Annotated in this window: 45 protein-coding genes and 1 other RNA gene (1 of these 46 running past the window's edge); 20 read left to right on the top strand and 26 right to left on the bottom strand. The window is 61.5% G+C overall.

Translation table 11 applies throughout. The annotated features are described in order from the left end of the window. Positions 1–1164, top strand: a protein-coding gene (locus AB5Y54_RS17160) for an IS3 family transposase (protein ID WP_368153775.1) whose coding sequence is annotated in 2 segments (ribosomal slippage) — positions 1–278 and positions 278–1164 — 1165 coding nt annotated over the 2 segments. Because the reading frame shifts where the segments join, the coding sequence is not laid out codon by codon here. This gene is flagged as partial in the annotation. A 530-nt stretch (positions 1165–1694) separates the two neighbouring features. Here AB5Y54_RS17160 and AB5Y54_RS17165 read toward each other — a convergent pair. The 4 genes from AB5Y54_RS17165 to AB5Y54_RS17180 form a co-directional block, all read right to left on the bottom strand. Beyond that, a complete protein-coding gene (locus tag AB5Y54_RS17165; RefSeq protein ID WP_368154068.1) occupies positions 1695–2006 on the bottom strand; it encodes a hypothetical protein in 312 nt (103 codons plus the stop codon). 9 nt (positions 2007–2015) lie between these two features. Beyond that, positions 2016–3452, bottom strand: coding sequence for a UvrD-helicase domain-containing protein (locus AB5Y54_RS17170; RefSeq protein ID WP_368154069.1), 1437 nt, complete (start codon positions 3450–3452; stop codon positions 2016–2018). After that, the gene (locus AB5Y54_RS17175; RefSeq protein WP_368154070.1) at positions 3445–5151 is read right to left on the bottom strand and encodes an ATP-dependent endonuclease; all 1707 of its coding nucleotides are present in this window, start codon (positions 5149–5151) and stop codon (positions 3445–3447) included. Before AB5Y54_RS17175 ends, AB5Y54_RS17170 begins: the two co-directional genes overlap by 8 nt. Before the next feature lie 78 nt (positions 5152–5229). Beyond that, positions 5230–6186 (bottom strand): DUF5655 domain-containing protein, encoded by a 957-nt coding sequence (locus AB5Y54_RS17180; protein ID WP_368154071.1) that lies wholly within the window; start codon positions 6184–6186, stop codon positions 5230–5232. A 500-nt stretch (positions 6187–6686) separates the two neighbouring features. Here AB5Y54_RS17180 and AB5Y54_RS17185 point away from each other — a divergent pair, with 500 nt between their 5' ends. Beyond that, positions 6687–9368 carry a phage/plasmid primase, P4 family gene (locus AB5Y54_RS17185; RefSeq protein WP_368154072.1) on the top strand — a complete coding sequence of 894 codons (2682 nt, stop codon included), beginning with the start codon at positions 6687–6689 and terminating at the stop codon, positions 9366–9368. A gap of 196 nt (positions 9369–9564) precedes the next feature. Here the strand turns inward: AB5Y54_RS17185 and AB5Y54_RS17190 are convergent, their stop codons facing one another. The 10 genes from AB5Y54_RS17190 to AB5Y54_RS17235 all read right to left on the bottom strand — a co-directional run bounded on the left by AB5Y54_RS17190 (position 9565) and on the right by AB5Y54_RS17235 (position 20284). Beyond that, the gene (locus AB5Y54_RS17190; protein ID WP_368154073.1) at positions 9565–10704 is read right to left on the bottom strand and encodes a tyrosine-type recombinase/integrase; all 1140 of its coding nucleotides are present in this window, start codon (positions 10702–10704) and stop codon (positions 9565–9567) included. Positions 10705–10788: 84 nt separating this feature from the next. Beyond that, an RNA gene (ffs, locus tag AB5Y54_RS17195) (signal recognition particle sRNA small type) lies at positions 10789–10885 on the bottom strand. A 102-nt stretch (positions 10886–10987) separates the two neighbouring features. Beyond that, on the bottom strand, positions 10988–11776 hold the full coding sequence (locus AB5Y54_RS17200) for a sulfite exporter TauE/SafE family protein (RefSeq protein WP_041215242.1): 789 nt from the start codon (positions 11774–11776) through the stop codon (positions 10988–10990). Positions 11777–11867: 91 nt separating this feature from the next. Beyond that, entirely contained in the window at positions 11868–13304 is a 1437-nt protein-coding gene (arcD, locus tag AB5Y54_RS17205) for an arginine-ornithine antiporter (RefSeq protein WP_010674600.1), read from the bottom strand. Between the two features lie 368 nt (positions 13305–13672). After that, positions 13673–14434, bottom strand: coding sequence for an SDR family oxidoreductase (locus AB5Y54_RS17210; protein ID WP_368154074.1), 762 nt, complete (start codon positions 14432–14434; stop codon positions 13673–13675). Between the two features lie 71 nt (positions 14435–14505). After that, complete coding sequence (gene mmsB / locus AB5Y54_RS17215) at positions 14506–15426, bottom strand: 3-hydroxyisobutyrate dehydrogenase (protein ID WP_319903961.1); 921 nt, start codon at positions 15424–15426, stop codon at positions 14506–14508. A gap of 27 nt (positions 15427–15453) precedes the next feature. Continuing rightward, positions 15454–16554, bottom strand: a complete 1101-nt coding sequence (locus AB5Y54_RS17220) for an enoyl-CoA hydratase/isomerase family protein (RefSeq protein WP_319903959.1) — start codon at positions 16552–16554, stop codon at positions 15454–15456. A 78-nt stretch (positions 16555–16632) separates the two neighbouring features. Then, on the bottom strand, positions 16633–17424 hold the full coding sequence (locus AB5Y54_RS17225) for an enoyl-CoA hydratase (protein WP_069784716.1): 792 nt from the start codon (positions 17422–17424) through the stop codon (positions 16633–16635). 109 nt (positions 17425–17533) lie between these two features. Continuing rightward, positions 17534–18691 carry an acyl-CoA dehydrogenase family protein gene (locus AB5Y54_RS17230; protein WP_319903957.1) on the bottom strand — a complete coding sequence of 386 codons (1158 nt, stop codon included), beginning with the start codon at positions 18689–18691 and terminating at the stop codon, positions 17534–17536. Positions 18692–18772: 81 nt separating this feature from the next. Further along, positions 18773–20284 (bottom strand): CoA-acylating methylmalonate-semialdehyde dehydrogenase, encoded by a 1512-nt coding sequence (locus tag AB5Y54_RS17235; protein WP_319903955.1) that lies wholly within the window; start codon positions 20282–20284, stop codon positions 18773–18775. A 256-nt stretch (positions 20285–20540) separates the two neighbouring features. Here AB5Y54_RS17235 and AB5Y54_RS17240 point away from each other — a divergent pair, with 256 nt between their 5' ends. From AB5Y54_RS17240 to AB5Y54_RS17275, 8 genes are all read left to right on the top strand, one after another. Beyond that, positions 20541–21689 (top strand): isovaleryl-CoA dehydrogenase, encoded by a 1149-nt coding sequence (locus tag AB5Y54_RS17240; RefSeq protein WP_324033067.1) that lies wholly within the window; start codon positions 20541–20543, stop codon positions 21687–21689. Next, a complete protein-coding gene (locus AB5Y54_RS17245) occupies positions 21686–23302 on the top strand; it encodes a carboxyl transferase domain-containing protein (protein WP_319903952.1) in 1617 nt (538 codons plus the stop codon). The genes AB5Y54_RS17240 and AB5Y54_RS17245 overlap by 4 nt, the downstream gene beginning before the upstream one ends. Before the next feature lie 9 nt (positions 23303–23311). Continuing rightward, positions 23312–24160 carry an enoyl-CoA hydratase-related protein gene (locus tag AB5Y54_RS17250; protein WP_045524783.1) on the top strand — a complete coding sequence of 283 codons (849 nt, stop codon included), beginning with the start codon at positions 23312–23314 and terminating at the stop codon, positions 24158–24160. Continuing rightward, on the top strand, positions 24157–26121 hold the full coding sequence (locus AB5Y54_RS17255) for a biotin carboxylase N-terminal domain-containing protein (RefSeq protein WP_368154076.1): 1965 nt from the start codon (positions 24157–24159) through the stop codon (positions 26119–26121). The genes AB5Y54_RS17250 and AB5Y54_RS17255 overlap by 4 nt, the downstream gene beginning before the upstream one ends. Beyond that, positions 26118–27089, top strand: coding sequence for a hydroxymethylglutaryl-CoA lyase (locus AB5Y54_RS17260; RefSeq protein WP_109112106.1), 972 nt, complete (start codon positions 26118–26120; stop codon positions 27087–27089). Before AB5Y54_RS17255 ends, AB5Y54_RS17260 begins: the two co-directional genes overlap by 4 nt. Positions 27090–27143: 54 nt before the next feature. Further along, positions 27144–27557: a MerR family DNA-binding transcriptional regulator gene (locus AB5Y54_RS17265; protein ID WP_010674587.1), complete on the top strand. Its 414-nt coding sequence runs from the start codon at positions 27144–27146 to the stop codon at positions 27555–27557. Positions 27558–27840: 283 nt separating this feature from the next. After that, positions 27841–30744, top strand: a complete 2904-nt coding sequence (locus tag AB5Y54_RS17270) for a DUF748 domain-containing protein (protein ID WP_109112114.1) — start codon at positions 27841–27843, stop codon at positions 30742–30744. Between the two features lie 660 nt (positions 30745–31404). Continuing rightward, entirely contained in the window at positions 31405–32001 is a 597-nt protein-coding gene (locus AB5Y54_RS17275; protein ID WP_109112107.1) for a GPR1/FUN34/YaaH family transporter, read from the top strand. A gap of 78 nt (positions 32002–32079) precedes the next feature. Here AB5Y54_RS17275 and AB5Y54_RS17280 read toward each other — a convergent pair whose 3' ends face one another. Both AB5Y54_RS17280 and AB5Y54_RS17285 read right to left on the bottom strand, forming a co-directional pair. Next, a complete protein-coding gene (locus tag AB5Y54_RS17280) occupies positions 32080–32889 on the bottom strand; it encodes a zinc-dependent peptidase (RefSeq protein ID WP_109112108.1) in 810 nt (269 codons plus the stop codon). 18 nt (positions 32890–32907) lie between these two features. Further along, positions 32908–33276, bottom strand: a complete 369-nt coding sequence (locus AB5Y54_RS17285; protein WP_232048260.1) for a GNAT family N-acetyltransferase — start codon at positions 33274–33276, stop codon at positions 32908–32910. Positions 33277–33649: 373 nt separating this feature from the next. Here AB5Y54_RS17285 and AB5Y54_RS17290 point away from each other — a divergent pair, with 373 nt between their 5' ends. Then, positions 33650–35149: a sodium:alanine symporter family protein gene (locus AB5Y54_RS17290; protein ID WP_043156472.1), complete on the top strand. Its 1500-nt coding sequence runs from the start codon at positions 33650–33652 to the stop codon at positions 35147–35149. Positions 35150–35216: 67 nt separating this feature from the next. On the opposite strand, the gene AB5Y54_RS17295 is transcribed toward AB5Y54_RS17290, so the two are convergent. Further along, on the bottom strand, positions 35217–36023 hold the full coding sequence (locus tag AB5Y54_RS17295; RefSeq protein WP_109112109.1) for a crotonase/enoyl-CoA hydratase family protein: 807 nt from the start codon (positions 36021–36023) through the stop codon (positions 35217–35219). A gap of 157 nt (positions 36024–36180) precedes the next feature. On the opposite strand from AB5Y54_RS17295, the gene AB5Y54_RS17300 reads away from it, so the two are divergent. The 5 genes from AB5Y54_RS17300 (at position 36181) to AB5Y54_RS17320 (ending at position 42472) form a co-directional block, all read left to right on the top strand. Next, positions 36181–37968: a putative nucleotidyltransferase substrate binding domain-containing protein gene (locus AB5Y54_RS17300; protein ID WP_109112110.1), complete on the top strand. Its 1788-nt coding sequence runs from the start codon at positions 36181–36183 to the stop codon at positions 37966–37968. A gap of 2 nt (positions 37969–37970) precedes the next feature. Continuing rightward, positions 37971–38597, top strand: a complete 627-nt coding sequence (locus AB5Y54_RS17305) for a 3'-5' exonuclease (protein WP_109112111.1) — start codon at positions 37971–37973, stop codon at positions 38595–38597. 107 nt (positions 38598–38704) lie between these two features. Continuing rightward, entirely contained in the window at positions 38705–39016 is a 312-nt protein-coding gene (locus AB5Y54_RS17310) for a DUF485 domain-containing protein (protein ID WP_039039049.1), read from the top strand. Beyond that, entirely contained in the window at positions 39013–40668 is a 1656-nt protein-coding gene (locus AB5Y54_RS17315) for a cation acetate symporter (RefSeq protein WP_039039048.1), read from the top strand. Before AB5Y54_RS17310 ends, AB5Y54_RS17315 begins: the two co-directional genes overlap by 4 nt. Before the next feature lie 211 nt (positions 40669–40879). Next, the gene (locus AB5Y54_RS17320) at positions 40880–42472 is read left to right on the top strand and encodes an ABC-F family ATPase (RefSeq protein WP_010674576.1); all 1593 of its coding nucleotides are present in this window, start codon (positions 40880–40882) and stop codon (positions 42470–42472) included. 283 nt (positions 42473–42755) lie between these two features. Here the strand turns inward: AB5Y54_RS17320 and ppiD are convergent, their stop codons facing one another. The 6 genes from ppiD to tig all read right to left on the bottom strand — a co-directional run bounded on the left by ppiD (position 42756) and on the right by tig (position 51191). After that, positions 42756–44669, bottom strand: a complete 1914-nt coding sequence (gene ppiD / locus AB5Y54_RS17325; RefSeq protein ID WP_162540532.1) for a peptidylprolyl isomerase — start codon at positions 44667–44669, stop codon at positions 42756–42758. A 149-nt stretch (positions 44670–44818) separates the two neighbouring features. Next, positions 44819–45091, bottom strand: coding sequence for a nucleoid-associated protein HU-beta (hupB, locus tag AB5Y54_RS17330; RefSeq protein WP_005315375.1), 273 nt, complete (start codon positions 45089–45091; stop codon positions 44819–44821). A 240-nt stretch (positions 45092–45331) separates the two neighbouring features. Then, entirely contained in the window at positions 45332–47686 is a 2355-nt protein-coding gene (lon, locus tag AB5Y54_RS17335) for an endopeptidase La (RefSeq protein ID WP_010674574.1), read from the bottom strand. 139 nt (positions 47687–47825) lie between these two features. After that, positions 47826–49100: an ATP-dependent protease ATP-binding subunit ClpX gene (gene clpX, locus AB5Y54_RS17340; protein ID WP_010674573.1), complete on the bottom strand. Its 1275-nt coding sequence runs from the start codon at positions 49098–49100 to the stop codon at positions 47826–47828. A gap of 70 nt (positions 49101–49170) precedes the next feature. Beyond that, entirely contained in the window at positions 49171–49794 is a 624-nt protein-coding gene (gene clpP, locus AB5Y54_RS17345) for an ATP-dependent Clp endopeptidase proteolytic subunit ClpP (RefSeq protein ID WP_005324106.1), read from the bottom strand. 86 nt (positions 49795–49880) lie between these two features. Beyond that, positions 49881–51191 carry a trigger factor gene (gene tig, locus AB5Y54_RS17350; protein ID WP_010674572.1) on the bottom strand — a complete coding sequence of 437 codons (1311 nt, stop codon included), beginning with the start codon at positions 51189–51191 and terminating at the stop codon, positions 49881–49883. 430 nt (positions 51192–51621) lie between these two features. Between tig and AB5Y54_RS17355 the strand changes: the two genes are divergently transcribed. Beyond that, positions 51622–52056 (top strand): YccF domain-containing protein, encoded by a 435-nt coding sequence (locus AB5Y54_RS17355; RefSeq protein WP_043155888.1) that lies wholly within the window; start codon positions 51622–51624, stop codon positions 52054–52056. Positions 52057–52140: 84 nt separating this feature from the next. Further along, on the top strand, positions 52141–52731 hold the full coding sequence (yfbR, locus tag AB5Y54_RS17360) for a 5'-deoxynucleotidase (RefSeq protein ID WP_043155890.1): 591 nt from the start codon (positions 52141–52143) through the stop codon (positions 52729–52731). 130 nt (positions 52732–52861) lie between these two features. Here the strand turns inward: yfbR and lolE are convergent, their stop codons facing one another. From lolE to AB5Y54_RS17375, 3 genes are read right to left on the bottom strand one after another with little or no spacing between them, the layout of a single operon-like run. Continuing rightward, positions 52862–54103 (bottom strand): lipoprotein-releasing ABC transporter permease subunit LolE, encoded by a 1242-nt coding sequence (gene lolE, locus AB5Y54_RS17365; RefSeq protein WP_039039045.1) that lies wholly within the window; start codon positions 54101–54103, stop codon positions 52862–52864. Next, positions 54103–54801 carry a lipoprotein-releasing ABC transporter ATP-binding protein LolD gene (lolD, locus tag AB5Y54_RS17370; RefSeq protein ID WP_010674567.1) on the bottom strand — a complete coding sequence of 233 codons (699 nt, stop codon included), beginning with the start codon at positions 54799–54801 and terminating at the stop codon, positions 54103–54105. The genes lolE and lolD overlap by 1 nt, the downstream gene beginning before the upstream one ends. A gap of 40 nt (positions 54802–54841) precedes the next feature. Next, positions 54842–56077, bottom strand: coding sequence for a lipoprotein-releasing ABC transporter permease subunit (locus AB5Y54_RS17375; protein ID WP_010674566.1), 1236 nt, complete (start codon positions 56075–56077; stop codon positions 54842–54844). A gap of 76 nt (positions 56078–56153) precedes the next feature. Between AB5Y54_RS17375 and AB5Y54_RS17380 the strand changes: the two genes are divergently transcribed. Together AB5Y54_RS17380 and mfd are read left to right on the top strand one after the other, a co-directional pair. Then, entirely contained in the window at positions 56154–56729 is a 576-nt protein-coding gene (locus AB5Y54_RS17380) for a PilZ domain-containing protein (RefSeq protein ID WP_042863798.1), read from the top strand. Positions 56730–56771: 42 nt separating this feature from the next. After that, positions 56772–57671 carry the beginning of a transcription-repair coupling factor gene (mfd, locus tag AB5Y54_RS17385; RefSeq protein ID WP_368154079.1) on the top strand. The gene runs 2565 nt beyond the window's last position, so only the first 900 of its 3465 coding nucleotides appear in the window; its start codon is at positions 56772–56774; its stop codon lies beyond the right edge, outside the window.

Consider the following 57671-nt stretch of genomic DNA (forward strand, 5'->3'; position numbering starts at 1 on the left):
GACTCCACAAGAAAAGATCGCCATCGTGCAGCAGACCTTTGAGCCCGGGATGACCGTCTCTCATGTTGCTCGCTTGCACGACGTCAACGCAAACCAGCTTTTCAAATGGCGTAAGCAATTCCAAGAAGGGTCTCTCACGGCGATCACCGCCGGTGAGGATGTTGTTCCTGCTTCCGAGTTGGCTGCTGCCATCAAGCAGATCCGAGAGCTTCAGCGTCTGCTCGGGAAGAAGACCATGGAGAACGAGATCCTCAAAGAAGCCGTGGAGTATGGTCGAGCAAAAAAATGGATTGCGCATGCGCCCTTGTTGCCGGGGGACGACGATTAAGTGCTGTGAGCCAGGCTCTTAATGTATCGCGTGCGCAGCTATCCGTTCGTGTTCATCGAAAACCGGGTTGGCAAGATGGTCGTCATCATCGCCAGCGTGATGATGCAGCCTTACTTGGCCGTATCATGGAGGCGATGGCAGAGCTTCCCTCCTATGGCTATCGCCGGGTCTGGGCGCTGTTACGGCGTCAGTCTGAGGCAACAGAACAACCTGTGGTAAACGCTAAGCGGGTATATCGCGTCATGCGCGAACATGGCTTGCTGCTGGAAAGAAAACCAGCTGCACCATTGGCCCAGCAGGCACATAAGGGGCGTGTTGCCGTCAAGGAGAGCAATCGACGGTGGTGCTCAGATGGCTTCGAGTTTCGCTGCGATAACGGTGAAAAACTACGTGTCACGTTCGCCATGGATTGCTGCGATAGGGAAGCGTTGGACTGGGCGGCCAGTACTGGGGGTTACGATAGTGACACTGTGCAAGATGTCATGCTGAGGTCTGTCGAACATCGCTTTGGGGATTCGTTGCCGGCATCACCGGTGGAGTGGCTGACTGATAATGGCTCGGCGTATCGAGCCCATGAGACCCGCGCGTTTGCACGAGAAATCGGGTTGGAGCCCAGAACGACAGCAGTGAGAAGCCCACAGAGTAACGGTATAGCGGAGAGCTTCGTGAAGACGATGAAGCGAGACTATATCGAGATGATGCCAAAACCGGATAGCCGAACAGCGGTAGGCAATTTGGCTATCGCGTTTGAGCATTATAACGAGCACCACCCGCACAGCGCCTTGGGATACCGTTCACCACGGGAATTTCTGCGCAGTCGGGTATCACAACCCTAAGCGGGAAAAGTGTCTGGACCTATGGGGTCAAATCCACAGACACAACCAGTCTGCACAACAGGTGAGAGCTTCACCCCGAACTTCATCCAGCGCTATGACGGCACCTTCAGCCGAGCTGATGGCGAGTACCTCTGTCACTCCCTGTCAGAGATGATGAATCTTTTCGGTTTCGAAGCAGATGATCTGCATACTCTGCCCCCGGCAAATGCCAAAGAGCTATCAGGATACGTATGGCGCCCACTGCGAAATCCGCAAAGCTAATATCTGCTGATTTTGGATCTGGCCCTTTTGCCCGCCATCAAAAGCAAAGGGGCCATATAGGATGTGAAATCTGCTGAAATTTCATCTAGTTATAGAACTTTTTCTGTATGGAATCTCGTAGGAAAAGTTCTTAAATCTGCCAAAATTTCAGCAGATCGGCAGACCTCCTCGACCTACCTAGCCCTAGGATGGTGTTCTCACTTCCTTTGCTCGGTCTCGTTGCCCGCTGAAGGAGCACGTCAGCCCTAACATGCACCTCCAGCAAACGCCTACTGGCTCTGTGTCCGTAATGACTGATGACCAGCCATCCCCTCGAGCAACAAGTCCAGCAGCATATTCTGCAATGCCCTGGCTTTATCGGGGTGAGAGAGGTACGTCAGCGACATGCCCTGCTGGGTTTCCATTCGTCCGATGACGGCTTCATCCACCGCATTCGGGAAATCGCCATGCAGAATCGATTCCCGTGGGTTATTGCGGACCTGTTCCATCAGGGGGCCGTTTTCACTCAGCTTGGTCACCATCCCCTGCACCCAGTCGAGCTTGTCCCCATCAGTCACTTCCAGACCAAACAGATCGTTCACTGCCTCTCATCACTTCCTCGGCAAGTATCTACCTGTCCCTATGATGGTGAGGGACTTCGACCCACGAGTTATCGCAACATACAGATGCTTTGCATCAAGTGCATCAGCATCCAAGATGACCGCATGATCGTATTCCAACCCTTTGACCAACAGCGTTGTTCCGATGAGTTTTCGATGGCTGAGAGGCCGTCCCGCATGCCTCATCTCGCTCTGGTAAATTTTTGCCACCTCCGAAAGAGTTGTTCCTTTTTCACCGTCAATGTGCATCCTCAACACGTTGAGAAGACGATACAATAGGTCACGACGATAAGCCGATATATCTGGGTTGGCCTTCAACGCCAGGAAGAATGATTTAAGGTGGCTGCTTGTTGGTTTTTTCAGATAATCATTCGCCGCATGCAAAACCAAGGGGTATTTGGTCCCTTTACTTTGTTTCGCAACTTCGCCTCGTTTGGTGCCAGCTGTCAATACACCGCTCACACCAGTGAAGCATTTCTTTGCAAACTCTAACGCAAGAAGGAATCCAGCCGGCACGGTCTTCGCAGATTCAAACTTCTTGAGGAACGAGTGAAGTTCTTTGCCTTCAACTTCTTCAATGGAGGAAAATCGACCACCCATGGTTCTGGCTAATAGGTGAGTCTTGTTCTTAGACTGCGGGTCCCCACCATGCAAAGCAATCACGCTATCGTTGTGATTCAGCTGGTCACAAAGAGACGAATACTGCTTTGAAGCGAGATATTCAGGATCCGTGCAAACCCTAATCACACTAGGTGGCAGCTTGCCAAGCAGGTCTATCTTCTGGCCCTGCTCTATTTTCTTTCGTGCCTCTTTCAGCCAAGCACCAAGTTCCGATGCTCCCGCTTTCACCCAACGCCAAGGGATTTCCAATTGCCCCAAACAGTCAAAAGTGGGGTAGACGCTCGCATCCCAGTCCACAGGCTTGCCTTCGTCAAAGTCAAAGATGGCCTGCATGGGATCGCCCAAGATCCGGCAGGGCAAGAACTCAGCCAAGGAGCAGACCAGCGAGTGCTGCGAATCAGAGCAGTCTTGGTACTCGTCTACATAGACGCCAGCGTAGGTGGCTGCTACGACGCGGCGAATGAACTTCATCTTCAGCAAACCAGAACAGCACCCATAGAGCATGTTCCATTGTTTGCTGATCGGATTTTCCGTCTCCCACCCCGAAGTCTTGGGATAAGCCAAGCAAAGCCGCAGTGACCAGCTTGCAATCGTATCCACCTGATATTTGGAGACAGGGACACCAAGGGCTGTCAACTTGGTTTTGATCGAATTCACACCCGCAAAGGTGTGGGTCAAGATAAGCTGCCTGCCGCCAGAGGCACGCACTGCCAACGCGATGAGATGTGTCTTTCCGTAGCCTGCAGGTGCGATCACATACCCTTTGGTTGTGCAATCGTTGAGCTTGATTGCCAGTTCCTCAGACATGCTCTACCCACGCCCAAAGCTTGCTGAGTTCAAGCGCAAGATTTTTTTTGATGAATGCTGCGTCCCCGAAGGCAGTGCTTATGGCCTTGAACCATAAGTCGCCTCTCGTCGTGTCCTTAAACCAACCAGCTTTCTTCGCAGCAACACCAATGGCAGTTCGCAGCTTGGGCGAGTCTTTCCATAGACTAGTATCAGTGTTCAGATCCTCACGGAATTCAGCTCGAGTCTGATCATATACAGGGTAACCGAGCGTTTCTCGAGCGAGGTTTAAACTGTCCAACACATTAGCCCACGGCAGATCTAAGAAAGCCCGCTCCTCCAGTGAAAGTTTGTCACTCCATACCCTGACCTGAATTCCTAATTCAACAAGTTCTATCTCATCGGCTGGAGAAAACTGCTTCTCAGCGTCACCATCAGCAAGCACCGACACATCATAGCAGAGCGATTTGAAAGCTTTCGCAAGCGCCTTCACCTTGCTAGCACCCTTTGCATCTACTAACGCTACGCCGTGGAATGAAAACGGGTCCTTTTGATTCTCCAACTGATAGTCGTCAAAACCCCTTAAGAAGCCGACCTCTGTAGCACCTTCGCACACCACTACTTTCTTAGCGAGAAATGCTTCTGTGCTTGACCTAATTTTCCCCTGCATCTCATGCTCTTCAAGGCCTTCCTTGGCAGCAGAAATGATCTGGACCACTCCATCCTTGTTGTGAACGATGTGAAGCTCTTTCACCGTAAGTTCCCGCAACACGATAGGAGAGTGAGTCGTGAGAAAGTACTGCCCGCGTTTGTCATCTCTTACATGCTTGATTAGGCGAGTGATCCGATGCGGCTCCAAACCAAATTCCACCTCATCAAACAAGGTGATATGACCTTCTTCTAGGCCCACCGTCTGAATGCCACACAGCAGCATTCGCCTAGACCCAAGGCCCAACTGACGCAGCGGCATGTCACCGTCATGTAACGCCAGTCCGCCCACCTTTAGGTTTATGGAGGCTAGATCGAGGTGAGCCTTGTAGGTATCTCGCACGGGGACACCCAACGACTTAGCTAACTCCTGTGACTTTGCCGCAGCAGCGTCAAAATTCTTAAGAGTGATAGGCCGATCAACATCAAGTGATGTTCTGGCAGTTCTTGAGGCGTTTGCTAGCAGCTCATTCAAACTTTGTGTTTCTGTCACTTTGGCCAATGCAGTTCCAGTTGCCCAAGAAAGTTGTCTTTCACTGTATGCACCTATGAGACCCACACTGACTTTATTTCTGTCGGCTTGCTTGAACGGAATGCCTTCTGGACTGCGGTCGCAGACCACCATCCACTTTGGCTCCAAATCCTTCTCAACCGTGAGACGCACGGTTAATACGTTCTCCTGTTGATCATCCGGCTCATCCGTTAGCTTGAGTGCTGCAGCGTCCCAGCCACGGAGGTAATTACCGTACTTGTTGAGCGAACAGAATTCTTCAACCAGTTCGCCAATCGTCACTTCAATGACAATAGAGTTCTCAACCTTGCTTTGATAGAAGTCCGAGTCACTAAGGGTGAGATTCCATTGGGGATAGAATGCATATCGTATTGATTCCAATATGGTTGATTTGGAAGAGTCACCTTTTCCTATAAGGCAGAAGATATCGCCCACCGGAAGGTTCCAATCAAGACTCGCTATCCCGCGAAAGTTCTTGATTTTTAATTTTCTAATTTTCACTGGGTAACATCCTTAAGAACTTGCTTTGTAAGGTTGGGCGAACTACTGAGCTGGCACTGTGACCCCTACCACTCTTTATCAGTTCTCTTGGTAAGATCGCTCAATCAAATGGATAACCTTCTCCCAGTCCTGCTGGTGGCGTATGGTCAGCTCCAGATCACCGGTTCCCCAGTGGCCCTTGTTGCGGGCATCGACAATCCTCCCCTCCACTAGCTCGACGGTATCTGGGTCGAGATTGAGGTAGAGCTTGAGGTGAGGGTTCTGCTGGGTGGAGGCAATCACCACGCAAACAAAGTTGCGAATCTTCTTGAAGGCCGTATAGAGCTTGAGCTCCTTACGTTGCACCTCATCACCCAGCGCCTCAATAAAATCGCACACTGACTCGTGTAGGGTACGCAGCGAAGGACTGGCGGCAGCCAGACGTTCAGCATTGGTACGGACATGGCCATTGGAGGCTTGGACTGATTCACTCACAGGTATCGGTGGTGGCAGGCCAAGCTCTGTCGGGGTGGAGGGTTTATTGATCTGGCTGGTCACCGCATTGACCAACTCCAGCATCAGCAGATCGCTGCTAAACAGCTTGTAGCGGATCAGTTCTACATTGCGGTTGATCTGCTGCACTGCGTGCAGGTCATAGCGGGTGAAGTCACCGGCAATGCAGAGCAGGCGGGTGCCTGACCACTCGATGCCGTCGGCCACCTCTTTCCCCAGCGTCTCCATCACCAGCCAACGGAACTCGGCCTGGTGGTCGAGCAACCAATCGAGATAGAAAAGGCCCTGATTGATGACGTTTTCATTGCTGTAACGCTTGTACTCGATGATCACTGGGCAGCCATTCTCGTCGATCCCGAGGGAATCGATCCGCCCTTTGTGAGTCTTGCCGGTAGTGTATTCGCTGGCCAAGAAGCGAACGCCAAGGAAGGCCGCCATCTGCTGCTCGATCAGATCCTGTAGCTGCTTCTCCACCACAGCGGCCTTGCCTTCCAATTCACTCACCCCCTGTTGTCCATATCGAAACAGCTTGATATCGCTCATGCAGCCACCCCGTAAGTGGTTAGCATCCAGCTTCGTAGCCGGTCAGTGAGCAACCAGTCTTGACTGGCAAGTGAGGAAATGTCGGTGATCATGCGATGCTCTCAATACAGCACAGGGCTTGGGTCTAACAAAATGAGAGCCTATCATGAAACATCGCCCCCAAGTGTGATCCTGGCTGAAATCCAAACCTCTCACCAACGTTATGATTGGCAAAGAGAATTCGATCATATTCGCATTAGAATATTTCATGATTAGCCGTTTTTGCGTTGTTCACAACGAAAACGCGAAATGGGACCTTGGAGATGAAAAAAGAGGGGTTGTATTGCTTCTGCCGATCCGTATAGTCGGGGTTGTCGGCGGGCAGACGCCCCCGCACATCGCACCTTGGCTCACGCCATAAGCCCTCGGGGGGCGCCAATTACCCGACCTGATTACCGCCGCTTGGAACACACACAACCTAATTTTAGTTCCACAGCAGCGGTCATCGAAGGAGAGACACCATGTCTCAAACCCAACAAGTTGACCTTGAATTTGCCCTGGCCGATGCAGGCCACTCCCTGACTATCGACTTTGCTGCTGTCAAAGAGCAGTTCCCCATTATGGATGTCGCCTCGGCCCTGACCGGGCAAGACGTCAAGAAAGTCGGCTCCAACACCTACCGACTGGATGATGCCAGTTGCCCACTGTGCGGTCATAACGATTGCTTTACCCTCTATCCTGACGACGACAACTTCCATTGTTTCAGTTGCGAGGAAAGAGGCGACGTGTTCGATCTGATCGTCAAGTGCGGTCAAGCCGACAAGGCATCTGATGCTGCTCGTCTGCTCCTGCTGGGAGAACTGGCAGTCACCCCGACCATTCGCAAGGTGGTGAAGCTGGAACAGCCTGTCTACACGGCCCCACCTGCTCGTCTGCAAGAGCTCTTCAATCTCGCCGCTCGTCACTACCAAGCTCGCCTGGATGTAGAGGAGTTGATGGAGCTGCGTGGCCACTCTGAGGATGTGTTGGTGGGGCTGGATATCGGCTTCTCAGGTGGCCTGAACAAGGTGCTGAAGGATGCAGGATTCAGCCAAGAGGAGCGACTGGCCTCCGGTCTGGTCAAGACCAGCCAGGAGAGCCCTGACCTCCTGCGTGACTTCTTCCCTAGTGGTGTCTATGTGTTCCCGCACTTCGACCGCAACGGACAAGTCAGCCGCTTCACTTTCAAGGACCCGAGCAAGCAGCACCAATACCAACTGCCGAGCGCCTGTTGGCTTAACGGGGTGCAGTTCTACGGAGAAGAGAGCCTGAATGCCCCCGGCCCTGTCGCCTTAGTAGAGGGGGAGAATGACCGCCTGTCGCTGGTGGATGCCGGTTGGCCGGGCCCTGTGCTGGCTACCATTGGCACGCTGTCGCAGACCCAGTTGGCGTGGCTGGGGCGTGTGCTGGCTGACCGTGACGTCGTGACCTTCTTCGACACTGACGAAGCTGGCGACAAGTACCGCTCCAAGGTGGTCCAACTCGGTCTCAAGCTGACCCAAGTCAAGCTGCCGGAAAGTGTGAAGGACATCGACGAATACCTGCATGGCGACAACCCCTTGCCTCTGACCGAGCTGGTGGCGGCATTCACCCTGGTTGAGCCTGTGGCCGAAACCGAAGCCGAAGCCGAAGCCGAAGCCGAAGCCGAAGCCGAAGCCGAAGCCGAAGCCGAAGCCGAAGCCGTTCAGGACGATGATCAGCAGCCGGAAGTCGTCAAGGTCCTGCCACGTACAGCCATCTTTGAAAACGAGCTCAACGATTCGGCCAACGCCGAACGGTTCGTGCAGATGCACGGGCATAACCTGAAGTTCGTCCCTGAGTTAGGTGGCTTTATCTACTTCGATGGTACGCACTGGACCCAGAATGACTTGACGCCCATGATCCTTGCTCAAACCGTGGGCAAAGAGATCCAGGAAATCGGACAGATGTTGATCAAGCAGGCGTGCAAGAAAGAGGAGCTGTCTTGGGCCTATGCCGTGCTCAGACACGGCTCAAGCAGCCTTAACCGGGCAGGCATTCAGAACATGCTGGAACTAGCCAAGCCGATGATGACGGCAAGACTGCACGAGCTAAACGTCAATCCGATGCTGTTGGGCACGGCGAATGGTGTCATCGACCTGAAGTCGGGTCGCCTGTTGGCACCGAGACGGGCATTCATGATTACCCACCATAGCCCGGTGGCCTATGACCCAGCCGCTGTCTGCCCGCGATGGGAGCAGTTCATCAGCGAGATCACCTGTGACGATGCCGAGTATGCCGCCTTCCTGCAACGTTGTGTGGGCTACTGGATCACCGGCCGCACCGATGAACAACTCCTGTTCTTCCTCTACGGAGGCGGTTGCAACGGCAAGAGTACCTTCATGTCGGTCATTCAGCAGTTGCTGGGAGAGTTCAGTCGGCAGATCAGCAGTAACGTCTTGCTGTTCAACCGCAACGGCAATACCGGTCCGAACCCGTCCCTGACCAAGCTGGTGGATGCACGCCTCGTGGTCGCCAACGAGCTGCCAGAGGGCTCTCGCATGGATGAGAACTTGGTGAAGGCCATGACAGGGGATGACGTGATTGTCGCTCGTGCTCCCTACGCCAAGAAGGAGATGGAGTTCCACCCATCCTTCTCTCTGGTGATGGTGGGTAACCACAAGCCCGAGATCCGCGATACCAGCAATGGTATGTGGCGTCGGATGTTGATGCTGCCCTTCAATGCCTCCTTCACGAAGGCACAGCTGGACCCAATGCTGATGGAGAAGCTACGGGCCGAGATGCCCGGCATTCTGAACTGGGCCATCCAAGGCTGCCAGATGTGGCAAGAGCAGAGACTCAAGGCATCGATTCCTGCTCGCCTCAAGCAGGATGTCGAGACCTACCGTGCCGAGTCGGATATGGTCGGCTGCTTCCTGGAAGAGTGTACACAGACAAGAGCAGGGGCCAAAGTGCCCATGAGCGAGGTCTACGCAGTCTACAGCCGCTGGGCACAGCAGAACGGTGAATGGGCCATGAAGCAGTTGGCCCTCAAGAAGAAGCTGATTGAGAAGGGCTTTGCTGTCCCCCGCTATAACAGCAAGGCAACCGTCATCGGGTTGACCCTGCTCGATAGCGAGATGGCGGACATGACTGTCTCAACCCACCGAGAGCAGCCGGAGACAGGAGCGAACTACACAGTATGACGAATGGGGGGCCTGCGGGCCCCTCTGCCGTTTTTGACTTTCCCGTTTTGCCCGCCAACAAAGGAAAAGGGTCCAAGCCAAGCAGTTAATCTGCTGAAATTTCAGCTATTTATAGAACTTTTTCTGTATGAGGCTTCGTAGAAAAAGTTCTTAAAAATGCCAAAATTTCAGCTTCTCGACAGACCCACTCTTCCCTTTATCCGGCATCAGCAAAGGATGAGAGGGCCGCCTCTATCACCTCATGGAGCTTATCCAGCGAGACATCCCCTCCGTATCGGTCATAGCTGATCGCCCCGTTGGTGTGACCCAAGATCGCCGCCGCATACTGCAATGGCACACCGTGATCTTTGAGGGCTGTCCCCACGGTATGCCGCAGGCTGTGGAAATCCTTGTCGACGGGGCGATGGCGGCTAAACCACTGCCCCCACAAGTGGCTGTATCCATCCTGGCGATGTGGCAGTTCAGGGAAGAGGCGTCCCCCTATCTTCCCCTTCACAAACTCGATGAAACCGTTCTGGAGGAGGTGTCGATGGAGAGGAACGAGACGAGCACTGTTGGCCGTCTTGAGTTTCTGGTCTGGCCGTTCACTGCGAATATTCAGGCACCATATACCGTCAACCTGTTGCACATCATCGGCATAGAGCTGGCAGATCTCGTTGGCTCGAGCCCCGGTGAACAGCCCCAGCAGAGCAATCCACCTGCGGTGGGGCTCCTGCTGCTTAGTCCACCCGATAAACTTGCGACGTTCTTCCGCTGTGTACCCACTTCGTGAGTTCACCTCCTTGGCTCGCTGCAGCTTCAATCCGGCGAAGTGGTTGACGACCCCCTCCTGATGGTTAGCCAGCCAGTTAAACAGCAGGGAGAGCTTCTGGAGATATTTGTTGATAGTGGTCGGGCTCTTACCGGAGTTCAGCAGGTCCTCCTTGAACTTGACCACATCCGCTTTCGCATAGTCAGCAGCCGGTCTATCCCCCAGCGCCTTGATGAAGCAGCCGATGTAGTTCTTCTGGTTGCTGAGCTCTTTCGGTGCCCAGGAGAGGGCCTTCTCTTTCAGATAGCGGTCACTCAAGACCGACAACAGCGGAGCAAGCGGTTTGGCCGCCGGAACAGCAGGCTTGATATTCGGCTGAGGTTGAGGGTTCTCTGGCTCGCTTGTGGGTTGCACAACTGGCTTAGCTCTGGAACGCACACAGGCAAGCAGTTTCGCAACAGCTGCACGGGCCGTCAGCTTGTCTCGGGTATGCAGGGATTTTTTGATCTCTTTACGACGACCACAGGGGAGCGTGGTGACTTTCCGGTAATACCAGATGCCGTGGGGACTGAGCCAGAGATTCATCGATGAGCTCCTTGTCGTCCACACAAAGTGGATGACCAAGGGCGTTAGGAAGCTAACTTATTGAATGGCAGAAACAGGTGGTGGCCCTACCAGCCACATCCCGGCACTCGAGTCCCCCGCCTTGGCTGCTACCTTCCGGTCCTGACCAGGTCGACGGGTTATCAATGCGAGAGGACCAATAGGACCACCGACGAGGAGAATAGGCAAACTGGCCCCTCAATGCAATGGCTTTCTACCGCATCGCGAGCCGTTCGCCTTATTTTTCAACAATCTGGCCAAGGGTTCAGCTAAAGAGCATGAATTTGGCACCCACCAGCAACATGAGCAGGGCAAAGGCCTGCTTGAGCCGCCGGGGTGACATTCGGTGTGCCAGTCTGGCGCCCAGACGGGCAAACTGGGTGCTGGTGAGCACGATGCCAAGCAGGGCCGGCAGATAGATGAATCCGACGCTCCACTCGGGCAGATCGACGTCTCCCCAACCGGCATAGAGGTAGCTGAGGCTGCCTGCCAGGGCGATGGGCATGCTGCAGGCGGCGGAGGCGGCCACGGCGTTGCGCATGGGCACCGAATTCCAGGTGAGGTAAGGCACGGTCAGCGAGCCGCCACCGATGCCGAACAAGGCCGACATCCAGCCGATGACGATGCCGGCGATCCCGGTACCAAGGGGGCCCGGCATGTGTCGCTCCGCTTTTGGCCTCAGATTGAGCCCCATCTGCAGGGCCATGGTCCAGGCGAAGCAGCCGATGATGATGTTGAGGGTGCTGGCGCTGAGCAGGTTGGCGGTCATGCCGCCGAGCCAGGCACCGACCAGCATGCCGGCGCCCAGGCGCCGTATCATCCCCCAGTCTACCGCTCCTGCCTCCTGGTGCGCACGCAGGGAGCTGAAACCGGTGAAGATCATGGTGGGCAGCGAGGTGCCGAGGGCCAGATGGGTGATGATCTCCGGCGCCACGCCCTGTGCGTGAAAACTCAGGACCAGCACGGGGACGATGATGAGGCCGCCGCCGATACCGAACAGCCCGGCCAGCATGCCCGCGAAGGCGCCCAACACCAGATAGCCCACAAACAGCATAAACATTCCTTCAATAACGAAACAGCGGTCAACTTGACCGCCATTATCCATAAAAAAGAGATGGCATCTTGCCATCTCTTTATTGTGCCGATTAATGCAGGGGAATGGTACCGTCCATCACCTTGTAGAACGCCAGCACGGCGCAACCGAGCAGGGCTGCCGTCATCCCCTGCTCCAGCCGGTTGAGGCTGCGCAGGCCGTGGTGCTGGCGCGCCTTCCAGTAGATGAAGATCCCCGGGCTGTAGAGCAGCGCCACCAGCAAGAGGTACTCCACTCCGGCGGCATAGACCAGCCAGCAGCCATAGACGGTGGCCACCAGGGCCAGCAGCAGGTCGCGCTTGCGCTGATGGGGCTGGCCCGCGTAGGTCTCCCCTTTCAACGCCAGCTTGAGGCCGTAAGCACCGGAGAAGACATAGGGCACCAGGGCAGCCGAGGTGGCGATGTTCACCAACGCCAGATAGGTGCTGTTCTGGAAGTAGATGATGATGAGGAAGATCTGCACCAGGCAGGTGGAGCACCAGAGCGACACCTTGGGGGAGCCGTTCTTGTTCTCCTTGGCGAACCAGGCCGGGAAGACACCGGTCTTGCCCGCGATGTAGGGCACTTCCGCCGCCAGCACGGTCCAGCTCAGCAGGGCCCCCATCACCGAGATCACCAGGCCGATGTTGATGAGCCAGGCGCCCCAGGGGCCGACCACGGCTTCCAGGATCATGGCGGTGGAGGGGTTCTTGAGGGCCGCCAGTTGCGGCTGGTTCATGACCCCCAGGGAGAACAGGGTCACCATGACGTAGAGCGCCAGGGCGCCGAGCAGCGCCAGCACGGTGGCGCGGCCCACGTCCTTGCGATGGCGGGCACGGGCGGAGACCACCACGGCCCCCTCGATGCCGATGAAGACCCAGAGGGTCACCTTCATGGTGGACTTGACCTGATCCATCACGGAGCCGAGCTCGGGACTCCCCTGCCCCCAGAGATCCAGGGTGAAGGTCTCCATGTTGAAAGCGAGCAGGATGGCTACGCAGAAGACGATGAGGGGCACCATCTTGGCGATGGTGGTGACGATGTTCACCAGCGCCGCCACCTGGATGCCGCGCAGCACCAGGGCATGCACCGACCAGATGAGCAGGGAGGCGAGCGTGATGGCGACCGGAGTATTGCCGTCACCGAAGATGACATTGTCCGGCGTGTCGAAGAAGTAGCTCAGCGCACTGAACACCACGATGGCGTAGGAGACGTTGGCCAGCAGCTGGCACAGCCAGTAACCCCAGGCGGCGTTGAAGCCGACGAAATCCCCGAACCCGGCCTTGGCGTAGCTGAAGATGCCGCCATCGAGATCCGGTCGACGCATGGAGAGATTCTGGTAGACCAGGGCGAGGCAGATCATGCCGATCCCCGTGATGGCCCATCCCAGGGCGACGGCCCCGGCACTGGCGTGCGCTGCGATGTTTTGCGGCAGACTGAAAACCCCGGCACCGACCATGGAGCCGATCACCAGCGAAATGAGGGCACCCAGCCCCAGTTTCTTGTCCATCTCAAACCTGTTTTATTAGGCGGCGGCTGAGCATCCGTATTCATACAGCGCGCGACATGGGAGGGGCTAGAAATCCGTACCCCGTGAAAAAGGCGGCAACTATATTGCATGACTATTCCGGCCGCAATCCCTCTTGCCGTCAATCATGAGCCGCCTTGACCGCGCGCAATTTTACAGCACTGACCCGGGGTGCCTGTGAGCTGGTTCAAATTAAGAAAGACCCGTTGATATTTCACGACTTTTCATGATGCCGCCCCGCTTTTCAAAAGCCGGACCTGCATGGCTATGCACCCTTGCTCTGGGGCCTTTCCCCTGTAAAAACGCCCCTGCAGGAGGGGCGTCAGAGAGGGTATATGCAGGGGGGGGGACTAGAGCCTCAAGCCGCCGTCCAGCTCGATCATCCGCCCCGACAGATAGTCGTTGGCAAGGATGAACTGCACCGTCTGGGCCAGCTGCGCCGCCTGCCCCAGGGTGCCCACCGGGATGGCCTGCTGCATGCGGGCCATGGCTTCGGGTTTCATCGCCGCCGTCATGTCGGTGGCAAAGACGCCGGGGGCGATGCCCATCACCCGGATGCCGTGACGGGCCAGCTCCTTCCCCCAGGTGACCACCAGAGAGGCCACCCCCGCCTTGCTGGCGGCATAGTTGCTCTGGCCCATGTTGCCGGCCCGGGCGATGGAGGAGATGTTGATGATGACGCCACCCTCCCCGCCGATGGCCATCAGCGCCGCCCCCTCGCGCCCGCACAGGAAGGTGCCGGTGAGGTTGACGTCGATGACGCTCTGCCACTGGGCAAGGCTCATCTTCTCCGTCAGAGCCCCCTCCTTCACCTTGATCAGCATGCCGTCGCGCAGGATGCCGGCACAGTTGACGAGGCCGTGCAGGGCACCGAACTGATCCTTGATGGCGGCGAAGGTCGCCTCGACCTCTGGCTCGCTTGCCACGTTGCAGACGAACAGGGCGCAGCGGCCGTCACGGCTGCGCACTTCCGCCTCGGTCACCTCCAGCTCGGTGCGGTTGACGTCGATGAGGGCAAGCACGGCCCCCTGCTCCGCCAGACTCAGAGCGATAGCGCGGCCCAGCCCCCTGCCCGCCCCCGTGATGGCGATGACTTTCCGTGTGATATCCATAAATGCTCCTGGTGAGATGGCCGGTGACTGTCGAGTCAAAGACTATCGGGTAAATAGGTAGATAGCGGCCCTTAACCCGGCGCTGTCTTGTCCCGATAGAGCTCGAGGATGCTGGAAAAATCCTTGTTCTCCTGGCCCTGGCTCCCGTGCAGGTTGAAGAGGTTGCGGGCCAGGGCCCCCATGGGCACGGCGCTGTGGGCATGTTCCGCCAACGCCATGGCGAGCCCCAAATCCTTGACCATCAGCCGGGTCATAAAGCCCCCTGTATACCCACGCGACGCCGGCACATTTTCCATCACCCCGGGCCAGGGGTTGTAGCGCTCCAAGCTCCAGTTGTTGCCCGAACTCTTGCCCATGATGGTGGAGAGCACGGCGGGATCCAGCCCCTCCTTGACCCCGAGCGCCAGCGCCTCGGCGGTGCCCGCCATGTGGATGGCGAGCAGCATGTTGTTGCACATCTTGGCGATCTGGCCGGCGCCGAGGGCCCCGGCGTGAAACAGGTTCTGCCCCATGCAGGCGAGCACGGGTCTGGCCGCTTCAAAATCCGCTTGTTCGCCGCCGACGATGAAAGTGAGCGTGCCCGCCGCCGCGCCGGCCACGCCCCCTGAGACGGGGGCATCGAGAAAACGGATGCCGCGCGCCTTCGCCGCCGCCCCCACCTGACGGGCCGAGGCCACGTCTATGGTGGAGCAGTCGATGACCAGGGCGCCGGGCGACAGGGCCGCCAGCAGATCCTGGCCGCCCCGCTCACCGACACACTCCCCCAGCCAGAGGCTGCGCACGTGCTCGCCCGCCGGCAGCATGCTGATGACCAGCTCGCAGCCGCTCACCGCTTCCCGGGCATTCCCGGCGGCAATACAGCCAGCCCCAATGGCCCGGCTCAGGCTCTCGGGCACCAGATCAAACACCTGCACCCTGTGCCCCGCCCTGGCCAGGTTGGCGGCCATGGGCCCCCCCATGTTGCCAAGCCCGATAAACCCAATCCTTGTCATGGTGTGCTCCTTGTGTGTGATCCCGCGTCAGCGGGGGCGCAAGGGGTTGTCACCCTCGGGCCAGCGATAGAAGGCATCCAGCCAGGCCTCACCCGTCTGCGGGGCCTGCCAGCGGGGGGATTTGTCCTTGTCGATGAGCAGAGCCCGCACCCCTTCCACGAAGTCCCCTCTGAGCACGCAATTGACCGAGAGGGTCAGCTCGTCGGCAAACACCTCGGCCAGGGACTGGCGCCGTGCCTGCCAGAACTGGCGCCAGAGAATGGCGCGGCTGATAGGGCTGCCGCGAAGGCAGGTCTCCCGCCCCAGAGTCAGCGCCGGTTCGTCCAGCTCGGCGTCCTCGAGGCGTGCCAGCACCCCTTGCAGAGAGCGGCCAGCCAACAGCGCATCGATGCGGGCCTGGTGGGGCAGCAGTACGGGAGGCGGCAATGCCTGACCAGGGGCCTCCTGCAAATCGGTGAGCAGCGCCTCGATCTGCTCGCAGGGGTCGCCTGCGGACCAGTCGAGGGCGGCGAGGCGCGCTGGCAGCTCCATCCGCTCGCGGCTCCCCATGGCATGATCCGCGAGCCCCAGGCCGATGGCATCCGCCCCGTTGAAGCGGGCCCCGGTGAGGCCGAGCCAGAGCCCGAGCCGCCCCGGCATGCGGCTCAAAAACCAGCTGGCCCCCACATCCGGATAGAGGCCTATGGTCACCTCCGGCATGGCGAACAGGCTCTTTTCGGTCACCACCCGAAAACCGGCCCCGGCAAAGAGACCGATGCCGCCCCCCATGCAGATGCCGTCCGCCACGCAGACAAGGGGCTTGCCGTAGCAGTGGATGTGGTGATCGAGCCGGTACTCCTGCAGAAAGAAATCGCGGGCATAGCCAAACAGTGCCGACTCGTTCCCCTCCTGCTTGCGGTAATAAAAGGAGCGGATGTCGCCACCGGCGCAAAACGCCTTCTCGCCGGCCCCTTGCAGCAGCACGCAGACGATGGCCGGATCCTGCTCCCAGCGGGTCAACGCAGTCTGCAACAACTGGATCATCTCAAGGCTCAGGGCGTTGAGGGAGGCGGGGCTGTCCAGAGTCAGCATGCCGATGCGGCGGCCATCCGCCGTGGGGCGGGTCTCGATGCGCACGGGCTCACTCATGGTCGGCCCCCGCAGACCGGGTATCTGCCCCTGCGACATGGCGGGTCGCCATCATTACCTCATTCATCCTTCACTCCCTCACTCTTTCGGTTTGAATTGGTCGTAACGCCAGCGCGGGGCCCGCTTCTCCAGGAAGGCCGCCACCCCTTCGCGCTGGTTGGCATCGTCAAACAGGGCGAGAAAGAGGCTGCGCTCGAGCGGCAGCGCCGCGTCCCTGTGGGTGCTTCGCCCCTGATTGATGAGCTGTTTGCAAGCACGCAGGGCGCTCGGGCTCTGGCGCTCCACCAGCTGGGCCATCTGCTGCGCCGCCTCCCAGGCGTGCCCCTCGGTCACCACCTCCTCCACCAGCCCCATCTCGTAGGCCAGGGTGGCGCTCACCTTCTCGCCGCAGAGGATCATCCGCTTGGCCCAGCCCGGCCCCACCAGTTCGGTGAGGCGCTGGGTGCCGCCGGCGCAGGGCAGCAAGCCCACCGAGGCCTCCGGCAACCCCAGCTTGGCCTGCTGCTCGGCGATGCGGATGTCGCAGGCCAGCGCGACTTCGAGCCCCCCTCCCATGGCATAGCCGTTGATGGCGGCGATGCTGACCCCGTGAAAGCGGGCCAGCGCCTCGAAGGCGTGACCAAAGGCCTCGGCCACCTCGCGGGCATGCGCCAGGCTGCCGTCGGCGAACATCTTGAGATCGGCGCCGGCGCAGAAGAATTTCTCTCCGGCTCCGCGGATCACCAGGGCTACCACGTCGGGGCGACCATCCAGCTCCACCATCATCTGCAAGAAGGCTTTCAGGCTGGCGAGCGTCCAGGTGTTGGCGGGTGGGTGATCGAGGGTGATGTAGGCCACGTGGCCGTGATATTCGAGCCTGATCCTTGTCATTGCGTTGTCCTTGTCAAAAAAACTGCCCCATGATGACAGGGTTGAATGGAGCCAACCTGCACCTGGCTCACAAAGCATGAGGACGCGCCGACTGCGTCCTCAGAGCAGGCTACTCCAGCGACAGGCCGGGGTCGGCCAGCAGGTGGCGGGCGATGATGAGCCGCATCACTTCATTCGTCCCTTCCAGAATGCGGTGCACCCGGGTGTCGCGCAGATAGCGCTCAAGCGGATACTCGCGGATATAACCATAGCCGCCAAAGAGTTGCAGGGCGTCGTCGCAAATGCGGTGACCCACATCGGTGGCAAAACGCTTGGCCATGGCGCACCAGGCACTCTTGTCCGGGCTGCCCTCATCGAGTTTGGCGGCCGCCTGGCGCACCAGCAGGCGGGCGGCGGCCAGCTCGGTGGCCATGTCGGCCAGGCGAAACTGCACGCTCTGGAATTCGCTGATCGGGTGTCCAAATTGCTGGCGCTGCTGCACATGGGCCAGTGCATCGTTGAGAGCCTGCTGGGCGGTGCCCAGCGAACAGCTGGCGATGTTGATGCGCCCCCCATCGAGCGCCTGCATGGCGAACTTGAACCCTTCCCCCTCCTCCCCCAGCCGGAAGCGAGCGGGAATGCGCACGGCATTGAAGTTCACCTCCCGGGTCGGCTGGCTGTTCCAGCCCATCTTTTCCTCCGCCTTGCCGTAGCTCACGCCGGGGGTCTGGGCCGGTACCATGAAGGCGGAGATCCCCTTGGCCCCCTCGCCACCGGTGCGGGCCATCACCACCAGCACGTCGGTGCTGCCGGCGCCCGAGATGAACACCTTGCTGCCATCGAGGAGGTAATCCGCGCCATCGCGCACGGCGCGGGTCTTGAGGGCCGCGGCGTCGGAGCCCGCCCCCGGCTCGGTGAGGCAGTAGGATCCCAGCAGCTCGCCGCTGGCGAGCCTCGGTACCCACTCCTCGGCCACCTCGGCAGGCAGCCAGCTGCCCAGCATCCAGCTCACCATGTTGTGGATGGTGAGATAGGCGGTGGTGGAGGTGCAGCCCATGGCGAGGCGCTCGAAGATGAGGCTGGCATCGAGCCGGTTCAGGCCCAGACCGTCATACTGCTCCGGGGTATAGAGGCCACACAGGCCCAGCGCCGCCGCCTGCTTGATGGTGGGGATGGGGAACTCGTGCTCCCTGTCCCAGCGCGCGGCATGGGGTTTGAGCGCCAGATCGGCGAAGGCGCCGGCCGACTCGACACAGGCCCGTTGGGATTCGGTCAGGGTAAAATCCATCTTGTTCGCTTCCTTTGTACTTGTTCCGTCGATCCGTTGCTGTCAATGGGGGCACCCGGGCAAAGTGGGCAACCCCTGCCGTCAGCGCAGCTGAATGGTCATATTGGGGCCGCTGGGAATGTCTTCGTCGAACCAGCGTTCGGTGACCGTCTTGGTCTCGGTATAAAAACGCACCGCCTGCTTGCCGTAGGCATGCAGATCCCCGTAGAAGGAGCCACGCCAGCCGGTAAAGGAGAAGAACGGCAGCGGCACCGGGATGGGCACGTTGATCCCCACCTGGCCCACCGCCACCTCGTGGCGGAACTTGCGAGCGGCGGCGCCACAGCCGGTGAAGAGGGAGGTGCCGTTGCCATAGGGGTTGGCGTTGATGAGGGCAAGCGCCTCATCCAGGCTCCCCACCTCGAGGCAGGCCAGCACGGGCCCGAAGATCTCCTCCTTGTAGATGCGCATCTCGGGGGTCACGCCGCGAAACAGGGTCGGCCCCACCCAGTTGCCCACCGGGTAGCCGGGTACGTCGCAAAAACGGCCGTCCAAGAGGCACTCGGCTCCCTCGGCAATCCCTGCCTCGATAAGCCCCTCCACCCTGACTTTCGCCTCCGGGCTGATGAGGGGGCCATACGCCGCCTCGGGGTCGTGCCAGACGCCGGGTTTCACCTTGGCGAACTCGGCGGCGAGCTCGGGAATCCACTCCCTGGCGCTCCCCACGAACACCGCCACGCTGATGGCCATGCAGCGCTGACCGGCGGCGCCGACCCCGGCTCCCACCAGGTTGCTGAGCACCTGCGCCTTGTTGGCATCCGGCATGATCACCATGTGGTTCTTGGCGCCGACAAAGCACTGAGCCCGCTTGAGCTGGTCGGTGGCGGTGCGATAGACATGGGCCCCGACCCGGGCCGAGCCCACGAAACTGACTGCCTTGACATCGGGATGGGCCAGCAGCGCATCCACCTGCTCGGCGCCGCCATGCACCACCGACAGAATGCCCCTGGGGGCCCCCGCCTCGGTAAACAGCTCGGCCAGGCGCATGGGGGTGAGAGGATCCTGCTCGGAGGGCTTGAGCACGAAGCCGTTGCCGCAGGCCACCGCCAGCGGGAACATCCACAGCGGGATCATGGCCGGGAAGTTGAAGGGAGTGATGCCGACGCAGACCCCGAGGGGCTGCACCCAGGAGTGGCCATCCACCCGGCGCGCCACGTTGCCCATGGTCTCCCCCAGGGTCTGGCTGGCGATGGAGCAGGCCTGCTCCACCACCTCGATGCCGCGCCACACATCCCCCTTGGCATCCGCCAGGTTCTTGCCGGTTTCCTGGGCCAGCAGGGTCGCCAGCTCGTCGTGATGCATTTTCAACAGATGCTGGTAGTTGAACATCACCCGGGCCCGCTCGGGGGCCGGCACCTCCCGCCACAGCAGATAGGCGTCGTGGGCGGTACGTACCGCGTGCTCGATCTCGGCCGGGGTAGCCTTAGGCACCCGCGCCAGCAGATGCTGGTCCGCCGGGTCGGTCACCTCTATCCACTCCTCGCTTGCGGACGGACACGCCTCGCCACCGATGTAGAGCGGCAGATCCCCGTACTGGGTGTGATGCTGGCTCATGCCCCCCTCCTAGCCCGTGGGCAGGCGATGGCAGGCCACCCTGGGCCGGCCACATCCATGTTGCTGTTGCACATCCTGTTCACTCCTTGCGCTCATCTACCCGGGTAGCCCTTGCGACGGGCTGCCATCGAATTTACCTTAGACTAACAACTCACTTACGTTTACGCTAACGTAAACTTGAATCACGAATGGACTGACCAGTCATCACCCTGATGGCAGGGGAAATCGGCAGTCCACTGCACCAAGGAGAGCACGGATGCATGCCCTGATGGATGAAACCCTCCAGGCCCTGACCGAACAGGTCGAGGCTTTCTGCCAGAAAGTGATCGCACCGCGCGCCAGCGAGATCGATCAGAGCAACGCTTTCCCTCGGGATCTCTGGCCCCGCATGGGTGAGCTGGGGCTGCACGGCATCACGGTGGCGGAGGAGTATGACGGGGTGAACCTCGGCTATCTGGCCCATGTGCTGGTGATGGAGCAGGTGAGCCGCGCCAGCGCCTCGGTCGGCCTCTCCTACGGCGCCCACTCCAATCTCTGCATCAACCAGATCCACCGCCACGGCACCCCTGATCAGAAGGCGAGATATCTGCCCTCCCTCGTCAGCGGCAAACACGTGGGGGCGCTGGCCATGAGCGAGCCGGGTGCCGGCTCCGACGTGGTGAGCATGCGCCTCACTGCGGTGCGCGAGGGGGATCACTTCGTGCTGAACGGCAACAAGATGTGGATCACCAATGGGCCCGATGCCGACACCTTCGTCATCTATGCCAAGACCGATGCCGCCGCCGGGCCCAAAGGGATTTCCGCCTTTATCGTCGAGGCGGGGACTCCCGGTTTTTCCACCGCCCAGAAGCTCGACAAGCTCGGCATGCGCGGATCCAGTACCTGCGAGCTGGTGTTCGACAACTGCCGAGTGCCACAGGAGAACCTGCTGGGTCCCCTGCACGGCGGGGTCAAGGTACTGATGAGCGGGCTCGACTACGAACGGGTGGTGCTGGCAGCAGGCCCCCTTGGCATCATGCAGGCCTGCATGGACGTGGTGCTTCCCTATGTGCGCGAGCGCAAGCAGTTCGGTCAGGCCATCGGCGAGTTCCAGCTGGTGCAGGGCAAGCTCGCCGACATGTATACCCGTCTCGCCAGCAGCCGGGCGCTAGTCTATTCGGTGGCGAGCGCCTGCGATCAGGGCCGCACCAGCCGCAAGGATTGCGCCGCCGCCATCCTGTTTGCCGCCGAAAATGCCACCCAGATGGCCCTCGATGCCATCCAGCTGCTCGGCGGCAACGGCTATATCAACGAATACCCCACCGGCCGCCTGCTGCGGGACGCCAAGCTCTACGAGATCGGCGCCGGCACCTCGGAGATCCGCCGCTGGCTCATCGGCCGCGAGCTGATGGGGGATAACGCATGAGCAGGATCCACTCCCGCCTCGACACCGCGAGCACCGACTATGAGGCCAATAGGGCCGCCATGCAGGCCCTGGTCGACGATCTCAATGCCCGCCTGGAGGAGATAGCCTTGGGCGGCGGTGCTGCCAACAACGCCCGCCATCAGGCCCGCGGCAAGCTGCTGCCCCGCGAGCGCATCGACCAGCTGCTGGACCCGGGCTCTCCCTTTCTCGAACTGTCGGCACTGGCCGGCTGGCAGGTCTATGACGAGCCAGTGCCCGCCGCCGGCATCCTCACCGGCATCGGCCGGATCTCTGGGCGCCTGTGCATGCTGGTGGTGAATGACGCCACCGTGAAGGGCGGCACCTACTACCCGCTCACGGTGAAGAAACACCTGCGCGCTCAGGCCATCGCCGAGCGGCTGCGCCTCCCCTGCCTCTATCTGGTGGATTCCGGCGGCGCCTTCCTGCCCATGCAGGACGAGGTATTCCCCGACCGGGAGCATTTTGGCCGCATCTTCTACAACCAGGCTCGCATGTCGGCCCAGAGCATCCCCCAGCTGGCGCTGGTGATGGGGCTCTGTACCGCCGGGGGCGCCTACGTGCCCGCCATGGCGGACGAGTCGATCATGGTCAGGGAACAGGCCACCCTCTTTCTGGCGGGCCCGCCCCTGGTCAAGGCCGCCACCGGCGAGGAGATCAGCGCAGAAGCCTTGGGCGGCGCCGAGGTGCACTGCGTCCACTCCGGGGTGGCGGATCACATGGCCCGGGACGATGCCCATGCCCTGGCCATCGCCCGCACCCTGGTAAGCAACCTGGGGGACAACCAGACGGCGGCGTCACCCGCCCCATCCGCTCCCTCCTATGATGAGCCGCACTACCCCATCGAGGAGCTCTACGGCCTGGTGGGCACCAGTCTCAAGCGCCCCTTTGACGCACGAGAATTGATCGCCCGGCTGGTGGATGGCTCTGTGTTTGACGAATTCAAGGCGTTGTTCGGCACTACCTTGGTGACGGGTTTTTCCCGCATTGAGGGCATGCAGGTGGGGATCCTCGCCAACAACGGCGTGCTGCACAGCGACAGCGCCCAGAAGGGAGCCCACTTCATCCAGCTCTGCAACCAACGGGGGATCCCGCTGCTGTTTCTGCAAAACATCACCGGCTTTATGGTGGGGAGTAGGGCGGAGAAAGAGGGGATCGCCAAGCACGGCGCCAAGCTGGTGACCGCCGTGGCCTGCAGCCGGGTGCCCAAGATCACACTGATCGTCGGCGGCAGCTTCGGCGCCGGCAACTACGGCATGTGCGGGCGCGCCTATGAACCGGATTTTCTCTTCAGCTGGCCCAACAGCCGCATCTCCGTCATGGGGGGCGAGCAGGCGGCCGGGGTGCTGGTGCAGGTGCGCCGGGACAAGCTCGCCGCCGAGGGCAAGACTCTGGGCGAGTCGGAGGCGGCCGCCATTCGCGCCCCGGTGATCGCGCAATACGAGCGCCAGGGTCACCCCTATTACGCCAGTGCTCGCCTGTGGGATGACGGCGTCATCGACCCGGCCCAGAGCCGCACCGTGCTGGCCCTGGCGCTGGCGGCCTGCCAGGGGGCCGAGCCGGACCCTCTGCAGTACGGCATCTTCCGGATGTAAGGAGTTCATATGTCAGACCCGCTCTTCAACGATCCCCTTGCCCATTTTCGCCTTGAGCGCCACGGCCCGGTGATCGAGCTGGTGCTCGCCCGCCCGGCCCGCCACAACGCCCTCGATGCCGACCTGATGCAGGGGCTGCTCGACTGCCTCGACGAGCTGGCCCACAGCCGGCCCCTCGCCGACCGCCCCCACGTGCTGCTGCTGCGCGCCGAGGGGCCGCATTTTTGCGCGGGCGCCGATCTCGAGTGGATGCGCAAGATGGCAGGGGAAGCGTTCGACCCCCGCGCCTTTGATAAGAATCGCGAGGACGCCCGGGTGCTGGCCCACCTGATGCAGGCACTGGACGAGCTGCCCTTCCCCACGGTAGCCCTGGTGCAGGGGGCCGCCTACGGCGGAGCCTTGGGACTTATCTGCGCCTGCGACATCGTGCTGGCCAGCGAAAATGCCCGCTTCTGCCTCTCCGAGGTGACCCTGGGACTGGTGCCTGCGGTGATCAGCCCCTACGTGGTGCGCGCCATGGGGATGCGCCAGGCCCGCCGCTACATGCTGAGCGCAGAGCCTTTCGATGCCATCACCGCCTGCCGACTCAACGTGGTGCACAGGCTCAGCCAGCCTGATCAGTTGCTGGCGGAGGGACGCGCCATGGCCCTGCGGTTGTGTCGCAACGGCCCCCAGGCGATGAAGGAGACCAAGCGGCTGCTGGCCGCCCTCGAAGGGCGCCCAGGCCACCAGCACGAAGAGCAGACCGTCGAGACCATCGCCCGGGTACGGGTCGGTCTCGAGGCCCAGGAGGGGATCCAGGCCTTCTTCGACAAACGCCCCCCAACCTGGCGCCCCCGTTTCAAGGACGAAGCATGACTCAATACCACCCCATCAAGCGCCTGCTGATCGCCAATCGCGGTGAAATCGCCGTGCGCATCATCAAGACAGCACGGCGCCTCGGCATTCACACCATCGCCCTCTACTCGGACGCCGACGCCCGTGCCATGCATGTGCGCGAAGCCGACGAGGCCTGGCATCTGGGGCCGGCCCCTGCCCGGGAGAGCTACCTCGACACCGGCAAGGTGCTCAAGATTGCCAAAGAGGCGAATGCCGACGCCATCCACCCGGGCTACGGTTTCCTCTCCGAGAACAGCGACTTTGCCACCGCCTGCGAGCAGCGGGGCCTGCGCTTTGTCGGCCCAAGCGGCGCAGCCATCCTCGCCATGGGGGACAAGTCGGGGGCCAAGGGGCTGATGCAGGCAGCCGGCGTCCCCGTGCTGCCCGGTTATCACGGCGCGGATCAGCATCCCGACTTTTTGCGCGATCAAGCGAGCCAGGTGGGCTTCCCGCTCCTTATCAAGGCGGCCAGTGGCGGCGGTGGCAAGGGGATGCGCCGGGTCGATCAGCTGGCCGACTTTGACGACGCCCTGGCGGCGGTCAAGCGGGAGGCGAGTGCCGCCTTTGGCGACGACCATGTGCTGCTGGAGCGCTATCTCCCCCGCGCCCGTCACGTGGAGGTGCAGGTCTTTGCCGATGCCCTTGGCAACGCCATCTATCTGGGGGACAGGGACTGCTCCTTGCAGCGCCGCCACCAGAAGGTGATCGAGGAGGCCCCCGCCCCCGACATCTCCCCTGCCCTGCGCCGCGCCATGGGCGAGGCGGCCGTGGCGGCGGCCAAGGCCATCGCCTATCGGGGGGCGGGCACCATCGAGTTTCTGCTATGCGGGGAGGAGTTCTTCTTTATGGAGATGAACACCCGGTTGCAGGTGGAGCACCCGGTTACCGAGGCCATCACAGGCCAGGATCTGGTGGCCTGGCAGCTGGCGGTGGCCGAGGGCAAACCGCTGCCCCTCACCCAGGAGCAGGTGGTGCTGCGTGGCCACGCGGTGGAGGCGCGCCTCTACGCCGAGGACGTGGCCGCCGGTTTTCTGCCAGCGAGCGGCCCCATCCACTGGCTCACCTGGCCCAAGGGGGTGCGCATCGACACCGGCGTCACCGCTGGCGATGAGGTGAGCCCCTATTACGACCCCATGATCGCCAAGCTCGTCGCCCACGCACCGAGCCGCAGCGAAGCCTTTGCCACCCTGGCCGATGCCCTGGCAGCCCTGGATCTCGGCCCTCTGGTGCACAACGGCCCGCTCCTGCAGCGCCTGTGCGAAGCGCCAGAGGTGCTGGCGATGCGCCACCACACCCAGTGGCCCATTCCCACCGACACCCTGCCCGTTCCGGCGCTCGCCTGGCCCCTCGCCACCCTCTGGCTCGCCACTTGCGAGCGCGATGCCTCCCCCTGGCAGCAGGCCGCAGGCTTTCGGCTGGGCCCCACCCGCCGCTTTTGCGCCACGGTGCGCATCGGCGAGGAGACCCGCACTCTCACCCTCGCCGAGCGAGGGGGCGCCCTGCTCTGGCAGGGCGAGCAGATCCCCTGCGAGCGCACTGTAGAACAGATCCGCCTGTACCAGGGTGGACATTGGCAGCGCTATCCGGTGCAGCCCCTCGGCGAGGACGCCTATTTGCTGCACCTGGCGGGCAGGCGCATCCGCTTCTCGCTCGATGATCAGCATCATCAGCTCCACCACGATCACGACACGAGCCATGTCCCGGGCATCCTGGCCCCCATGCACGGCATCGTGGTGGCGCTGCAGGTCGAGGCCGGCCAGCCGGTCAGCAAGGGGCAACCCCTGCTGGTGCTGGAGGCGATGAAGATGGAGCACGTCCTAAAGGCCGACCAGGACGGGGTGATTGAGGCCCTGCAGTGCCGCCAGGGGGAACAGGTGAGCCAGGGCGCCGTGCTGGTGCGCTTTGTCGAGGACCATACCGCGCAGGAGGAGCGCTCATGAGCCACACGCACGAGAACCGGGACGACAAGGTCAGCCTGGTGGAGATGGGGCCGCGGGACGGCCTGCAAAATGAAGCTGCGACCCTCTCCCTGGCGCAGCGGCTGGCGTTCATCGCCCGCCTAGCCGAGAGCGGGTTGCAGCGCATCGAGGTGGGGGCCTTCGTCTCCCCCAAAAAGGTGCCGCAGATGGCGGATTCCGCCGCACTCTTCAACGCCCTGCCGCGCAGGGGGCCGACCCGCTATGGTGCCCTGGTGCCCAATCTGCAGGGTCTGCAGGCCGCCATCGCCGCACGCGCCGACGAGATAGGCCTCTTCACCGCCTGCTCGGACGGCTTCACCCGGGCCAACATCGGCATCAGCGTGGAAGAGTCCCTGGTACGCTTCGCCCCCCTGGTGCAGGAGGCGCGCAGCCTCGGCATCAAGGTGCGCGGCTACCTCTCCACCGTCATCGCCTGCCCGTTCGACGGCCCGACCCGCCCGAAACGGGTCGCCGCCCTGGCCGAGCGGCTGCTGGATCTGGGCTGCCACGAGATATCCCTCGGCGACACCATCGGCGTCGGCACCCCGGGCACCGTGGCTCCCATGCTGGATGCGGTACTGCACGAGATCCCGGCGGGCCGGCTTGCGGTTCATTTTCACGACACCTATGGCCAGGGGCTGGCCAACCTGCTGCCGGCGCTGGAGCGCGGGATCCGCACCATCGACTGCTCGGTGGCCGGGCTCGGCGGCTGCCCCTATGCCCCCGGCGCCTCCGGCAATGTGGCGTCGGAAGAGGTGGTCTATCTGCTGCACGGCCTTGGCATGAGCACCGGCGTCGACCTCGACCAGCTGGCCGCCACCGGCCAGTGGGTGAGCGAGCTGCTGGGGCGCCCCAACGGCTCACGGGTCGGCCAGGCCCTGCACGGGAGGGGACTGCGCCTCGCACAAGAGCGCGAGCAGCGCACCCCGGGAGGCCATCATGCATCATGAACCCGGCCCTTGCCGCTGTGCCAGGACCCCGCCATCTCATCAGGAGGGCGCACCATGAGAGCCAGACACGCCAGTGGCAAGGAGAGGACCTACAGCATCTCGGAGCTGGCCCAGGAGTTCGACATCACCCCCCGCACCATCCGCTATTACGAGGACGAGGGGCTCATCACCCCGACCCGGGAGGGGCAGACCCGCATCTACAGCCACAAGGACAGGATCCGCCTGAAATTGACCCTGCGCGGCAAGCGCCTCGGGTTCAGCCTGGCGGAGATCCGCGAACTGTTCGACATGTACGACACCGACCGCTCCAGCCGGATGCAGCTTCACTCCATGATCCAGCTCATCGAAGCCAGACGCCACTCCCTGCGCCAGCAGCTAGAGGACATCCAGATGGTGATGGCCGAGCTCGATGCCGCCGAGCAGCGCTGCATCCACTCCCTCGGCGGCTTGAAAACCGACGGGGATTGACAGACTCTGGGGGTATCTCGCCCCCGGTATCCCGATTTTCCAGTGGATATTCGCAGTGGCAAGCCCTGACCCGGCAACCCCCTTGTTCCCCACATCGCCCATCGCGACATGCCGGACAGACTGGGCGGTTTGGGCAAGCGGCGAGGTGGGGCAAACGGGGGAAATCCGGCCTTGGTCGCACAATAATTCCCCAGCCCGGTCAGAGTGCGGCGCACCTCATGAGTCCTTCCCATGAACCGGGCACGATTAATTGCTACCATATGCGCATCAAATGGAGACCATCATGCTCAAGCCTCTGCCCGCTCGTCTGCTGCGCTATGCCCTCTATCTTCTCGCGCTCCTGCTCATCGGCATCACCATCCTGCTCTGGCAGGCGCCGACCCTCATCCAGCGCCATCTCCCCGGCTGGCTTGCCACCCATTACGGTCTGCACCTCTCCCTTGGCAAGATAGAGGTGGGGATCCGCTCCCCCTCCCTCGTGCTGGGGCCCAGCGCCCTGCTCGATGACCAGCAGCAAGCACTGGTGTCATTTGAAGAGCTGAAGCTCATTCCCGCCTTGAAAGCGAGCTGGCAGCAGCGCGCCCTGGTACTGGAAGAGGCCACCCTGACCGCCCCCAGGGCAGATCTGGTGCGCCTCGAGGATCTCAAGGGGGAGGCACGCTTCAACCTGACCGATGCACTGGCCTCCCTGCTCGCCCCTGCGCCGGAGCAAACACCGCCAGCTAGCGCCGAGCCCGTGCTGGTGACTATCGGCAAGCTGTCCGTCGAGCAGGGCCGGCTCAGCTACCGGGACAGCCGCAAGCCCAACAGTCCGGGGTGGGTGCCGCCCCTCACCCTGGACAAGCTCACCCTGCACCTGCCCGGATTTTCCAGCGCAGAGGGGGTGCTCAACCCCTATCGCCTGAGCGCCACCGTCAACGAGAAGAGCCCCCTCAAGGCCGAAGGAGAGTTCGACATGATGAGCGGTGCCGGCAAGGGCAACCTCAGCCTTGGCAAGGTGGCCATCGCCCCCTTCGCCCCCCTCTGGGCCCCCTATCTCGACGTCAAGCTGGCCAAAGGCGAGGCCAGTGCCGAAATCTCCTACCAGATTGCCGAGGGCAAGCAGGGGCTAGGCTGGCAACTCTCCAAGGGCAAGCTGACCCTCAATGACTGGCAGCTTCAGCGCCGCAAGGGCGGCGAATTTGCCCGCTTCAAGCAGCTGGCGCTGACCGGCATCACGCTCGACGGCAGCAAGCAGGCGCTGCAGATCGACCGGGTGACGCTCAAGGCCCCGGCCGTCAGTGCCATGCTCGATGCCAACCAGCAGCTGGATCTGGCGACCCTGCTGATCCTGCAGCCGCCGGTCAAAACCAGTAAAGCCGCCAAACCGGCCGCCCCGGCCAAACCCTGGCGCTGGAGCCTCAAGCAGACCCGCATCGAACAGGGCCAGCTCAAGCTGACCGAATCGAGCAGCGGCAAGCCGCTGCTGCGCGAGCTCTCTGCCCTGACGCTGGCCCTGGGTCCGTTGGGCAGTCAGAGCGGACAGAGCAGCCCGCTCACCTTGAGCGGGGCGCTCAACAACCAGGCAAAACTGGACTTTGACGGCGACCTCGCCCTGGCGCCCTTCAGCCTCAACGGCGAGATCAAGCAACAGGGTCTGCCGCTCAGCTGGGCCCAGCCCTATCTGCAAGATCTGCTGCGCATCAGTGTGCGCGACGGCCAGCTTGCCAGCCGCACCAAGCTGGCGCTGGCCACCGATGCCAAGGGGGCATTGAGCAAGCTGGAGCTGAGCGGCGGGCTCGATATCGATCGGCTCAACGTGCTGGATCGGGCCGACAACCAGCGCCTGCTGCAAATTGAGCAACTGCAACTGAGCGGCCTGCACTACGACGGCATCAGCCAGCAGGTGAAGATCGACGACATCCTGCTGCGCAAACCCTTCGCCCGCATCGAGATCAACGAGGACAGGGTCACCAACGTGCAGCAACTGCTGCTGCCGCAACCGGCCACGGCCAAGCCCGCCAGCAGCGGGCCGGCCCCCCGCGTCAGCATCGCCCAGGTACGCACCGAGCAGGGCAACCTGCGCTTTGCCGATCGCAGCCTGAGCCCGGAATTCGTGGTGGACATCGCCTCCCTCAGTGGCCAGAGTCGCCACATCAGCAACATCCCGGGCCAACGCTCCGAGCTGGCCTTCAACGGCAAGGTGGACCGCTACGCCCCGGTAACCATTCGCGGCGGCACCAACCTGCTGATCGAGCAGCCGGTGCTGGACGTGGCCGTCACCTTCAACAACCTGGAGCTCACCACCTTCACCCCCTACTCCAGCACCTACGCCGGTTACGCCATCGACAAGGGCCAGCTCTCCATGAAGCTCAACTACCAGTTGCACGGCAACCGTCTGGAGGGGGACAACGACATCACCATCAAGAAGCTGCAACTGGGGGAAAAGGTCAAGAGCGAGCAGGCCAAGGATCTGCCGCTGGGGCTGGCGGTTGCTCTGCTGAGCGATGCCAACGGCGTCATCCAGATGAACCTGAAGGTGAAGGGCAATCTGGATCAGCCTGACTTCAGCCTCGGCAACATCTTCTGGGACGTGCTAGGCAACACCCTGCGCAAGGCGGTCACCTCCCCCTTCTCGCTGCTCGCCTCCCTAGCGGGCGGCAGCGAGGATCTGGACGAGCTGCCCTTCCTGCCTGGTGAGCCGGATCTCACTCCCACTCAGCAGGAGAAGCTGACCAAGCTGGCACAGGCCCTCAAGGACAGACCCAAGCTCAGCATGAACATTCGCGGCAAGGTCAACTTCAATGAGGAGCGCCCCATCTTACAGCGCCAGAAGCTCGAGCGGGTGCTGGCCAAGATCACCGGCAACCCGGTGGATCTCGATCTGCTGGAGCAGGACCCCGCCATGCAATCGGCACTGGCAGAGGCCTATGAGGCCCGTTTCAACGAAGATCTCGGGGATCTGGCCGATCGGCTGAAGCTCGATGAAGCGAGTCCGGCCCTGCGCGCCCAGGCGGTTATCCTGCTGCGGGATCAGCAGCTCATCACCGCCAAGTCCCTGCGCAATCTGGCCATGCGCCGTGCCCAGAACACCAAGGAGTTTCTGGTAGACCGCCAGGGGATCGCGCCGGAGCGGCTGTTTGTGCTGGACAGCCAGGTCAAGGAGGCCGACAAGGAGGCCAAGGTGGTACTGACCCTGGACGATTGAGCCGGTGACATCAGCAGGATGAGGGGGATGCCATTCCCCCTCTTCTTTGGGATTGAGCCCTTCTTTCGAGGGCTGTTGCCAAGCACATGCCCGCGTTCCTTCTTTCCCCCTTCATCCGGCCAGCCCTCTCGGCTATCCAGCAACAATCTGCGTCACTGAATAAGGCCAACTGCAGAACCCAAGCTCGCGTTCAACACTTTATCACCCCCATCCTGACCCTTTGTTTCAGATATCCACCTCGTCAGCTCGCTAGCCCGGCGCAATGCCCCTTGCTCAACCATGCCGAAGCCGCGGACAGGCAGTCAGGCTGCTTGCATTGAACCGGTTATTGATACCTCTTGTCTGATGGCATATTGGCGTATTTTTTGGCCTCAGGGGTGCTCAGGTTTGGCGATGAAAATACGGTAGACAGCGCGGCTCAGCCCATCGCCTCGAGCTGTATGAAACTTTCAGAAACGTTCTGCTCAATACAATTTATCAACCTTGTCCGCACCATTCATTTACCTGCCATCTACCTGGATCGCACGAATGGTTAGCCGGGTAAAAAATTCCGTTATTTTTTTACTGTTTCGTCCCTTCCGCCTCTTGCCCGGGGCCAAGAGCCTGCCTAAAATCGCGCGTCTTTTATCAACCCCCACCTCTATTTTTGGAGAACGCCACGTGAGCGAAAAATTGGCCAACCCTGCCCCTCTGGGTCTGATGGGTTTCGGTATGACCACCATTCTGCTGAACATCCATAACGCAGGTTTCTTCCCCATCAGCGCCATGATCCTGGCCATGGGCCTGTGCTATGGCGGTCTGGCCCAGATCATCGCCGGTATCATGGAGTACAAGCGCGGCAACACCTTCGGTGTGACTGCCTTCATCTCCTACGGCACCTTCTGGTGGAGCCTGGTGTTCCTGCTGGTGATGCCGACCATGGGTCTGGCCGAAGCCACTCCGCACGCCTACATGGGCTGGTACCTGCTGATGTGGGGCATGTTCACCCTGTTCATGCTGATCGGGACCGTCAACTACCCGCGCGTGAAGCAGTTCGTGTTCGCCTCCCTGACCGTGCTGTTCTTCCTGCTGGCCGCCCGTGACTTCACCGGCAGCACCCTGATCGGCACCATCGCCGGTTTCGAAGGCATCATCTGCGGCGCCAGCGCCATCTACCTGGCCATGGCCACCGTGATCAACGAGCAGTTCGGTCGCACCGTGCTGCCCATCGGCGAGCAGAAGAAAGCCGCTCCCGTCGAGCTCAAAGCCGCTGCCTAAGCACCCGGCGACATCGCTGTCACGAAAAAGGCACCCTCGGGTGCCTTTTGTGTTTCTGCCGCCCGGACGCAGTGCCGGTCAGCCCTGCGCTCCGGGATCTCCCGCCAGCAACCGGGTGGCCGGGTAGCGGCCTGCGGGATCCTGGCCGTAGAAGCGGGCGAACTGATCATAGACCGCGGGGTAGACGGCGCGCAGACGCAACGGATCGGTGAAGAAGCTCTCGCTGCACACCGCGAAGAATTCGGCGGGATGCGAGGCGGCGTAGGGGTCTATCTCGGTCACCTCCTCTCTGGTCAACTGATCGTTCATCTCGTCAAACGCACCTTGCAGCGCCCGGGTCCATTTCTGGGGATCCATGCCCCGCGGCAGGGGCGGTGCACCGTCCGCATCCCCTCCCAGCATGTCGAGCTTGTGGGCAAGCTCATGGATCACCAGGTTGAATCCGTCCCAGTCCCCGTCCTGCTGCAATTCGCTCCAGGCCAGCACCAGCGGCCCCTGGGGCCAGGATTCACCGGCGTTCTCCTCTTCAAATTCGCTCACCAGCCCGAACTCGTCCTGCACCTCCTGACGACGGGTCACGGGCTCGGGGATGATGATCACCTCGTGGAAACCTCGATACCAATCGAACCCCAGGTGCAGGATGGGCAGCACTGCCTGCAGGGCCAGCACCCCCTGCTGGCGGGGCGTCAGTTCCACCCCAATCTGGGTGAGGGTCTTGCGCGAGAGAAAATGGCGCGCCAGCTCCATCAACTTCTGCGCCTCTTCTTCTTCAAGCCCCTGCAAGATGGGCACCGCCGCCAGCGCCTCGCGCCACTCCTGCTCTTCTGGGAGACGGGGCTCCCGGGGAGATGCACCACCCAATACCTCTTTCAACCTGGACCAGAACACACGGACTCCTCTTGCCAATCAGACAGCTTTCACAAAACGTTTCGGACGCTCGCAATACCCTTGCGCCAGATAAAATCGGTGCGCCCCTTCGCGCTTGAGGCTGCTGGAGAGCTCCAGCTGGCCACACCCCAGGGCTGCCGCCCGCTGCTCTGCCGCCACCAGCAGCAGGGCCCCGATGCCCCCTCCCCTTGCACTCTCATCGACAACCAGCGCCGAGATCAGGCCCCAGGCTGGTGCAAGGTGCATGGGCTGCAGGCGATGCCACACCAGCACCCCCACCGGGATCCCCTCGCACAGGGCCAGCAGTACCTCCCGCGCCGGATCGGGCTGGGCCAGCCTGGCGCTGACCGCCCCATCAGGGTTGGGGTAGCCCAGCTGGGCAAACAACCCCGTCAATCCGGCCCCATCCGCCTCCCCGGCGAGGCGAATGATGTATCTGTTTTCCCTTGTTGCCACTCCTGGCCTCCTATTTGCATTACCTCAATCAGCCCTCTGGGCATGGCAAAGCGGCAGATGATGGGTATGTACCGAATCTTGTCCAGTTCCATTCACCATTTGTTAATGTCAATTCACAAATTAACAAAGTCACAACACTTTTCACTAGGAAGGCCCTGAACAAACCGATATGTTAAATCCCGCGGACTAACCAGTCGAAAGTCCCGCACAATCCTGAGTGACCCCCTTGGTCACCATATATTTCAATGTTAGGGCAGCGAGGCACAGACCTCGCCAAGACAGCGCAACAAAGGAGTTGTTGTACATGAATGAGATCGTCAATGCCATCAATGGCGTGATTTGGAGCCCTGCGCTCATCTATCTGTGTCTGGGGGTGGGCCTCTACTTCTCCCTGCGCAGCCGTTTCCTGCAACTGCGTCACTTGAAAGGCATGATACGCCTGATGTTTCAGGGCAAGGGCAACGATGCCGGTGTCTCCTCCTTCCAGGCACTCTCCATGACCCTGGCCGGTCGCGTCGGTACCGGCAACATCGCCGGTGTGGCCACTGCCATCACCTTCGGCGGCCCAGGCGCCCTGTTCTGGATGTGGATGGTCGCCTTCCTCGGCGCCAGCTCCGCCTTCGTGGAGTCCACCCTGGGTCAGGTCTACAAGGAGAAGATCAACGGTGAATACCGCGGCGGCCCGGCCTTCTACATCGAGAAGGGCCTGGGCATGAAGTGGTATGCCTGGACCTTCGCCATCGCCACCATCTTCGCCTGCGGCGTGCTGCTGCCGGGCGTACAAGCCAACTCCATCGGCTCCAGCCTGCAGACCGCCTTTGACATCGATCCCAACGTCACCGCCGCCGGTCTGGCGCTGCTGCTCGGTTTCATCATCTTCGGCGGCGTCAAGCGCATCGCCAATTTCGCCAGTACCGTGGTGCCCTTCATGGCGCTGGGTTACATCATCGTCGCCTGCGTCATCATCGCCCTGAACATCGGCCAACTGCCGGGCGTGATCCTGCTCATCTGGAAGAGTGCCTTCGGGATGGAAGCCGGCTTCGGCGCCATTCTGGGTCTGGCCATCATGTGGGGTGTCAAGCGCGGCGTCTACTCCAACGAAGCCGCCCAGGGGACTGGTCCCCACGCCTCCTCCGCCGCGGCGGTGAGCCACCCGGCCAAGCAGGGCCTGGTGCAGGCGTTCTCCGTCTACATCGACACCCTGTTCGTCTGCTCCGCCACCGGCTTCATGCTGCTCATCACCGGCCTGTACAACGTGCAGGGTCCGGACGGTGCCGCCCTCTACACCGGCATCGCCGGCATCGCGGCAGGCCCCGGCTATGTGCAGACCGCCATGGAAAGCATGATGCCAGGCTTTGGCAACTACTTCGTCGCCATCGCCCTGTTCTTCTTCGCCTTCACCACCATCGTGGCCTACTACTACATCGCCGAAACCAACATCGCTTTTGTCAACCGCAAGATTAACCGCCCCTGGCTCACCTTCCTGCTGAAGATTGCGCTGATGGCTGCCACCGTCTACGGCACCGTCAAGACCGCCGATCTGGCCTGGGGCCTGGGTGACATCGGCGTCGGCCTGATGGCCTGGCTCAACATCGGTGCCATCCTGATGCTGCAAAAGCCGGCTTTCGCCTGTCTCAAGGACTACGAGGCACAGCTGGCCAAGGGTCTGGATCCCGTGTTCCACCCGGAAAAGCTCGGCATCAAGAACGCGGACTACTGGATTGAAAACCGCGCCGAAGTAAACCTGATGCGCGAGCAAACCGGCCACCCCTTCGAGGCGGACCCGGATACCGTTGCCAAGTAATCAGACGGCACAATGCAAAATGGCAGCCTAGGCTGCCATTTTCATTTGTGTTGGATGGATGAGGGGTTCAAAGCGCGTTGCGGCGCGGTCCGAATGGCAGGCGCCAGCGAAACAGGCTGTTGAGGGTCGCCCGCCACTGGTTGGGGCGCCCCAGGATCTGCCTCTGCAACCGGGTCTCTTCCTTGAGCATGGCCTCGTCACTGCGAGCCCAGGCCTGGGTGTAGAGCTGCTTGATCCCCGCCAGCGCATCCGGCGACTTGGTGATCAGGGTCCGGGCAAAGGCCCGCGCCTCTTCCAGAGGATCCGCGCACACCCGGCTCACCAGGCCGAGGGACTTGGCTTCGCTGGCTTCCAGCTCGCTCCCGCTCATGGCAAGCTCCATGGCGGTATCCATCCCCATCAGGTTGCGCAGGGTGACGCTGCCGCTCATGTCGGGGATGATGCCCCACTTGATCTCCATCACCGAGAAGCGGCAATCCGGGGTGCTGAAGCGAAAATCGGCGCCGAGCGCTATCTGCAGGCCGCCGCCAAAACAGACCCCCTGGGTCACCGCAATCACGGGCACCGGCAGTTGATGCCAGCCATAGGCCACCCGCTGGGCCAGGTTGGTCGCCTCGTCCGCCTCGCGCTTGAGGATCTCCAGCGCCGCCACCGGCTGCCTCAGCATGGATTTCACATCCAGCCCGGCGCAGAACGCCCGCCCCTCCCCGTGCAGGATCACGGCCCGCAGCCCTTTTTGCCGGGATAGCGCGTTCAGCGTCTCGTCGATGGCGTCGAACATGGCCCGATCCAGTGCGTTGAGCTTGTCCCCCCGGCAGAGCATCACCTCGGCGATCCCCTCCTGAAACACCCATTTGACCCTTGGCTTTTCCATCTCCGTCTTCGTCCTTTGATTCAACTGGTCATACCACAACGTTACCAGAGTGTTATGGGCAGGTACAGGGAGGCCGCCCCAGGCCTGCGACTAAAGTCGGCTGGCCCGGTGGTGGAGCCTTTGTCAGACTGGCCCCATGGTCACGGTGGAGCCTCTCATGTCACTTCTGTTCAATTTTGCCCGTCCACCGTTCGACGGCCTGGACGAGGAGGCACGCCAGCGGCTCGGTCAGCACCTCAGCATCTGCTACTTTCGCGCGGGCCAGACGGTGCAGCACGCCGGGGAGGAGCCCGCCGGGCTCTACCTCATCATCAAGGGGGCCGTGGAAGAGTCTGCCCCCCATCAATCCTTTGGCGACTATGGCGAGGGGGACATGTTCGACGTCCGTGCCCAGTTTGACGGGCACTGCCGCCACCGTTTCGCCGCCCTGGAAGATACCCTCTGCCAGCTCATTCCCCGCCCCGTCTTTCTGGCCCTGTGCGACGAGCACCCCCATATCGCCCGCTACTTCACCGCCACCCTGGCGGAGCGCCAGCGGGAGCAGGAGCGCCGCGGCCAGCTCGGACAGCAGAACCTGGCAGAGTTCATCCTGACCCGCATCGCTCCCGACCATCTGCAGGCGCCGCTGATCGTGGAAAGCAGCCTCTCGCTCCTGGCCGCCACCGAGGCCATGGTGGCCAGGGGCACCGACTGCCTGCTCTATCCCGGAGCAGACGGCAGCCTGAGCCTGGCCACCCGCAAGACCCTGCTCCACGCCCTCACCCTCAAGGGATTGTCGCTCAGTGCGCCGCTGGCGGTGCTGACCCCCACCCCGCTGACGGGTCTGCCACTGGGGAGCTATCTGTTCGATGCCCTGCTGCTGATGACCCGCCACCGCATCAAGCGCCTGGTCATCTGGCAGGGGCAGGAGGTGGCAGGCATCCTGCATTTGACCCAGGTGCTCGGGCTCTTCTCCACCCACTCCCATGTGTTGACCCTGCGCATCGCCCGCGCCGACTCCCCGGCCGCCCTCGAGGCGGTCGCCCGGGAGCAGCAGCAGCTCATTCGCTCCCTGTTTGCCCAGGGGATCCACACCCTGTTCCTGATGAAGCTCATCGCCACCATCAACGAGCAGTTGATCGCCAAGGCCTTTTCCCTGGTGATCCCCGCGGCGCAGCAAGAGCAGGTGTGCCTGCTGATGCTGGGGTCGGAGGGGCGTGGCGAGCAGATCCAGAAAACCGATCAGGATAATGCCCTGATCCTGCCGGATGGCCTGCCGTGGCCCACCCAGTCGGCGGATCTGGCCGCCTTCAGCGCCCTGCTGGCGCGCCTGGGTTATCCCCCTTGCCCGGGCAGGGTGATGGTCAACAACCCGGCCTGGGTGAAGCCGCTTGACGGCTGGCTGCAAGGGATAGAGCAGGCCTGTGTGCGCGCCAGCGAAGCGGATCTGCTCTGGCTCGCCACCCTGGCCGATGCCCAGGCCATCACGGGAGATCGCGCCCGGCTCGCCCCCGTCGCCCGCCACCTGCGGGCCTGCCTCGCCGACCGGCCGGATCTGCTGGCGGAGATGGCAAGGGCCGCCGTCGCCTTTCACGCCCCCCTCACCCTCTTTGGCAGGCTGGAGCAAGCCCCGGAGGGGCTGGATCTCAAGCGGGGCGGCCTCTTCCCCCTTGTCCACGGCGTCCGGGTGCTCTCCCTGGAGGCGGGGATCCTGGAGACCTCGACCACGGGGCGCATCGAGGCCCTGGTGGGCCAGGGACGCCTCAGCCGGGACTATGGCACCAATCTGGCGGAGGCCTTCCGGCTGTTCATGCGGCTTCGGCTGCGCAGCCAGTTGCAGGAGGGAGACGGACGGGTGCGGGTGGCAGACCTCGGCCCCGCAGAGCGGGATCTGCTGCGCCATGCCCTGCACCAGGTGAAGAAGTTCCAGCAATGGCTCACCTTGCACTTTCGTCTTAGGCAATAGCGATGTGGATGCACTGGCGCCGCCGCTGGCTTGGCAGGACGTTTCGGGAGGGGGAGTTTGCCCCGCTCTTTGCCCGCCCTGCTGGCGACGAGTGGGTGGCGCTGGACTTCGAGACCACCAGCCTGGATCCGGCGCTGGCGGAGATCGTCTCCATCGGGGCGGTGCGCATCCGGGGCAACCGGATAAAGACGGGCGATGCCCTTGCCATCCGGGTCCAGGCTCCCGCCAGCCTGAACGCCGGGTCCGTGGTGATCCACGGCCTGCGCCATCAGGATCTGCAACAGGGAATGGCACTGGAGCCCGCGCTGCGCGCGCTGCTGGAGTTCATCGGCCCCCGTGAGCTGGTGGGGTATCACATCGCCTATGACCTGCGCATTCTCAACCTCGCCTGCCAACGGCTGTGGCGGCTCACCCTGCCCCAGCGCGGCATCGAGGTGAGCCGCCTCTATCACGATCACCTCTATCGCCGCTATCCCGATGCCGCCATCGATCTGCACCTGGCCGCGATCTGTCGCCATCTGGCGCTGCCAGCCCTGCCCCCCCACGACGCCCTGAGCGATGCCGTCACCGCCGCCCTTGTCTTTGTACGCCTGCATCAGGGCGGCCCGCTGGCTTATCCCAAAGTCTAATTGTTCGGAGATAACATTTAATTCACATTTTGCTTACATGGACAGCCGTGCTGTCCGGTAGGGAACCCCTCATCCACCGCTGACATTCACTGTCATGGAGAACTGCAATGGAACAGCAACCGTATCTTCGGATCCAGCAAGATCCCAACTTCCAGGCACTGGTCGCCAAACGCCAGCGTTTTGCCTGGACCCTCTCCATCCTGATGCTGGGGCTCTACCTGGCGTTCATCCTGCTCATCGCCTTTGCACCGGGCTGGCTTGGCACCCCCTTGAGCGAAGGCTCCAGCATCACCCGTGGCATCCCGGTCGGGATTGGTCTCATCGTATCGGCCTTCGTGCTGACCGGTATCTACGTATTTCGTGCCAACGGCGAGTTCGACGAGCTGAACCAGAAGATCCTCAAGGGAGCGCAATCATGAAAGGCAAGTTTCTGCTGCCGCTGGCAGGTCTGATCTCCACCCCCTTGCTGGCGGCCGACGCCATCAGCGGCGAGGTGCAACGCCAACCCCTCAATATCTCGGCCATCGTGATGTTCGTGGTCTTCGTGGCCGCCACCCTGTTCATCACCTACTGGGCCTCCAAGCGCAACCGTTCGGCTTCCGACTACTATGCCGCCGGCGGGCGCATCACCGGCTTCCAGAACGGTCTGGCCATCGCCGGTGACTACATGTCCGCCGCCTCCTTCCTCGGCATCTCCGCCCTGGTCTATACCTCGGGCTACGACGGTCTCATCTACTCCATCGGCTTCCTGGTGGGCTGGCCCATCATCCTGTTCCTGATCGCGGAGCGGCTGCGCAACCTCGGCAAGTACACCTTTGCCGACGTGGCCTCCTACCGCCTCAAGCAGACCTCGGTGCGCAGCCTCTCCGCCAGCGGCTCCCTGGTGGTGGTCGCCCTCTACCTCATCGCCCAGATGGTCGGTGCCGGCAAGCTCATCGAGCTGCTGTTCGGCCTCCAATACCACGTGGCCGTGGTGCTGGTCGGCATCCTGATGGTGCTCTACGTGCTGTTCGGCGGCATGCTGGCCACCACCTGGGTACAGATCATCAAGGCGGTGATGCTGCTCTCCGGTGCCTCCTTCATGGCCATCATGGTGATGAAGTCCGTCAACTTCGACGTCGGTACCCTGTTCAGCGAAGCGGTCAAGGTGCATGCCAATGGTGCGGCCATCATGAGCCCGGGCGGCCTGGTCGCCGACCCCATCTCCGCCATCTCCCTTGGGCTGGCCCTGATGTTCGGTACCGCAGGTCTGCCCCACATCCTGATGCGCTTCTTTACCGTGAGCGATGCCAAGGAAGCCCGTAAATCGGTGTTCTATGCCACCGGCTTCATCGGGTACTTCTACATCCTCACCTTCATCATCGGCTTTGGCGCCATCCTGCTGGTCAGCACCAACCCGGACTTCAAGGACGCCACCGGCGCCCTGCTGGGGGGCACCAACATGGCGGCGGTCCATCTGGCCGATGCGGTGGGCGGCAGCCTGTTCCTGGGCTTCATCTCCGCCGTGGCGTTTGCCACCATACTGGCGGTCGTGGCCGGGCTGACCCTGGCGGGGGCCTCCGCGGTCTCTCACGACCTCTATGCCTGCGTCATCAAGGAAGGCAAGGCCAACGAGGCCGACGAGCTGCGCGTCTCCAAGATGACCACCCTGGTACTGGGTGTGGTCGCCATCGGCCTTGGCATCCTGTTCGAGAAGCAGAACATCGCCTTCATGGTGGGCCTGGCGTTCTCCATCGCGGCGAGCTGCAACTTCCCGGTGCTCTTCCTCTCCATGTTCTGGTCGCGCCTGACCACCCGTGGCGCCGTCTATGGCGGCTGGCTCGGTCTCATCAGCGCCGTGACCCTGATGATCCTGGGCCCCACCGTCTGGGTGAAGGTGCTGGGTCATGCCCAGGCCATCTTCCCCTACGAATACCCGGCGCTCTTCTCCATGGGGCTGGCTTTCATCGGGATCTGGTTCTTCTCGGTCACCGACAAGTCCCAGGCAGCCTCCGACGAGCATGCGAAGTTCTTCCCGCAGTTCGTCAGATCCCAGACCGGGCTCGGTGCCTCCGGCGCCTCCGCCCACTAAGTGGCATCCCACGCATCCAAGCCGGCCCAGTGCCGGCTTTTTTCATGACCGCCCCTCGCCTCCCCTCTGCAAGAGAAGCCGGAGCCCGTTGCCGGCCTGGTCGTGAAACCTTCCCCCNCCCGCAATGGAGCCAGATCACAGTTCCTGCTAAAACTTTCGGGGGATCTGTGCCATAATGCGCGCCATTTGACAGACCAACCGGGACATTCCAGTGCTTTCAAGCAACAACATCACCATGCAGTTCGGCGCCAAGCCGCTGTTTGAGAACATCAGCGTCAAGTTTGGCGGCGGCAACCGCTACGGCCTCATCGGTGCCAACGGCTGTGGCAAGTCCACCTTCATGAAGATCCTCGGTGGCGATCTCGAACCCACCGGCGGCAATGTGAGCCTGGATGTCAACGAGCGCATCGGTAAGCTGCGCCAGGATCAGTTCGCCTACGAAGAGATGCGCGTACTGGACGTGGTCATGATGGGCCACACCGAGCTGTGGGCCGCCATCGCTGAACGCGATGCCATCTACGCCAACCTGGAGGCCACCGACGACGACTACATGAAGGCCGCCGAGCTGGAAGGCCTGGTCGCCGAATATGATGGCTACACCGCCGAATCCCGCGCAGGCGAGCTGCTGCTGGGTGCCGGTATTCCCATCGAGCAGCACAACGGCCCGATGAGCGAAGTGGCCCCGGGCTGGAAACTGCGGGTACTGCTGGCGCAGGCGCTCTTCTCCAACCCCGACATCCTGTTGCTGGACGAACCGACCAACAACCTGGACATCAACACCATTCGCTGGCTGGAGCAGGTGCTCAACGATCGTGAAAGCACCATGATCATCATCTCTCACGACCGTCACTTCCTGAACTCCGTCTGCACCCACATGGCGGATCTGGACTACGGCGAGCTGCGGGTCTACCCGGGCAACTACGACGAGTACATGCTGGCTGCCACCCAGGCCCGCGAGCGCCTGCTGGCCGACAACGCCAAGAAGAAGGCCCAGATCGCCGATCTGCAATCCTTCGTCTCCCGCTTCAGCGCCAACGCCTCCAAGTCCAGCCAGGCTACCTCCCGCCTCAAGCAGATCGACAAGATCAAGATTGAGGAAGTGAAGGTCTCCAGCCGTCAGAACCCCTTCATCCGCTTCGAGCAGGACAAGAAGCTCTACCGCAACATCCTGGAAATCGAAGGCGTCTCCAAGGGTTATGGCGACGGTCCCCTGTTCAAGGGGCTCAACATGATGCTGGAAGTGGGCGAGAAGGTCGCCATCCTGGGTACCAACGGGATCGGTAAGTCCACCCTGATCAAGACGCTGGTCGGTGCCCTGGCACCGGATACCGGCACCATCAAGTGGTCCGAGAACGCCCAGATCGGCTACTACGCCCAGGATCACGCCGAAGATTTCGACACCGATCTCAATGTGTTCGACTGGATGGCCCAGTGGAAGCAGGAGAACGAAGACGAGCAGGCGGTGCGCTCCGTGCTGGGTCGTCTGCTCTTCTCCCAGGACGACATCAAGAAGCCGGTCAAGGTGCTCTCCGGTGGTGAACAGGGCCGGATGCTGTTCGGCAAGCTGATGATGCAGCGCCCCAACATCCTGATCATGGATGAACCGACCAACCACCTGGACATGGAATCCATCGAATCCTTGAACCTGGCGCTGGAGATGTACAAGGGCACCCTGATCTTCGTCTCCCACGACCGCGAGTTCGTCTCCTCCCTGGCGACCCGCATTCTGGAGCTGACCGAAGACGGCATCCGCGACTTCGGCGGGACCTACGAGGATTACCTGCGCACCCAGGGTGTGGTGTAATCCTCCGCTTTCAAGCAAAGCGATCAGAACCGGCGCCTCGTGCGCCGGTTTTTTTTATGCCTCCTTAATCACGCCCCACAGCAAGAGAAGAATTGGGGATAGGGAAAGCAAGAGTACAGCGCGCTGTCATACACCTGTCCCGCTCATCCCCAGCCAGGATAGGCAGCACAAGCCCGTGCCTGGCCCTTCCCTCCTGCGCCCGCCCGCTCTGCCGGGCTGTCGATGGCACAAAAAAACGGCTCCATTATGGAGCCGTTTTCACACTTGCGGCCGTGAGGCTGACTTACTCGACAGTGGCTTCCACGTCGGTGAAGTATTCGATCTTGGCCGCCTTGCGCAGCTCGTCGATCAGCGACTTGTAGTCAGCCTGTGCCTTGCCCTGACCCAGCTGACCTTGCAGCAGGCTCACCATCTGGGACGGCTCCTTGATGACGTTGACCTTGTCCAGCGCCACCACCACACGATCACCGTTGGCTTCGGTCACCAACTCGACGCTCGGCTTGCCATCGGTCGGATGGGGCATGCGGAACGCCTGGGTCACCAGGTTCTGATCCATCTCCTGGGCAAAGCGGGATACGCCGGTATGGGTATCCACTTTCAGACCCAGCGCGGTCAGGTCGGCCTGAACGTTCTCACCGGCCTTGAGCTTGTCCAGCAGACCCTGGGCCTTGCCACGGGCCACTTCACTGGCCTTGTCGTGCTTGATGGCGGTGATCACCTGCTCTTTCACCTCGGCAAGCGGCTTGGCCGCCTTCGGCTGGTGACCCATGATGTGCAGCACCAGCGCCTTGCCGTCGGCCAGCTCGATCACGTCGGAGTTGGTATTGTCATCGCGCAGCTGTTCGGAGAACGCCACGGAGAGCACCTTGGGATCATTGAGCGGTGCCGGCGCATCGGCCTGGCTGAAATAGCCGGTGGACTGCACCTGGAGGCCCATGGCTTCGGCGGTCAAGTCCAGGGAGTCCGGGTTCTCGAAGCTGCTGTCGGCCATCTTCTGCTGTTCGGCGAAGAACTGCTCCTTGGCCTTCTCAGATTGCAGACGGGCGATGGTATCGCTCATCACGTCCACGAAGGGCTTGGTCTTGGCAGGCTCGACTCCCAGCAGCTTGATGATGTGGAAGCCGAACGGGCTCTTCACCACGGCGGAGAGATCGCCGGCCTTGGCCAGCGCGAACGCGGCTTTCTCGAAGGCAGGATCCATCACCCCTTTCTCGAACCAGTCGAGCTCCCCGCCCTTCTTCGCAGAGAAGGTATCGGAGGAGTCGGCCTTGGCCAGCGCGGCGAAATCGTCACCTGCCTTGGCCTTGGCCAGCACGGCCTCGGCTTTCTGCTCGGCGGCCTTTTCATCCTTGCCAAACGGGATCAGGATGTGAGCCACCTGACGGCGCTCGGGACGCTGGAACAGATCCTGATGCTGGTCGTAGTAATCCTGGGCATCCTGCTCGGTGACCTTGATGTTCTTGCCAAGGTTCGCGGCATCGAGCAGCAGATAGTCGACCTTGACCGTCTCGTCGTTCATGAAGCGAGCGCTGTTGGTCTTGTAGAACTGCTCCACCTCGGCATCGCTCACCTCGATCCCGTCCACATAGGCGGAAGCGGCCAGACGGATCAGGCGCAGGTCACGGGTCTGGTTGTAGAGACGATCCAGTTGCTCGGCTTCACCCTTGAGGGCGAACTCCGATCCCAGCACGGCGCCCATCAATTGCTGGCGCACCATGTCCTGGCGCAGGGAGTCGCGGAACATCTCGGGGGTCATGCCGGCTCGGCGAATGAGCTGCAGGTAGCGGTCATTGCTGAACTTGCCGTTCTCGGCAAACTCGGGCATGGCGACGATGGCCTGCTTGATTTGCTCATCGCTGACGCGCAGACCCAGGGAGCGAGCCTTGTCATCGATCAGCGCCTGATCGATCAGACGGTCCAGCACGCCACGGCGGAACTGTTTCATGTAATCGGGATTGGCGGCCAGCTGGTTGAAGGCCTCACCCATTTGGGATTCCATGCGGGCCCGCTCATTGCGGTAGGCATTCTCCAGTGCGGGGGCACTGATGTCATTGCCGTTGACGGTGGCGGGGGCGGTACGTGCCGGGCCATTGAGGTAGCTGCCTACGCCGGCCAAGGCAAAGGAGAGGATGATCAGGCCCAAGATAACCTTGGCTACCTTGCCCTGCGCCCCTTCGCGTAGTTTATCCAACATCATGTTTGTACTTATGCTCCCGAACTCGATGGGCGTAAATAATGAAAAGGCGCACCGATTGCGATGCGCCTTGGTCAAGCAGTATGAGGGAGAGCCCTCTCACTTGTCTGGTCAGAGACCAAGGACGGTGCCGATAGATATCAGCGACCGGCTTAGTTGACCGCGTCTTTCAGGGCCTTGCCGGCTTTGAAGGCAGGAACTTTACCGGCAGCGATTTCGATGGTCGCACCAGTTTGCGGGTTGCGGCCGGAACGGGCTGCACGCTCGCGAACGGCGAAAGTACCGAAACCAACCAGAGCAACCTGGTCACCCTCTTTCAGGGCTTCGCCCACGGCATCGATGAAGGCATCCAGCGCACGACCAGCGGCAGCTTTGGAGATATCAGCACCGTCTGCAATCTTGTCAATCAGTTGAGATTTATTCACTCTTATATTCCCCTTTTATCGAACATCGCTGCGGCGCTGATTTCCCTGGCCACAACAAGTGGAGGTTTTATAACAAGCCTCCTGATCAGTTGCAAGTGACAATCTGGCGCAAACCCGCGCCACATCACGCATTGCGACTCATCATGAGTACCCGATCGGTGGTCAAGGCTACTTCCGTTGTCCGGTGCATGCAAGCCTTAACCACCCCCCGAATGCGCCAAATTTGCGGCGCATCAACATTTACACGACAGAAACGCGTTCGAAACCTTGCGGATTGTCCTGCAACGCCAGTGCAAGCACCTCATCAATCCAGCGAACCGGATAGATTTCAAGATCTTGTTTGACGTTGGCCGGGATCTCCTCGAGGTCACGTTCGTTCTCTTTCGGGATCAGCACACGCTTGATGCCACCACGGTGGGCCGCCAGCAGTTTCTCCTTGAGACCACCGATGGGCAACACCTCGCCACGCAGGGTGATTTCACCCGTCATGGCCACGTCGGCACGCACCGGGTTGCCGGTGAGGCTGGAGACCAGGGCGGTACACATGGCGATACCGGCGCTCGGGCCGTCTTTCGGGGTCGCCCCTTCCGGCACGTGCACGTGGATGTCGCGCTTCTCGTAGAAGTCGCCGTTGATACGCAGCTTCTCGGCACGGGCTCGCACCACTGTCATGGCCGCCTGGATGGACTCCTGCATCACGTCACCGAGGGAACCGGTGTAAGTGAGCTTGCCCTTGCCCGGCATGTTGGTGGTCTCGATGGTGAGCAGATCGCCCCCCACTTCGGTCCACGCCAGCCCGCACACCTGACCAATCTGGTTCTGGTCGGTGGCCTTGCCATAGTCAAAGCGCTGTACCCCCAGGAACTCCTTGAGGTTCTCCTGGTTGACCTGAACATGCTTGATGCTCTTGTCCAGCAGGATGCGTTTGACTGCCTTGCGACAGATTTTGGAGATTTCACGCTCCAGGCTGCGCACACCCGCCTCGCGGGTGTAGTAGCGAATCACCCCGATCAGCGCCGAATCCTCGATGGTGATCTCGGAAGGCTTCAGGCCGTTGCGCTGGATCTGCTTGGCCACCAGGTGCTGCTTGGCAATGTTGAGCTTCTCGTCCTCGGTGTAACCGGACAGACGGATCACTTCCATCCGGTCCAGCAGCGGACCCGGTATGTTCATGGAGTTGGAGGTGGCCACGAACATCACGTCCGACAGGTCATAATCCACTTCCAGATAGTGATCGTTGAAGCTGCTGTTCTGCTCGGGATCCAGCACCTCCAGCAGGGCGGAAGCGGGATCGCCACGCATGTCCGAGCTCATCTTGTCGATTTCGTCGAGCAGGAACAGCGGGTTCTTCACGCCGACTTTCGCCATCTTCTGGATGAGCTTGCCGGGCATGGAGCCGATGTAGGTACGGCGGTGACCACGGATCTCCGCCTCGTCACGCACCCCACCCAGGGCCATGCGCACATACTTGCGGCCGGTGGCCTTGGCGATGGACTGGCCCAGGGAAGTCTTGCCCACCCCGGGAGGCCCGACCAGGCAGAGGATGGGGCCCTTGAGCTTGTTCACACGCGCCTGCACTGCCAGGTATTCGAGGATGCGATCCTTGACCTTGTCCAGGCCATAGTGATCCGCATCCAGCACCTCCTGGGCCTTGCCCAGGTCTTTCTTGACCTTGGAGCGGGCCTTCCAGGGCACCTGCACCATCCAGTCCACATAGCTGCGCACCACGGTGGCTTCCGCCGACATGGGGGACATCATCTTGAGCTTGGCGAGCTCGGCCTGGGCCTTCTCGCGGGCATCCTCCGGCATCCCGGCCTCTTCAATCTTGCGATTGAGGGCTTCGAATTCATCCGGGCTGTCTTCCAGCTCACCCAGCTCTTTCTGGATGGCCTTCATCTGCTCGTTGAGGTAATACTCCCGCTGGCTCTTCTCCATCTGCTTCTTGACCCGAGAGCGGATGCGTTTCTCGACCTGCAACAGGTCGATCTCCGACTCCATCATGGCCATCAGAAACTCGATGCGCTCGGACACGGAGGCGATTTCCAGCACCTTCTGCTTGTCTTCGAGCTTGAGCGGCATGTGGGCAGCCATGGTATCGGCCAGGCGCGCCGCATCGTCAATCGCCGAAATCGAGGTGAGTACCTCGGGCGGGATCTTCTTGTTGAGCTTGATGTAACCTTCGAACTGGCCGATGGCAGAGCGCACCAGCACGTCCTGATCCTTCTCCTCGATGGGGGCGGACGCGATGTACTGGGCCTCCCCGACAAAGAAGTCGCGATCGTCGATCATCCGCTCAAGGCGGGCACGCTGGCCCCCCTCCACCAGCACCTTGACGGTGCCGTCCGGCAGCTTGAGCATCTGCAGAATATTGGCCACTGTCCCGACGGAGAAAATTTCCTCCACCGTCGGTTCGTCAGTCGACGCATCCTTCTGGGCCACCAGCAGGACTTTCTTGTCCTGCTCCATGGCCGCTTCCAGACAGCGAATGGATTTTTCCCGCCCCACAAAGAGTGGAATGACCATGTGGGGATAGACCACCACGTCACGAAGAGGCAGGACGGGAATCTCGATGCGTTCTGAACGCTCTAGGTTCATATATGTCCTCTCGGCTTGTTATACCGTTGGCAAAGGCTTGGCTGAGTATATGGGGGCGCAAAGATGAGATTCAATCGCCTTGGCCGTAAAAAGCATGAAAGGGGCAAAAAGCCCCTTTATGTGATTAAAAATCAGACAGTTACTCTGAGGCTGCGGCCTGAGTCTCGGGATTGTCGTAGATCATCAGGGGCGCGGAGTCTCCCTTGATCACCGTCTCGTCGATCACCACCTTGCTGACCCCTTTCAGGGAGGGCAGGTCATACATGGTGTCGAGCAGTACGGCCTCGACAATGGAACGCAGACCCCGGGCACCGGTTTTGCGCTCCATGGCCTTGCGGGCAATGGCATTGAGCGCGTCGTCACGAAACTCCAGCTCCACCTCTTCCAGGGCGAACAGCGCGGCATACTGCTTGGTCAGCGCGTTTTTCGGCTCTTTCAGGATCTGGATGAGGGCAGCCTCGTCAAGCTCGGTCAGGGTCGCGACCACCGGCAGACGGCCGATGAACTCGGGGATGAGACCGTACTTGATGAGATCTTCCGGCTCCACCTTGGCAAAGTTCTCGCTCAGGGTTGCCTTGGCATTCTTGGATTTCACCTCGGCGCCAAAACCGATGCCGGTGCCCTTGACGGAGCGCTGCTCGATCACCTTGTCCAGCCCCGCGAAAGCACCACCACAGATGAAGAGGATCTTGGAGGTGTCGACCTGCAAAAACTCCTGCTGCGGGTGCTTGCGACCGCCCTGGGGCGGCACGGAGGCGATGGTGCCTTCGATCAGTTTCAGCAGTGCCTGCTGCACCCCTTCCCCGGAGACGTCGCGGGTGATGGAGGGGTTGTCCGACTTGCGGGAGATCTTGTCGATCTCGTCGATGTAGACGATACCGCGCTGGGCCTTCTCCACGTCGTAGTCGCACTTTTGCAGCAACTTCTGGATGATGTTCTCCACGTCCTCGCCCACGTAACCGGCTTCGGTCAGGGTGGTGGCATCGGCCATGGTGAAGGGCACATCCAGCAGACGAGCCAGGGTCTCGGCCAGCAGAGTCTTGCCGCTGCCGGTGGGGCCAATCAGCAGGATGTTGGATTTGCCCAGCTCCACGCCACCGGACTCGCTGCCGCTGCGAAGACGCTTGTAGTGGTTGTAGACAGCCACTGCCAGCACCTTCTTGGCGTACTCCTGACCGATCACGTAGTCGTCCAGATGAGCGCGGATTTCATGAGGGGTCGGCAGCTCGCTACCATCGCGCTTGGGAGAGATCTCGCGGATCTCTTCGCGGATGATGTCGTTGCACAGCTCGACACACTCATCACATACGTAGACGGAAGGGCCAGCGATCAGCTTGCGCACTTCATGCTGGCTTTTGCCGCAGAAAGAGCAATACAGCAGCTTGTCGCCCTCACCCTTGCGTTTCTCTGTCATTCAGCGACCTCGTTTTATCAATAGAGGATGGATCGTCCTGTTGAGTTTACAACAGGACGGGGTACCCTGCTCAGCCGCGCTGGCTCAGGATGCCGTCAACCAGACCATAGGCAACGGCCTGTTCGGCGGACATGAAGTTGTCACGGTCGGTGTCGCGCTCGATGGTGGCCATGTCCTGACCGGTATGGAACGCCAGACGATCGTTCAGGGTATTCTTGATTTTCAGGATCTCCTGGGCATGGATCTGGATGTCAGAAGCCTGGCCCTGGAAGCCGCCCAGCGGCTGGTGGATCATCACTCGGGCATTGGGCAGGCAGAAACGCTTGCCTTTGGCGCCACCGGCCAGCAGGAAGGCCCCCATGGAGCAGGCCTGCCCCATGCAGACGGTGCTCACGTCCGGCTTGATGAACTGCATGGTGTCATAAATGGACATACCCGCAGTGACGGCGCCACCCGGCGAGTTGATGTAGATGCTGATGTCCTGATCCGGGTTCTCGGACTCCAGGAACAGCAGTTGGGCCACCACCAGGTTCGCCATGTGATCCTCGACCTGACCGGTCAGGAAGATCACCCGCTCTTTCAGCAGACGGGAATAGATGTCGTAGGAACGCTCCCCTTTCGCGGTTTGCTCTACCACCATCGGGATGAGCGCATTGCGTGGGGATTCAGTCACATCGTTATAGTTCTTGTACATAAGGCATTGTCCCTAAAATAAAATGGCCCGAGTGGAGATCACACGAGCCATTATACTTAACAGTTTTGACCTTAAGTCAAATGTTCTTAGGCAGCGGCACCGGACTTGTTGATCACTTCGTCGAAGGCAACTTCTTTCTCGGTGACTTGCGCCTTGGACAGGATCAGATCGATGGCTTGATCTTCAATGGCCAGGTTGCGCACGCCGTTCAGCATCTGCTCGTTCTGCTGATAGTACTCGATCACTTCTTTCGGATCTTCGTAGGCAGTGGCCATGGACTCGATGATGCTGGTCACACGGGCGTCGTCAGCCTTGATCTCGTTGGTGCGGATGACGTCACCCAGCAGCAGACCAACGCGGACACGGCGCTCGGCCTGGGCCTGGAACAGCTCGGCCGGCAGCTCGGGGGCGTTGCCGCCCTGGAAGCCACCGAAGCGCTGCAGAGCCTGCTGACGCAGGGTGTCGATTTCCTGGGCAACAGCAGCCTTCGGCAGATCGATCTGGTTGGCTTCAACCAGGCCGTTCAGTACCTGCTCTTTCACGCTGTTTTTCAGGGCCTGGGCCAGTTCGCGCTCCATGTTCTTGCGCACTTCAGCCTTCAGCTCTTCAACGCTGCCGCTCTCGATGCCGAAACGCTTGACGAACTCTTCGGTCAGCTCGGGCAGCACTTGCTCTTCAACCTTGTGCAGCTTGGAGGCAAACTTGGCAGCCTTGCCCTTCAGGGCTTCGGCGTGGTAGTCAGCCGGGAAAGTCACCTCGATGGTGAACTCGTCGCCCGCTTTCTTGCCCAGGATGGCGTCTTCGAAGCCCGGGATCATGCGGCCAGCGCCCAGTTCCAGGGTGAAGCCTTCAGCCTTGCCACCGTCGAACTCTTCACCGTCGATGGAACCGACGAAGTCCATGGTCACACGCATGCCGTTGGCGGCAGCCACAGCGGCTTCAGTCCAGGTGGCGTGCTGCTTGCGCAGGGTGTCGATCATGTTTTCCAGGTCGCTGTCCTTAACGGTGGCAACCGGCTTCTCGACCTTGATGCTCTCCAGACCGGCAACTTCGAACTCCGGATACACTTCGAAAGTGGCGGTGAACTCGAAATCCTGACCTTCTTTGATCTCTTTCGGATCCATGGTCGGGGCGCCAGCCGGGCTCAGTTTGTTCTCGATGATGGCCTTGATGAAGTTGTTCTGCATCATTTCATCGGCAACGCGGGCGTGAGCCATGGCACCGAACATCTTCTTGATGATGGCAACCGGAGCCTTGCCAGGACGGAAACCGTCGATGCGACGGGTTTTGGCCAGGCCATTCAATTCTTTGCGCACGGCGGCGTCAACGGTAGCGGCCGGTACAGTGATGGTAAGACGGCGTTCCAGACCCTGGGTTGTCTCTACAGAAACTTGCATTCTTTTACCTCGTTCAACTCAGCACTGCGTGCTGACCCTTTATTGCCCCCGGGCAAGCCCGGAGTCTTCCTGTTTATAAAGACAACGACTGTCTTTGTGATGAGAAAATATGACGCGACATTATAGCGGCGTGCAGTGGTCGCGTCGAGCCGCACATCCCCCATCCGGGGCACAGACAGCACAATTTGCGCAAGACTTTCTCCTATATGGGGAAGCCTTGCACCGAGTTCAAGCATTCCATCCGCAATAATTTGCACTGGCTCACTCTTTTTCACGGCGAACGGGCCATTTTGATCGCCATCCGCCGCCAATCAGGCACAAAAATGGCGTGCTGCGACCCAAATTGTCCACCTTCTCGCCTGCGCCATTGCGTCCCCCGGCAGGGCTCGCTATGGTGACAACCAATTTACGTGCTGCTGGAGTCACCCACATGTCCTTTTTCCGCTTCTTGTTCAATCTGCTCTGGTTCGTGCTGGGAGGCGTCTTCATGGGGCTGGCCTGGTGGCTGGCGGGGCTGCTCTGCTTCATCTCCCTCATCGGGATCCCCTGGGGACGCGCCTGCTTCGTCATCGGCACTTTCACCTTCTTCCCGTTTGGCAAGCAGGCGGTGAACCGCAAGAGCATGACGGGCCAGAGCGACATCGGCACCGGTGCCCTGGGGCTGATTGGCAACATTCTCTGGTTTGTGCTCATCGGGGTCTGGCTGGCCATCGGCCACATCGCCTCGGCGCTGGCCTGTTTCGTCACCATCGTCGGCATCCCGTTCGGCATCCAGCACCTCAAGCTGGCCCTCATCAGCCTTGCCCCCATCGGCCAGATGATAGTGACCAACCACGAGGCCGAATCGGGCCGCTACATCCGCTGACAGCCCATCTCAGACTATCCTTGCGGGTGGAAAAAAGGGCAGACTAGGGTCTGCCCTTTTTCATTGCCCCATTCGAGGTCTTTCATGCTGCCCAGCCATTTTTTTGCCAACCTCGCCCGTATGCGCCTCATCTACCGCTGGCCCCTGATGCGCAACATCCAGCCCGAAAACATCGCCGAGCACAGCTTGCAGGTTGCCATGGTGGCCCACGCCCTCGGCCTTATCGGCAATCGCCTGTTCGGCGCTCAGGTGGATGCAGACCGGGCCGCCGTCATGGCCCTCTACCACGACAGCAGCGAGGTGCTGACCGGGGATCTGCCCACCCCGGTCAAGTACTTCAATCCCGAAATCGCCCGTGAATACAAGAAGATTGAGCTTGCCGCCGAGCAGCGCCTGCTGGGCATGTTGCCGCCTGAGCTGGTCGAGGACTTTCGCCCCCTGCTCGACTCCGGCGCCCAGGACGAGGCCCTCACCAGCCTGGTGAAGGATGCAGACACCCTCTGTGCCTACACCAAGTGTCTGGAGGAGCTGAGCGTCGGCAACCGGGAGTTCGAGCCCGCGCGAAAGCGCCTCGAGCAGATGCTGGACGCCAGGATGAACCCCGCCATGCGCTACTTCATCGATGTCTTCGTGGGGAGTTTTTCACTGCCTCTCGATGAGTTGAATGCCCATTGATGCCATCAACACGGCACCGGGCATCATCTCCTCCTGCGTATTGCCTCGATAACCGCCACTTCGGGGGGTTCCCCACAAAAGAGTGACAATAAAAAGGGCCCCGCAGGGCCCGTTATCACATCCATGGGTATCAATGCCCCAGCTCCCGGGACGGCACCAGGCCGCTCGCCCGCCAGGCGGGATAGAGGGTCGCCACCAGGCTCATCAGGATGGCGGCGCCGGTCACGATGAGCAAGTCCTGCATGTGCAGCTCGGTCGGCAGGAAGTCGATGAAGTAGATGTCCGGATTGAGGAAACGGTGCCCGATCACTCCTTCGATGGCGCTCAGGATCTGGGTCAGCTTGCTGGAGAGCAGGCCGCCCAGCAGGGCGCCTAGCAAGGCTCCCGCCACCCCGTTCACCATCCCCTGGATGACGAAGGTAAGCCGGATCTGGCCCGGGCTCGCCCCCATGGTCTTCAAGATGGCAATCTCGCTGCGCTTCTCATTCACCGCCATCACCAGGGTGGAGACGATGTTGAAGCAGGCCACCGCCACCACCATCAGCATCACCACGTACATCACGGTGCGCACCATCTGGATGTCCTGATAGAGATAACCCTGACGGCTCATCCAGCTACTGATATAGACGTAGTGCGGAAATTTCTGGGCCGCCGCCACCGTAATGGACTGGGCCTTGAGCACGTCGCTCACCTTGAGGCTGAACCCCTCCACCGCGCTGCCCATGCCGGTGATGGCCTGGGCGTCCGCCAGGTGCATGAAGCCGAGCAGGCCGTCGAGCTGGCCACCGATCTCGAGCAGCCCTACCACGGTGAGCGCCTCCCGTTTCGGGTTCTTGATGCCGGCGGCATCACCCGCCTGGGGCAGCAGCAGGGTGACGGTGTCCCCTGTCTTGACCCCCAGCTTGTCGGCGATGATCTTGCCGAGGATTACTCCGTGTTCACCCGCCTGCAGCTCGCGAAGGCCCCGACCCGTCATGAAGTTGCCCGCATCGGAGAGATTGGCTTCCAGCTCCGGCAGCACCGCACGCAGCTGGACCCCCTTGAGGGCGGAGCCGTGCTCCAGCAGGCCGTCCAGGCGAATGACGGGCGCAGCCGCCTCCACCCCGGGCTGGGCCAGCAGGTAGTCCCTGAGCCGCGGCCAGTCAGGCAGCGGCGCTTCCATGCCGATGAGCTCGCCGTGAGGGACCACGGAGAGCACCCGGTTCTTGAGCTCCCGCTCGAACCCGTTCATGGCGGAGAGGCCAAGAATGAGGGCCATCACCCCGAGGGCGATCCCGATGAGGGAGGAGGCCGAAATGAAGGCGATGAAGCCGTTGCGGCGGCGGGAGCGGCTGTAACGCAGGCCCAGGAACAGGGGCAGCGGCTTGAACATCAGGCGACCTCCGCCATGATGCCGCTCACCAGGGTGACCCGGCGGTGGAGCTTGGCGGCCAGGCTCAAGTCATGGGTCACCACCACGAACGCGGTGCCAAGCTCGCGGTTGAGCTCGCACAAGAGCTCATAGACGGCGGTGGCGCTGGCATGATCCAGGTTGCCGGTGGGCTCGTCCGCCAGCACCAGGCTGGGTTCGTTGACCAGGGCACGGGCGATGGCCACCCGCTGGCGCTCACCACCGGAGAGCTCGGACGGTCTGTGGTTGAGACGGTGGGAGAGCCCCACCCGCCCCAGCATCTTGCTCGCCTTCTCGGTGGCGCTGGCCACCGACTCACCGGCGATCAGCAGCGGCATGGCCGCATTTTCCAGCGCGCTGAATTCCGAGAGCAGGTGGTGGAACTGGTAAACGAAACCCAGCTCCTGGTTGCGAAACCTCGCCTGGGTGCGGCTGTCCCAGCCATGGATGTCCTGCCCCTTGAACAGCACGGCGCCGCTGGAAGGGTTGTCCAGCGCCCCCATCAGGTGCAGCAGGGTGGTCTTGCCGGAGCCCGAGCTCCCCACCACCGCCAGCATCTCCCCGGGGGCGACGTCCAGCTCGATCCCCTTGAGTACCTGGGTCTCCAGATTGCCCTCTTTGTAGACATGATTGAGGGCCTGACAGCGCAGCAGCGGCTCGCAGGAGACGGATTGATTCATAACGGGGGCTCCACTTGCACCTGTAACAACAGAAGATGAATTATTCATAACGCAGCGCCTCCGCCGGTTTGACCCGGGCCGCGCGGGAGGCCGGGTAAAGGGTGGCACTGAAGCTGAGCAGCACGGCGCCCAGCAAAATGGTCATGACCTGGGCCGGCTCGACGATGACCGGCAGACCGCTGCCCCCTGCCGCCATATAGAGGTTGAGCCCAAGGGCATTGAGCAGAGGATTGAGGCCAAAGCAGAGCGCCAGCCCCGCCAGCCCCCCGAACAGGGCGCCGATTACGCCGCTCGACGCCCCCAGCACCATGAAGATCTTGACGATGCCGGATTCGCTCATGCCCATGGTACGCAGGATGGCCACCTCCCCTTCCTTGTCGGTGACCACCATCACCAGGGCGGAGAGGATGTTGAAGGTGGCGACCGCGATGATCAGCACCAGCATCAGCCCCATCATCCGTTTTTCCATGGCCACCGCCTGGAACAGCTCGCCGCGCTCGCGGCGCCAGTCCTGCCACTCCAGCCCGTCCGGCAACGCGGTCTTCACCACCTCGTCGGCGGCGAAGGGATCGTCCAGCCAGAGGCGGATGCCGCCCACCTTGTCTGCGGGCAGGCGCAGCATGCGCTGGGCATCCCCCAGGGCAATCAGGGCCACCTGGCTGTCCACGTCGGCGCCGACCCCGAAAATGCCGGAGACGGTGAAAAGACGCTGGGCCGGCACCCGGCCAAAGGGGGTAAAGCGGGTACCTTCGGTCAGGATGAGACGCACCTGGTCGCCGATGGAGACCTTGAGTCGGCTGGCCACCCCCTGCCCCAGCACGATGTGGTATTCACCGGCCTGCAGGCTGTCAAGGCGCCCTCCCAGCATCTGGGCGTGCAGGATGTCATCCTTGGGCCAGCGGGCGGGATCGATCCCCTGCACGCTCACGCCGGTGAGCTGACCCGGGCTTTGCAGCATGCCTTCGCTGTCGAGCATGGGGGCCGTGGCCACCACGTGGGGCAAGCGGGCCAGGTCGGGCAGACCTTCGGGCTCGGCCTCGATGCGTCCGGCCTGATTGGTCACCACCACATGGGGGATCACACCGAGGATGCGCCCCTTGAGCTGGCCTTCGAACCCGTTCATCACCGAGATCACCACCATCAGGGCGGCGACCCCGATGGCGATGCCAAAGGTGGAGAACAGGGAGATAAAGGAGACGAAGCGGTTACTGCGTCGCGAGCCTGCATAACGCAGGCCGATGGCCAGCGACAGTGGCTGAAAAAGTCCGGTCTTCAAGGATATCTACGTTGCCAACGAAATAAGATACCGGATAATAAAGGGAAACCGTCTATGACAACAAGGGATAGCCTCCATGCAGGAACAGTTCTTCAGCGTCACCCATGCCACGCCGGTCAATGTGATCCCCATGCCGGCCGACTTTCGTCTGCCGACGCTGGAGGCCCTGGAGGCCGAGTTGCCCGAGCCGTTTCGCATCGCCTCCGCCATCACCTCCATCGATCTGGTGAGCAGCCGGCTGCTGCGCAGCCAGAACGAGTCCATGCACGATCTGGTCGAGATCATCAACCAGCAGTCCCGCAAGATCGACATGATCATGGGCTATGTGCTGGCGGCCCAGGATCACCCCGAGCACCGCTTCCACACCCTGCGCTTTGGCGCCGGGCAGCTCACCTACCTGCACCCCCACCAGGGGCACGGGGAGGCCCCCGCCCTGCACCAGATAGTGCGGCTCAAGATTTTCCTGCGGGAAGAGGCCTCCGCCGTCTACTGCTACGGCGAGGTTGTGCAGCGGGACGCCGGAGAGCACGGCACCCACGTCGTGCTCGACTACGTGCGCATCCGCGAGGATGACCGGGAGCTGCTGGTGCGCGCCAGCCTGCATGTGCAGTCGAAACAGCTCAAGCTGCGTGCCCAGGAACGTCAGCGCTAACCCAGGTCCATGTCAAAAGAACGCCAACAGTAAAAGACTCCGATGATGCCAATGACCCTCCCCGCCTTGCCCGCCAAAGCGGGCCAGAAGACAACGTTCGGCCAGCTGGCCGGCAGCAGCCTGGCTCTGGTTGCCGCCCGCCTCACCCGGGAAGCCCGAAGACCCGTCCTGCTGGTCACCGCCGATACCCCGAGCGCCCTGCGCCTTGAACAGGAACTGGGGTTCCTGCTGGCGGGTCAGGATTGCCCGGTGCTGCTGTTTCCGGACTGGGAGACCCTGCCCTACGACAGCTTCTCTCCCCATCAGGACATCATCTCCCAGCGCCTCGAGACCCTCTACCAGTTGCCGCAGATGCGCCACGGCGTGCTCATCGTGCCCATCTCCACCCTGATGCTGCGCACGGCGCCCCAGGCTTATCTCGACAAATACAGCCTGATGGTCACAAGCGGCCAGCGCCTCAACCTGCAGCAGCTGCGCGGGCGTCTGGCGGAGGCGGGCTACGTGGCGGTGGAACAGGTGCTGGAGCACGGCGAATTCGCCGCCCGCGGCTCCCTGCTGGATCTCTTCCCCATGGGGAGCAGCCGCCCCTATCGCATTGATTTTTTCGACGACGAGGTGGACTCCATCCGCCCGTTCGACCCCGAGACCCAGCGCTCCAGCGAGCCGGTGAAGTCGGTGAGCCTCCTGCCCGCCCGGGAATTTCCCACCGACGAGGGGGCCATCGAGCTGTTTCGTGGCCAGTATCGCGAACAGTTCGAGATCTCCCGGGCCGAGGGCTCCGTCTATCAGGAGGTGAGCAAGGGGCGCTGGCCCGCCGGCATCGAATACTACCTGCCGCTCTTCTTCAACCAGACCGCCAGCCTGTTTGACTACCTGCCAGGCAACACCCTGCTGCTCACCGTGGGGGAGATCTACCCCGCGGCCCAGCGCTTCTGGAACGAC

This window comes from Aeromonas sp. s9 (genome assembly GCF_040907765.1).
Lineage (GTDB): Bacteria > Pseudomonadota > Gammaproteobacteria > Enterobacterales > Aeromonadaceae > Aeromonas > Aeromonas caviae.

Excerpts from the sequence above, each read along its gene's own strand:
- AB5Y54_RS17170 (WP_368154069.1), bottom strand. The coding sequence starts at position 3,452 with ATGTCTGAGGAACTGGCAATCAAGCTCAACGATTGCACAACCAAAGGG.
- AB5Y54_RS17180 (WP_368154071.1), bottom strand. The coding sequence starts at position 6,186 with ATGAGCGATATCAAGCTGTTTCGATATGGACAACAGGGGGTGAGTGAA.
- AB5Y54_RS17185 (WP_368154072.1), top strand. The coding sequence starts at position 6,687 with ATGTCTCAAACCCAACAAGTTGACCTTGAATTTGCCCTGGCCGATGCA.
- AB5Y54_RS17190 (WP_368154073.1), bottom strand. The coding sequence starts at position 10,704 with ATGAATCTCTGGCTCAGTCCCCACGGCATCTGGTATTACCGGAAAGTC.
- AB5Y54_RS17200 (WP_041215242.1), bottom strand. The coding sequence starts at position 11,776 with ATGCTGTTTGTGGGCTATCTGGTGTTGGGCGCCTTCGCGGGCATGCTG.
- arcD (WP_010674600.1), bottom strand. The coding sequence starts at position 13,304 with ATGGACAAGAAACTGGGGCTGGGTGCCCTCATTTCGCTGGTGATCGGC.
- AB5Y54_RS17210 (WP_368154074.1), bottom strand. The coding sequence starts at position 14,434 with ATGGATATCACACGGAAAGTCATCGCCATCACGGGGGCGGGCAGGGGG.
- mmsB (WP_319903961.1), bottom strand. The coding sequence starts at position 15,426 with ATGACAAGGATTGGGTTTATCGGGCTTGGCAACATGGGGGGGCCCATG.
- AB5Y54_RS17220 (WP_319903959.1), bottom strand. The coding sequence starts at position 16,554 with ATGAGTGAGCCCGTGCGCATCGAGACCCGCCCCACGGCGGATGGCCGC.
- AB5Y54_RS17225 (WP_069784716.1), bottom strand. The coding sequence starts at position 17,424 with ATGACAAGGATCAGGCTCGAATATCACGGCCACGTGGCCTACATCACC.
- AB5Y54_RS17230 (WP_319903957.1), bottom strand. The coding sequence starts at position 18,691 with ATGGATTTTACCCTGACCGAATCCCAACGGGCCTGTGTCGAGTCGGCC.
- AB5Y54_RS17235 (WP_319903955.1), bottom strand. The coding sequence starts at position 20,284 with ATGAGCCAGCATCACACCCAGTACGGGGATCTGCCGCTCTACATCGGT.
- AB5Y54_RS17240 (WP_324033067.1), top strand. The coding sequence starts at position 20,541 with ATGCATGCCCTGATGGATGAAACCCTCCAGGCCCTGACCGAACAGGTC.
- AB5Y54_RS17245 (WP_319903952.1), top strand. The coding sequence starts at position 21,686 with ATGAGCAGGATCCACTCCCGCCTCGACACCGCGAGCACCGACTATGAG.
- AB5Y54_RS17250 (WP_045524783.1), top strand. The coding sequence starts at position 23,312 with ATGTCAGACCCGCTCTTCAACGATCCCCTTGCCCATTTTCGCCTTGAG.
- AB5Y54_RS17255 (WP_368154076.1), top strand. The coding sequence starts at position 24,157 with ATGACTCAATACCACCCCATCAAGCGCCTGCTGATCGCCAATCGCGGT.
- AB5Y54_RS17260 (WP_109112106.1), top strand. The coding sequence starts at position 26,118 with ATGAGCCACACGCACGAGAACCGGGACGACAAGGTCAGCCTGGTGGAG.
- AB5Y54_RS17265 (WP_010674587.1), top strand. The coding sequence starts at position 27,144 with ATGAGAGCCAGACACGCCAGTGGCAAGGAGAGGACCTACAGCATCTCG.
- AB5Y54_RS17270 (WP_109112114.1), top strand. The coding sequence starts at position 27,841 with ATGCTCAAGCCTCTGCCCGCTCGTCTGCTGCGCTATGCCCTCTATCTT.
- AB5Y54_RS17290 (WP_043156472.1), top strand. The coding sequence starts at position 33,650 with ATGAATGAGATCGTCAATGCCATCAATGGCGTGATTTGGAGCCCTGCG.
- AB5Y54_RS17295 (WP_109112109.1), bottom strand. The coding sequence starts at position 36,023 with ATGGAAAAGCCAAGGGTCAAATGGGTGTTTCAGGAGGGGATCGCCGAG.
- AB5Y54_RS17300 (WP_109112110.1), top strand. The coding sequence starts at position 36,181 with ATGTCACTTCTGTTCAATTTTGCCCGTCCACCGTTCGACGGCCTGGAC.
- AB5Y54_RS17305 (WP_109112111.1), top strand. The coding sequence starts at position 37,971 with ATGTGGATGCACTGGCGCCGCCGCTGGCTTGGCAGGACGTTTCGGGAG.
- AB5Y54_RS17310 (WP_039039049.1), top strand. The coding sequence starts at position 38,705 with ATGGAACAGCAACCGTATCTTCGGATCCAGCAAGATCCCAACTTCCAG.
- AB5Y54_RS17315 (WP_039039048.1), top strand. The coding sequence starts at position 39,013 with ATGAAAGGCAAGTTTCTGCTGCCGCTGGCAGGTCTGATCTCCACCCCC.
- ppiD (WP_162540532.1), bottom strand. The coding sequence starts at position 44,669 with ATGATGTTGGATAAACTACGCGAAGGGGCGCAGGGCAAGGTAGCCAAG.
- lon (WP_010674574.1), bottom strand. The coding sequence starts at position 47,686 with ATGAACCTAGAGCGTTCAGAACGCATCGAGATTCCCGTCCTGCCTCTT.
- clpX (WP_010674573.1), bottom strand. The coding sequence starts at position 49,100 with ATGACAGAGAAACGCAAGGGTGAGGGCGACAAGCTGCTGTATTGCTCT.
- clpP (WP_005324106.1), bottom strand. The coding sequence starts at position 49,794 with ATGTACAAGAACTATAACGATGTGACTGAATCCCCACGCAATGCGCTC.
- tig (WP_010674572.1), bottom strand. The coding sequence starts at position 51,191 with ATGCAAGTTTCTGTAGAGACAACCCAGGGTCTGGAACGCCGTCTTACC.
- AB5Y54_RS17355 (WP_043155888.1), top strand. The coding sequence starts at position 51,622 with ATGTCCTTTTTCCGCTTCTTGTTCAATCTGCTCTGGTTCGTGCTGGGA.
- yfbR (WP_043155890.1), top strand. The coding sequence starts at position 52,141 with ATGCTGCCCAGCCATTTTTTTGCCAACCTCGCCCGTATGCGCCTCATC.
- lolE (WP_039039045.1), bottom strand. The coding sequence starts at position 54,103 with ATGTTCAAGCCGCTGCCCCTGTTCCTGGGCCTGCGTTACAGCCGCTCC.
- lolD (WP_010674567.1), bottom strand. The coding sequence starts at position 54,801 with ATGAATCAATCCGTCTCCTGCGAGCCGCTGCTGCGCTGTCAGGCCCTC.
- AB5Y54_RS17380 (WP_042863798.1), top strand. The coding sequence starts at position 56,154 with ATGCAGGAACAGTTCTTCAGCGTCACCCATGCCACGCCGGTCAATGTG.